Raw genomic sequence first — 55,157 nt, 5'->3', positions numbered from 1 at the left:
ACGCTGTTCTTCCACCCGTCGATGAACGAGGTGGAGTACCACGGCAGCTACGTGCCGCTGCAGGGCCAGCTGATGAGCGAGGCCTACAAGTCGACGCTGGACATCAGCTTCGACGTCCGTGGCGGCCTGCTGATCCGGCAGATCCACCACTGGGCCGCGGTCATCTTCCTGGCCGGCATGTTCGTGCACATGATGCGCGTCTTCTTCACCGGCGCGTTCCGCAAGCCGCGTGAGATCAACTGGCTGTTCGGCTTCCTGCTGTTCGTCCTCGGCATGTTCACCGGTTTCACCGGTTACTCGCTGCCGGACGACCTGCTCTCCGGCACCGGTGTCCGCTTCACCCAGGGCGCGATCCTGTCCGTGCCGATCGTCGGCACGTACATCTCGATGTTCCTGTTCGGCGGAGAGTTCCCCGGCACCGACTTCGTCGCGCGGTTCTACTCGATCCACATCCTGCTGCTGCCGGGCATCATGCTCGGCCTGGTGGTCGCCCACCTGATCCTGGTCTTCTACCACAAGCACACGCAGTTCGCGGGTGCCGGACGGACCAACAAGAACGTCGTGGGCATGCCGCTGCTGCCGGTCTACATGGCCAAGGCGGGAGGCTTCTTCTTCCTGGTCTTCGGCTTCACCGCCCTGATCGCCGGCATCGCGTCCATCAACCCGATCTGGAGCCTGGGCCCGTACCGTCCGGACATGGTCTCCACGGGCGCCCAGCCCGACTGGTACATGGGCTTCGCCGAGGGCCTGGTCCGCGCCATGCCCGGCTGGGAGATCAACTTCTGGGGCCACACCCTGGTCCTGGGCGTCTTCATCCCGCTGGCGATCTTCGGCCTCTTCCTGGCGATCATCGCGCTCTACCCGTTCATCGAGTCCTGGATCACCGGGGACAAGCGCGAGCACCACATCCTGGACCGGCCGCGCAACGCCCCGACCCGTACGGCCTTCGGCGTCGCCTGGGTCACGGCGTACATGATCATGTTGATCGGCGGTGGCAACGACATCTTCGCCACCCACTTCAACCTCTCGATCAACGCGGTCACCTGGTTCGTCCGCATCGGCTTCTTCGTGGGCCCGGTCATCGCGTTCGTCGTCACCAAGCGGATCTGCCTCGGCCTGCAGCGCCGGGACAAGGACAAGGTGCTGCACGGCCGCGAGTCGGGCATCATCAAGCGCCTGCCGCACGGTGAGTTCATCGAGGTGCACGAGCCGCTCAGCCAGGAGCAGATGTACACCCTCACGGCGCACGAGCAGTACAAGCCGGCCGAGATCGGCCCGGAGGTCGACGAGAACGGCGTCCGGCGCAAGGTGAAGGGCTCCGAGAAGCTGCGCGCCAAGCTCAGCGAGGCCTACTACGGCGAGGAGTCCCAGATCCCGAAGCCGACCGTCGAGGAGTACAAGGAGATCACGAGCGGCCACGGCCACCACTGATCGCCTTCGGCACCCCATCCCAGTCGCCACACGACGGCGAAGGGCCCCCGTCCGTTCTGCGGACGGGGGCCCTTCGCCGTCCCCGGAGCTGGATAGGGTGGGGTCCGGGGAACCCCGCCGGGCTCCCCGGACCCCCTACGACCATCAGGAGCGGCCATGAGCGCTGTGACCCCCGCTGGAGGCGACACCGCGGCGGGCCGCTCCTGGCCCGCCCTGCTGAACGGACTGCTGGACGGCCGGGACCTGTCCGCCGACGACACCGCCTGGGCGATGGACCTGATCATGCGCGGGGAGGCGACCGACGCGCAGATCGCCGGGTTCGCGGTCTCCCTGCGGGCCAAGGGCGAGACCGTCGAGGAGATCACCGGCTGCGTGCGGGCGCTGTACGACCACGCCCATGTGATCGAGGTGCCGGGCGCGACCGTCGACATCGTCGGCACCGGCGGGGACGGCGCCAAGACGGTGAACATCTCCACGATGTCCTCGATCGTGGTGGCCGGCACCGGGGCGAAGGTCGTCAAGCACGGCAACCGGGCCGCGTCCTCCGCCTCCGGCGCCTCCGACGTCCTGGAGAAGCTCGGCGTCAACCTGGAGCTGTCCCCGCGCCGGGTCGCCGAGGTCGTCGAGGAGGCCGGGATCACCTTCTGCTTCGCGGTGAAGTTCCACCCGGCACTGCGCCACGTGGCCGCCGCGCGCGGCCAGCTGGGCATCCGCACGGTCTTCAACTTCCTCGGCCCGCTGGCCAACCCGGCGCGGGTCAAGGCGCAGGCGGTCGGGGTCGCCGACCCGCGGATGGCGCCCATCATGGCCGGGGTCTTCGCCGGGCGCGGTCACTCCTCACTGGTGTTCCGCGGCGACGACGGTCTGGACGAGCTGACCACCACCGCCACCTCCAAGGTGTGGGTGGTCCGCGACGGCAAGGTCGACGAGGAGACCTTCGACCCGCGCGAGGTGGGCATCGAGCTGGTTCCGGTGGAGGCCCTGCGCGGAGCCGACGCCTCCTACAACGCGGAGGTCGCCCGCCGGGTGCTGGACGGCGAGGCCGGCCCGGTGCGGGACGCGGTGCTGCTGAACTCGGCGGCGGCGCTGGTCGCCCTGGAGCCGGGCCCCGGCTCCCTGACGGAGCAGATCCGCGCCGGGATGGCGAAGGCGGCCGAGTCCATCGACTCGGGGGCCGCCAAGCGGGTCCTGGAGCGCTGGGTGGCCGTCAGCAACGCCTAGGGCGGGGGACGTCCCGCGATCCGGACACGGGTTGCGGGACCTCTGCCGTCTCCCGTACTTTCCTGTCCAGGTCACGAGTGACAGCCATCAGGCCCCGGCCGGCTGTCCGGCAACCCTCCGTCCGTGGCGGGGTGCCCCGGGTGAGGACCAGGCCGTGAGCAGCAGGGCGCACGGCAAGCGCGGACCCCTCGCACACCAGGGGTCCTGGTCGTCGAGGAGCCTTCCGTGAGCAAGCGAATGCGCTAGGGCTGCCGAGCCCCGCCTCCGCGCACCCCTTCACCTCTTCCTCCGTGCTCGAGCGATGCGCGCCCGCACGGGGATTCCGCCTGCCCCACCGGGAGTTCCGCCATGTCCGTCCCCACCGCCGTCGCCGCCCCGTCCGTCCGCGCCCCGCTGCCCGTGCTGGGCCGGGACGTCACCGTCCCCCTGGTCACCGGCGGCGAGATCGGCTACGCCGCCCTCGACTACGCCGCCAGCGCCCCCGCCCTCCAGCGGGTGTGGGACGACGTGGCCGCGTACGCGCCGTACTACGGCAGCGTCCACCGGGGCGCCGGACACCTCTCCCAGCTCTCCACCGACCTGTTCGAGAAGGCCCGCCGGACCGTCGCCGGGTTCCTCGGCTGCCGCATCGAGGACAGCCCGGGCGAAGCCCGGTCCGGCAAGGGGGGTGACGGGCGACGGGAGGGCGACCAGGTGGTGTTCACCCGGTCCACCACCGACTCCCTCAACCTGCTCGCCGCCGTGCTCCCCGACGGCTGCGAGGTCTTCGTCTTCGAGACCGAGCACCACGCCTCCCTGCTGCCCTGGCGCGGTGCCCGCGTCACCGTCCTGGACGCCCCGGACAGCCACCGGCAGGCCGTCGAGACCCTGGAGCGCGCCCTCGCCGACCGCGACCCCCACGGCCCCGCCCTGGTCTGCGTCACCGGCGCCTCCAACGTCACCGGCGAGCTGTGGCCCGTACGGGAACTGGCCGCCGCCGCGCACGCGCACGGCGCCCGGATCGTGCTGGACGCCGCCCAGCTCGCCCCCCACCGCCCGGTGAACGTGCGGGACCTGGACGTCGACTGGGTCGCCTTCTCCGGACACAAGCTGTACGCGCCCTTCGGCTCCGGGGTGCTGGCCGGCCGCGCCGACTGGCTCCGGGAGGCCGAGCCCTACCTCGCGGGCGGCGGCGCCAGCCGCACGGTCACCCGGCGCGCGGACGGGGGAGTGGACGTGGAGTGGCACGAGGGCGCCGCCCGCCACGAGGCCGGCTCGCCCAACGTCATCGGCGTCCACGCCGTCGCGTCGGCCTGCGAGGCGCTCACCGAGGCCGGGTTCGACGCCCTGGCCGCCCGTGAGGAGGAGCTGGTCCGCGCGGTGCGCGAAGGGCTCGCGGACGTGCCCGAGGTGCGGTTCCTGTCGCTGTTCGGGGACGACGCCCCGCGCGTCGGGGTGCTCTCCTTCGTCGTCGAGGGCTGGAACAGCTCCCACTTCGCCGCCGCGCTGTCCGCCGAGTACGGCATCGGCGTGCGCGACGGGCTGTTCTGCGCGCACCCGCTGCTGCGCGGACTGCTCGGCGGCGACCGGGGGAGCCGGGCCGAGTGCGGCGCCCCCGGGACGGCGTCCGGCGGGGAGTCCCTCGCCGCCGTCCGGGTCAGCTTCGGCGCGGGCACGCCGGACGAGCACGTGGAGCGCTTCGTGCGCGCGGTGCGCGAACTGGTCCGGGACGGTGCCCGCTGGACCTACCGAACGGTGGACGGCCGCTGCGTCCCGGACGCCCCCGCCCGGGCGTGACGTCCCGGCGCGGGCGCGGGGGCCCGCACGCGGCCCGGGGGACGTCACGCCCGGGCGCGCGGGCTCAGCTGTCCAGGCCGATGGCGAACGCCGCCTCCAGGTCGTGCTGCGAGTACGTGCGGAACGCCACGTGCGTGTCGGTGCCCTCGACGCCCGGGATCTTGCTGATCCGGCCGGGGATGACCTCCGCCAGGTCCTCGTGCTCGCGGACCCGGACCATGGCGATCAGATCGTAGGTGCCGGTGACGGAGAAGACCTCGCTGACGCTGTCCAGCGCGGCGATCCGCTCCGCGATCTCGGGGATCCGGTCCACGCTGGTCTTGATGAGGACGATCGCGGTGATCACGGCTGGTTCTCTCCCTCGGGGGCCGGAGCAGGGGCGGCCTTCACTGTAGTCGCCCTGCCGAAACGCACCCACGCGTAGCCGAAGCCCAGCCCGAACCCGATCAGGTGCGTCAGGTACGCCACCCCCGGCTCCTCGCCCGCCCGTCCCGCCGCCGCCCACTGCAGCGCCGCCCAGAACGGCAGCACCACCCACGCCGGCAGGCGCACCGGCAGGAAGAACAGGAACGGCAGGAGACTGGTCACCCGGGCCCGGGGGAACAGGAAGAGGAACGCGCCCAGCACCGCCGAGATCGCCCCGGAGGCGCCGACCAGGGACCGCTCGGAGTCCGCGTTGACGGCGGCGTACCCCAGCAGCGCGAGGGCGCCGCAGCCGGCGTAGCACAGGGTGAACCGCACCCGGCCCATCCGTGCCTCGGTCATCGCCCCGAACACGTGGAGGAACAGCATGTTGCCGAGCAGGTGCACCCAGCCGCCGTGCACGAAGAGCGCCGTGGCGGGGGTCGGGAAGGCCTCGGGGGATCCCTCGAACAGCTCTGCGGGGACGACGCCCCAGCGCCGGAAGTAGGCCCGCTGCGCGGCCGGCGGCTCCTCCCCGGGCAGGCCCGAGACCGGCCCGATCAGGAAGACCAGGCAGCACAGCGCGACGAGGGTGCGGGTCACCGGCGCGGGGGCGCCCCGGATCGCCCCGGCGGCCGACGCGCTCCAGTTGCGGATCATGAATACAGAGCATGACGTAACCGGACGCAACCGCACGGACCGCCTCGCCGCCGTGGACGGGCGGGCGGCGAGGACCCGCCAGGCCGTAGGGTTACGAGCCACACGCACCGGGAGCCGGTGCGTCACGGACACTGGAAGGCGAACAGCCACGATGACGGTTCCCCTGCCGACCGCCTCGACGCGGTGGCGCTGCACCCTCTGCGGCAACCTCACCCGCTTCGACGTGACCCGCTCGTCGAAGGTCGTCGAGTACGTCCACCTCGATCTGGCCGGAGAGCCCAGGGTCGAGGAGCGCGAGGTGCTCGATGAGACCATCGAGTCGGTGCGGTGCCGCTGGTGCAACGCCGTGGACCAGGTGGAACTCGTGGACAGGCCGGGCGCCGGCTCCTGAGCGGGAGCGGGCCCCGCTGACGGCGACCCCCGGACGGGGGCCGTACACAGGCATTGGGGTGTGACGGATGGTGGAGACCACGGGCGGGGGGCCGCAGGACGGCGCCGCCGAGGTGCTCGACCGTCCGCTGCCCGACGGAGTGCGCCGCCGGGTCGTCCAGATCGTCGCCGACGGCTTCGGCGGGCTCACGGTCGCCGAGCTGCCCGCCCAGCTGCGGCAGTACGCGCGCTTCGCCCCGAACCGCCGCGCCAAGTTCGCCGGGAACGCCATGGCGGCGGCGCTGGAGACCGATCCGCTGTTCCGGCAGCGCATCGGGGAGAAGCTCAGAGAGGCCCAGCCGGAGCTGACCGGCGCCCTCGACTCCGGCTCCCCGCCCCCGGCCGCGGACCCGCTCGACGTGGCGGCCGCGGCCTATGTGCTCCGCCCGCCCGGCTGGGTCAAGCTGGTGACCGCCGCCGGCGAGGAGGCCCAGCGCGCCGACGCCGAGCGCGCCGACGAGGAGACCCGGGCCGAGCTGGAGCGGCTGCGCGCCGAACTCGACCGGGCCCGGGAGCACACCAGGTCCGAGACCGAGCGGCTGCGCGCCGAGCTGGAGGCGGCGAAGAAGGAGGCCGAGTCCCTCCACCGCAAGCTGCGCTCCGCCCACAGCGACGTCAGGCGCGGTGAGGCCGCCCTGCGCAAGCTGCGGGGCGAGATGGAGGCCGTGCGCGCCGAGGGCCACGCCCAGGTGTCGGCCGCGGAGAGCGAGAGCCGGCGCCTCAAGGCCCGGCTGGGGGAGACCGAGGCCGCTCTCGAGGCCGCCCGCCGGGCCGCCCGTGAGGGCCGCAGCGTCGAGGACATGCGGGTGCGGCTGCTCCTGGACACCGTGCTGGACGCCGCCCAGGGGCTCCGCCGGGAACTGGCGCTGCCCCCGGTGTCGGTCCGGCCCGCCGAGACCGTGGACGCCGTCGAACCGGGGCGCATGACCCCGAAGGACATCGCCGCCCGCGCGCTGTCCGAGCACGACCCGGCCATCCTCGACCAGTTGCTGGCGCTGCCGCAGGCGCATCTGGTGGTCGACGGCTACAACGTCACCAAGACCGGCTATCCCCAGATGCCCCTGGAGAAGCAGCGGCTGCGCCTGCTGGGCCAGCTCGCCCAGCTCGCCGCGCAGACCGGCGCCGAGGTGACCTGTGTCTTCGACGGCGCCGAACTGGCCGCGCCGGTGCTGCTCGCGCCGCCGCGCGGCGTACGGGTGCTGTTCTCCAAGCCGGGCGTCACCGCCGACGAGCTGATCCGCCAGCTGGTGCGCGCCGAGCCGCCGGGGCGGCCCGTCATCGTCGTCTCCACCGACCGCGAGGTCGCCGACGGAGTGGCCCGCGCGGGCGCCCGCCCGGTCGCCTCGGCGGTGCTCCTGAAGCGGTTCGCGTAGCGCGTCACCCACAAGGCTTACCTCACACCTCATGCGCATCCGTCCCCCGTGCAACGTACGGGATCTTTGCCCGAATTGACGGAACCGTCACGCAACGTAGTGTCAAGCAGGCGTCACTGCAGGTGAATTGAGGGGTGATAAACCCACTGTGACGAAGATTTTGTGTCCGGGGATTTGAACTGATCACAAGAGAATCACTAGGGTCTGCCTTCGAACCCTCGCTCGCGCGATCACTCTCGAGAAGGAGCTCGTCTCCGTGGCGTCCCACCGTCGTCCCAAGCAGCCGAGCCGCGCACGCGTCACCGTGCTCACCACCGCTGCAGCAGCTGCCGTCGTCATGAGCTCGCAGGCCGCCAACGCCGCCCCCAGCGAGAAGCCGAGCAAGGACGAGGTCAAGGCCAAGGTCGACAAGCTCTACGAGCAGGCGGAGCAGGCCACCGAGAAGTACAACGGCGCCAAGGAGAAGCAGGAGAAGCTCCAGAAGGAGATCTCCACGCTCCAGGACAACGTCGCCAAGGGGCAGCAGGAGCTCAACGAGCTGCGCGACGGCCTCGGTTCGATGGCCAGCGCCCAGTACCGCAGCGGCGGCCTCGACCCCTCCCTCCAGCTCTTCCTCTCCGCCGACCCGGACGACTACCTCGACAAGGCGTCCACCCTCGACCAGTTGAGCGCCCAGCAGGTCGAGGCGCTGAAGGAGATCCAGAAGAAGCAGCGCGAACTCGCCCAGCAGCGCTCCGAGGCGTCCGGGAAGCTCGAGGACCTCTCCGCCACCCGCACCGAACTGGGCAAGAAGAAGAAGGAGGTCCAGGGCAAGCTCTCCTCCGCGCAGAAGCTGCTCAACAGCCTCAGCGCCGCGGAGAAGCAGCAGCTCGCCCAGGAGGAGAGCCGCGCCACCCGCGCCAGCGAGCGTGAGGCGCTCAACGTCAACGTCCCGGCCGGCTCCGGCCGCGCCGCCGCCGCCTTCGCCGCCGCCCAGAGCAAGATCGGCACCCCCTACGTCTACGGCGCCACCGGCCCGTCCTCCTTCGACTGCTCCGGCCTGACCTCCTGGGCCTACGCGCAGGCCGGCGTCGGCATCCCGCGCACCTCCGAGGCGCAGACCGGCGCGGGCACCAAGATCTACTCGATGAGCCAGCTCAAGGTCGGCGACCTCGTCTTCTTCTTCAACGACCTGCACCACGTGGGTCTCTACGCGGGCAACGGCCAGGTGCTGCACGCCCCACGCACCGGCACCGTCGTGCGCTACGAGTCGATGAACACCATCGGCGGCCCGTTCATGTTCGGCGTCCGCGTCTAGCCGCCCCCGTTCGGGGGATTCGCACTCCCGTCGATCTTCTCCGCGCCCCGCCTCCGACGCAGGTCGGAGGCGGGGCGTCACTGTGGGCGAGCGCTTCGGCCACGGGTCCGTGCGGTGCCGTGACGGCTACTGTCTGCCGCGTTTCCCGTCCGCCAGTGGAAGGAGCGCGGCTTCCCGTGGGGTCCCACCGCCGTACCGCACCCTCGTCCGGATCCGACCGGGGCGCCGCCGTCGCCCTCGGCCTGCTGTCCGCGGCGGCCACCGCCCTCGCCGCCGTACCGGCCGCGGCCGCACCGCACGACGTCACCCTGGCCGAGGTGGACCGCCTGTACCGGGAGGCCGAGAAGGCGACCGAGGCGTACAACGAGGCCGACGAGCGCGCCGACGGACTGCGCCGGCGGATCGCCACCGCACAGGACGGGATCGCCCGGCAGCAGGCGCGGGTCAACGCCATGCGGGAGTCGCTGGGTTCGCTGGCCGGCGCCCAGTACCGCTCCGGCGGCCTGGATCCCGCCCTCGCCCTGCTGCTCTCCGACGACCCGCAGGACTACCTCGAGAAGGCCTCCGCGCTGGACCGGATCGCCGTCCACCGGGCCGGTGAGCTGAGGAGGCTGAAGGGCGCCCTGCGCTCCCTCGCCCAGGACCGCGCGGAGGCGGCCGGGAAGCTCGGCGCGCTGCGGAGGAGCCGCGAGGCCGTCGCCGCGCACAAACGGACCGTCGAGCGCAAGCTCGCCGAGGCCCGCAGGCTGCTCGACTCCCTCCCGGCCGGCGAACGCGCCGCCTGGGACCGCGCCACCCGCTCCGCACGCACGGACCCGCCCGCCCCGGGCGCGGCCCCCGCCTCGGGCCGCGCGGCCGCCGCCGTCGCGGCGGCCCGTTCCGCCCTCGGCAGGCCCTACGTCTGGGGCGCCAACGGCCCCTCCTCCTTCGACTGCTCCGGACTGACCCAGTGGTCGTACGCCCAGGCCGGGGTCGCGCTGCCGCGCACCTCGCAGGCCCAGCGGTACGCCGGCCGGCGGGTCCCGCTGTCCGAGGCGCGCCCCGGCGACCTGGTCGTCTACCGCTCCGACGCCTCCCACGTCGGGATGTACATGGGCAACGGCCAGGTGATCCACGCGCCCCACCCCGGCGCCCCGGTGCGCTACGACCCGGTCGGGATGATGCCGGTCTCGTCGGTCACCAGGGTCTGACCGCGCCGGCCCGGCCCCGTACCCTCGGGAAGGTGGCTGGTCGAAGGCGGGTGTCGGGTGCGCCGGTGATGGCGCTGTGTCTGCTGCTGGTCTCCCTGGTGGGGTGCGGCGGGGGGCCGGCCGTGGACGCCGCCCGTGCGGAGGTGCAGTCGCTCCTCGACCGCCGCGCGGAGGCGGTCCTCGACCGCGACGCCGCCGCGTACGCCCGCACCGGCACCCGGGCCGGGTTCGCCAACCTGCGCGCGGTGCCGCTCGCGGACTGGTCCTACCGGGTCACCGCCCTCGACCGCACCGGCGACACCGCCACCGCCTCCGCCGACCTGAGCTACCGCGTCGAGGGCCACGACCGGTCCCCGGTCACCACCGCCCGCTCCCTGGGCCTGAGCCGGGACCGGGACGGCCGCTGGTCCGTCGACTCCGACCGGCCGGCGGAGAAGTCCGGCCAGCAGCTGTGGGACCAGGGGGCCGCACACGCCGTCCGGGGCGGGCGGAGCCTGGTCCTCGGCGTCGGACAGCCCGACGGGAAGCTGCGGGAGTACGCCGAACTGGCCGACCGCGCGGTGCCCGCGGTTTCCGACGCGTGGGGCCGGGAATGGGCCCGGAGCGTGGTCGTCCTGGTCCCGGAGACCCTGGAGGGCATGGCGGGCCTGCTGGGCTCGCCCGCCTCCTCCTACCGGGGCATCGCGGCGGTCACCACCGGCGCCACCGGCACGGACGGGCGGGCCCCGGCGGACCGGGTCATCGTCAATCCGGAGGCCTTCGGACTCCTCGGCGACCAGGGCCGGCAGGTCGTCCTCACCCATGAGACCGCCCACGTCGCCACCCGCTCCCACACCTCCGCCGCGACCCCGCTGTGGCTGTCCGAGGGGTTCGCCGACTGGGTCGGCTACCGGGGCGGCGACCGCGCCCCCGCCGAGGCCGCGCCGGAACTCGCCCGCGCGGTGGGCCGGGGCGAGGTGCCCGACGGACTGCCCGACGACGAGGACTTCGGCTTCGCGGGCGACGCGGACCGCCTCGCCCGCGCCTACGAGAGCGGCTGGCTGGCCTGCCGCCTCATCGCCGACCACTGGGGCGAGGACCGCCTCGGCGCGTTCTACCGCGCCGTGGGCGCGCACGAGGACCGCGAGGGCGCGGTGGAGGACGCGATGCACCGGATCCTCGGCACCACCCGCGAGGAGTTCACGGCCCGGTGGCGGGAGTACGTGAGGGACGCGCTGGGCTGAGCGGCGACGGCCGGCCGTCAGCCGCGGGCGCTCCCGCCTCCCCCGGTGCCCGAACGGCCCGGGAGGCACCCCGATGGCGCCGGGCCGCGCCCGACCCGCGGCGGACGGCCGCCGAGGTCAGGACGAGACCGGCGTCCCGGCGGCACGGGCCGGCCCGGGAACCCGGGGGAGCGACCTCCGGCGGGGCACCGTCGCACACCACAGCACCCGCGCCGCCAGCAGCGCCGCCGCCACCAGAAGCCCGTTGCGCACCACCAGCAGGCCGATCCCGAGCGCGTCGCTCGCCACGACATGGGCGAACCACACGGGAAACTCCAGCACCGTCACCAGCGACGCCGCCAGCACCAGCCCGACCGGCGCCCCCATCCTGCTCCCCCGGAAGCACAGGCACACCGCCCCGAGCCCGACCAGCCACACCATGTACTGCGGACTGATCACCCGGCTCGTCGTGGTGAACATCAGCACCGCCACGAACGCCGCGTCCGCCACGGTGTGCGCCTCGAAGCGGACGGCCTTCGTCCGCCACAGCACCAGCCAGGCCAGCGCGGCCCCGCTCAGAAGCAGCGCCCCCGTGCTCACCCGGCTCACGTACGGGCCCAGGAACTCGACCGAGCCGTAGTTGAGCAGCACCTCGCCCTCCCAGCCGTGATGCCGGGCCACGTGGAACACGAGCGCCCCCAGCGACTCCACCTCCGTCCCCCGGTCCCGCTGGAAGCCGAGGAACGCGAACGCCCCCGGCATCAGCACGGCGAACAGGCCGGCCACCCCGGCGCCGGTCACCGCCGCCGACACCCACGCACCGCGCCGCCGCACCGCGAGCAGCAGCAGTACCGGCCACACCTTCACCAGCGCCCCGAAACCGGCGAGCGCCCCCGCCGACCGGGGGTACCGGGCGGCGGCCAGCAGCGCGGCCACGGCGACCGCGGTCACCATCACGTCGTAGCGCGCGTACACCGTCGGCCCGAGCAGCGGCACGCCCGCCACCCACACCCAGGCACCGCGCGGCGACCGGCCGCTACGGCGGCCGGCGTACCGCAGCAGGCACAGGGTGGCCAGGTCGGCGAGACAGGCCAGGACGAAGAAGGCGGTGGCGTACTCCAGGAACGGCAGCAGGCCGGGGGAGAGGACCGCCAGGGCCGCGGCGGGCGGGTACTGCCAGGTGACGTCGTCCAGCGGGAACGTCCCGGTGCGCAGGACGTCGTACCAGCCCCGGTAGATGACCGACACGTCGCTGGTGACGTCGGGGCCGGGGAAGACCACCACCTTCAGCACGCACAGCAGCAGGGCGGCCCGGGTCAGCCCCCACAGAAGCAGCAGCGGGGCGAGGGAGCCCCGCACGGCCGTCGTCCTCATGCGCTCCCTGCCCGTCCGGTGTGCGGTCGTGAGGGGCCATGATGTCCCGGACACCCGTGCACGTGCCACAGAGCGGCACCGTGACGGGCGGCGCACCCCCGTTCGATAGGGTCGGCGGCGATGCACAAGACCCTGATCGTCACCAACGACTTCCCGCCCCGCCCCGGCGGCATCCAGGCGTTCCTGCACAACATGGCGCTGCGGCTCGACCCGGAACGGCTCGTCGTCTACGCCTCCACCTGGAAGCGCTCCCGGGAGGGCGTCGAGGCCACCGCCGCCTTCGACGCCGAGCAGCCCTTCACCGTCGTGCGCGACCGTACGACGATGCTGCTGCCCACCCCGGCGGTCACCCGGCGGGCCGTCGGACTGCTGCGCGAGCACGGGTGCGCCTCGGTGTGGTTCGGGGCGGCGGCACCGCTCGGCCTGATGGCGCCGGCGCTGCGCCGGGCGGGCGCGGAGCGGATCGTGGCCACCACCCACGGCCACGAGGCGGGCTGGGCCCAGCTCCCCGCCGCGCGGCGGCTGCTGCGCCGGATCGGGGAGTCCACGGACACGATCACCTACCTCGGCGAGTACACGCGCTCCCGGATCGCCTCCGCGCTCACCCCGGAGGCCGCCGCGCGGATGGTGCAGCTGCCGCCGGGCGTCGACGAGAAGACCTTCCACCCCGGCTCGGGCGGCGACGAGGTGCGGGCGCGCCTCGGGCTGACCGACCGGCCGGTGGTCGTGTGCGTCTCCCGGCTGGTGCCGCGCAAGGGGCAGGACACGCTGATCCGGGCGATGCCCGCGATCCTGGCCGCCGAGCCGGACGCCGTGCTGCTGGTCGTCGGCGGCGGCCCCTACGAGAAGGAGCTGCGCCGGCTCGCCCGGGACACCGGCGTCGCCGGCTCCGTCCGCTTCACCGGCTCCGTCCCCTGGTCCGCACTGCCCGCCCACTACGGCGCCGGGGACGTCTTCGCCATGCCCTGCCGCACCCGGCGCGGGGGCCTGGACGTGGAGGGCCTGGGCATCGTCTACCTGGAGGCCTCCGCGACCGGCCTCCCGGTCGTCGCCGGCGACTCCGGCGGCGCCCCCGACGCGGTCCTCGACGGCGAGACCGGCTGGGTCGTCCCCGGTGACGCGCCCGACCAGACCGCGGACCGCGTCATCACCCTCCTGGGCGACGGGGAACTGCGCCGCAGGATGGGCGAGCGGGGCAGGGAGTGGGTCGAACAGAAGTGGCGCTGGGACCTGTTGGCGGAGCGCCTGAAGGAGCTGCTCTGACGGGGCCGTTGCGAAGAACGCCGTCGGGGGCGGCCCCGACGGCGCTCGGGAGACATCCCGAACCGGGCCCGGTCAGGCCCTACTTGGCGTAGATCGCCTCGATCTCGTGCGCGTAGTCCTTGGCCACGACATTCCGCTTCAGCTTCAGCGAAGGCGTCAGGTGCCCCGACTCCTCGGTGAACTGCGCCGGCAGAACACGGAACTTCCGCACCGACTCCGCCTTGGACACCGCCGCGTTGCCGTCGTCGACGGCGGCCTGGATCGCCGCGAGCAGATCGGGGTCCTCGCTCAGCGACTCCGCCGTCGACCCGGCCGGCTTGCCGTGCTCCGCGCACCACCGGCCCAGGAACTCCTCGTCGAGGGTGACCAGCGCGCCCACGAACGGCCGTCCGTCGCCCACGACCATGCACTCCGCGACCAGCGCGTGCGCCCGGATCCGGTCCTCGATGACCGCCGGGGCGACGTTCTTGCCGCCCGCCGTCACCAGGATCTCCTTCTTGCGGCCGGTGATCCGCAGATAGCCGTCCTCGTCCAGGGTGCCGATGTCCCCGGTGTGGAACCACCCGTCGGCGAGCGCCTCGGCGGTCGCGCCCGGGTTGTTCCAGTACTCCTTGAACAGGTGCTCGCCGTGCAGCAGCACCTCGCCGTCGTCCGCTATCCGCACGACCGAGCCGGGCAGCGGCTGGCCGACCGTGCCGATCTTCTGCCGGTCCCACGGGTTGAACGCGGTGGCCGCGCAGGACTCGGTCAGCCCGTAGCCCTCCAGCACGCTGAAGCCGATGCCGCGGAAGAAGTGGCCCAGGCGCTCGCCCAGCGGGGCGCCGCCCGAGATGGCGTGCTCGCCGCGCCCGCCCAGCACCGCCCGCAGCTTGCCGTAGACCAGCTTGTCGAACACCTTGTGCTTGATCCTCAGGCCGAACGACGGCCCGGACGGGGTGTCCAGCGCCCGGCTGTAGGCGATCGCCGTGTCCGCCGCCCTGTCGAAGATCCTGCCCTTGCCGTCGGCCTGCGCCTTGGCCCGCGCCGAGTTGTAGACCTTCTCGAAGACGCGCGGCACGCCCAGGATCAGCGTCGGCCGGAACGCGGCCAGTTCGTCGGTGAGGTTCTTGATGTCGGGCACGCAGCCCAGCCTGATCGGCGCCATCATGGGCGCGATCTGCACCAGCCGCCCGAAGACGTGCGCGAGCGGCAGGAACAGCAGCACGGAGCACTCGCCCGTGCGGAACAGCGGACGCAGCCGCTCCACGATGTTGCCGCACTCGGCGAAGAAGCTGCGGTGGGTGAGCACACAGCCCTTGGGCCGTCCGGTCGTGCCGGAGGTGTAGACGATGGTGGCGGGGTCGTCCGCCTTCGCGGACGAGCTGCGCTCCTCGACCGTCTCGTCGGCGACGTCCTGCCCGAGCCGGCCCAGCTCCTTGATCCCGCCGGCCTCGATCTGCCACAGGTTCCTCAGCTCGGGCAGCCGGTCGCGCACCGACTCCACGGCCGCGGCGTGGACGTCGAGCTCCACGAAGCAGGCGGTGGCGCCGGAGTCGCCGAGGATCCACGCCACCTGCTCCGGCGAGCTGGTCTCGTACACCGGCACGGTCACCGCGCCGGCGCTCCAGATCGCGAAGTCCAGCAGCGTCCACTCGTAACGGGTGCGGGACATCAGGCCGACCCGGTCGCCGGGCCGCACCCCGGCGGCGATCATGCCCTTGGCGGCCGCCCGCACCTCGGCCAGGAAGGCGGTGGCCGTCACGTCCTGCCAGGCGCCGTCCACCTTGCGGGCGATGACGGCGACGTCGGGGTGCTGCGCGGCGTTTCTCCGGACGATGTCGGTCAGGTTGCCGTCCGCGGGGACCTCGTACAAAGCCGGAAGGCTGAACTCGCGCAAGACTGCTGCTCCTCTTAGGGCGCCGGCGCCACGACGTTGTGCGATGCGACGGTGCGGTCCAAGGCTCGGGCGGGTGCTCGCGAATTCACATGTTGAAATCCCGAGCACGACTGGACTGCCCGGACGTTACCCGTCGGTATGGCTTCTGCGACAGGGGGGCCCGACGAGATGTTCGCTGCGTCACACAGGTGGATGTTTCTTTGCGCACAGTAGTCCACCCCCTCACCGACGAGCCAGTAACCGCAGGTCCGTACGCCATTGTTCCCGCGGACCGCGCGCGCTTACCCTTGATCGCCATGGCACCCACATCAGGCGGAGAGCGGCGCACGCGCGTCCACGTGGTCAGCGACGTGCACGGCAACGCCCGTGACCTGGCCCGGGCGGGCGAGGGCGCCGACGCCCTGATCTGCCTGGGCGACCTGGTGCTCTTCCTCGACTACGCCGACCACTCCCGCGGCATCTTCCCCGACCTGTTCGGCGAGGAGAACACCGACCGCATCGTGGAGCTGCGCACCGCCCGCCGCTTCGAGGAGGCGCGCGAGTTCCAGCGCCGGCTGTGGGCGGGCATCGGCACGGACCGGGCCGCCGCGATCGAGAAGGCGGTGCGCAGGCAGTACGCCGAACTGTTCGCCGCGTTCCCCGTCCCGACGTACGCGACGTACGGCAACGTCGACATGCCGCCCCTGTGGCCGGAGTACGCGGGCCCCGGCACCACCGTGCTGGACGGGCAGCGGGTGGAGATCGGCGGCCGGACCTTCGGCTTCGTCGGCGGCGGCCTGCGCACGCCGATGCGCACGCCGTACGAGATCGACGACGAGGAGTACGCGGCGAAGATCGAGGCCGTGGGCGAGGTCGACGTGCTGTGCACGCACATCCCGCCGGAGGTGCCCGAGCTGGTCTACGACACCGTCGCGCGCCGCTTCGAACGCGGCAGCCGGGCCCTGCTGGACGCCATCCGCCGCACCCGGCCCCGCTACTCCCTGTTCGGACACGTCCACCAGCCGCTGGCGCGGCGGATGCGGATCGGCGCCACCGAGTGCGTGAACGTGGGGCACTTCGCGAGCAGCGGGAAGCCCTGGGCGCTCGAGTGGTGAGGCCGGAAGGGCGCGGATGTCCCAGGTCGGGTGAGTTCCGCCGGTCCGGCGCGCGGTAGCCTTCCGCTGCACGCGCGTGCGCTGTGTGCCCGGCGCACGGCGACGACGACTACCGGCCCGCATCTGGAGGAGCCACGGCGATGGCGGAACACACCAGCTCGAGCATCACGATCGAGGCGGCGGCGGCCGACGTCATGGGGGTGATCGCCGACTTCGCCCGCTATCCGGACTGGACCGGTGAGGTGAAGGAGGCCGAGGTCCTCGCGACCGACGCCGAGGGCCGCGCCGAGCAGGTGCGTCTCGTCATGGACGCCGGCGCGATCAAGGACGACCAGACCCTGGCGTACACCTGGACCGGGCAGCACGAGGTCTCGTGGACCCTGGTGAAGTCCCAGATGCTCCGCTCCCTCGACGGCTCCTACACCCTCACCCCGGCCGCCCCCGGCACCACCGAGGTCACCTACCGCCTCACCGTCGACGTCAAGATCCCCATGCTCGGCATGATCAAGCGCAAGGCCGAGAAGGTCATCATCGACCGCGCCCTGGCCGGCCTGAAGAAGCGCGTGGAGTCGGCCCCGAAGTAGCCGTACGCGGCTGCGGGCCGTCCTGCCCCCCGTGCCCCGAGGGCCCGGGAGGCACCCCGCGGGCGCGGGCGGGCAGAACCCGCCCCCGTCCGGCGTCGGTTACCGTTCACCCCCATGCGCACCCTCCTGATCACGGGCCCCGGCGGCAGCGGCCGCACCACGACCGCCGCCGCCACCGCGCTCGCCGCGGCCCGCGGGGGCGCCCGCACCCTGCTGCTCGGCACCGACCGCACGGACACCCCGGGCGCGGTGCTGGGGGACGGGACCGACCCGCGCCTCACCGTGCGCCGCGTCGACCCCGACACGGACTTCCGCGCCGACCTCGCCGCCCTCCAGGACCGGGCCGCCCCCGCACTGGACCTCCTCGGCGGCGCCCGTCTCGAAGCCGAGGAGATCGCCCCGCTCCCCGGCGCCGAGGAGCTCGCCGTACTGCGCGCCCTGCGCGACGCCACGCTGGCAAAGGACGCGCACGACCTCGTCGTCGTGGACCTCCCGCCCACCCCGCGCGCCCTCTCCCTGCTCGCCCTCCCCGAGGAGCTCCGCCGCTACCTGCGCCGCCTCCTCCCGCCCGAGCGGCAGGCCGCCCGCGCCCTGCGCCCGGTGCTCGGCCGCCTCGCCGGCGTCCCGATGCCCGCCGACTGGCTCTACCGGACGGCGGCCCGCCTGGACCTGCAGCTGGCCGCGGTCGAGGCCGTGCTCGCCGACCGCGACACCGTCGTGCGCCTGGTCGCCGAACCGGGACCGGCCGGCGCCGACGCCGTACGCACCGCCGCCCTCGGACTCGCCCTGCGCGGACTGCGCGCCGACGTGCTGATCGCGAACCGCGTCCTGCCGGAGAGCGACGCGGACGGCTGGCTCGCCGGCCCCGTCGCCCAGCAGCGCAAGACCCTGGAGGAGTGGCGCGAGTCCTACGACGTCCACCCCGTCGCCCACCTGGGCCGCGATCCGCGCGGCGGCGACGACCTGGCCGCACTGGCGGTGCCCGGTGCCGGGGCGGCGCCCGGCACGGTCCCCTGGCCGGTCACCGACCGGCTCGCCGAGGACGGCGTCCTCGTCTGGCACCTCCCCCTCCCCGGCGCCCGCCGCGACGAACTCGACCTGATCCGGCGCGGCGACGAGATCGTCGTCACCGCCGGACCGTTCCGCCGCATCGTCCCGCTGCCCTCCGCGCTGCGCCGCTGCACCGTGGCCGGCGCCGCCCTGCGCGACGGCGAGCTCCGCGTCCGGTTCCGGCCCGATCCGGCGCTGTGGCCGCGCACCCGCTGAAGCGACGGCGCCCGTTCGGGTACCGTCGAAGGGGCCAGCCGTAGTCAGGAGTCCGTCATGAGCGAACAGCTCCCCCCGTCCGACGACACCGGGGACGACACCGTCGACCGGCCGGCGGACGACGCACCGGCGGCCGAGACGCACGCCGACGCCTGGGCGACCGCCGCCGCCGAGGACCTGGAGGCGGAGAAGGCCCGCCGCCGCGACCGGTACGGACCGCCGCCCGGCTCCGCCGCCGAGGAGCTGATGAAGCTCGTCGACGCGGTCGCCGACAAGCTCTCCGGCCTGCGGTCCCCGCTGTTCGGCGCGGTCGGCGGACCCGCCGCCCAGCAGGTGGTGCGGCAGGTCGTCCAGCAGGCGAAGGCCGCCGTCGAACCCGTCATCGAACGCAACCCCGAGGTCTTCGACCACCTCGCCGCCGCCGGCAACGAACTCCTCGCCGCCTACCGTTCCGCCGTACAGGACCAGGAGCGCCGCTGGACGGCCCGCGAGTCCGACCCCCGCGACCTCGACGAGCGCCGCGACCGGGGCGACGACCCCGGCACCGGCCCCGGCGAACACATCGACCTGGACTGACACCACGGTCCCCGGCGGGTCCGGCGGGGTTCCCGTGACCCCCTCCGGACCGCCCAGCGTGCGGACGCCGGGCCCTCGACGGCAGCGCCTCGGGTACCGTTGGCGGTAGCGGGGCTCGACCGGAACTGAGGGATTCATGGGACTCACCATCGGCGTCGACATCGGCGGCACGAAGATCGCGGCCGGCGTGGTCGACGAGGAAGGCAACATCCTCTCGACCCACAAGGTGCCGACCCCGGGCACGCCCGAGGAGATCGTGGACGCCATCGCCTCCGCGGTGGAGGGGGCGCGCACCGGACACGACATCGTCGGCGTGGGCATCGGTGCGGCCGGATACGTCAACCGCCAGCGCTCGACGGTGTACTTCGCGCCCAACATCGACTGGCGCAACGAGCCGCTCAAGGAGAAGGTCGAGGCCCGCACGGGCCTCCCGGTCGTCGTGGAGAACGACGCCAACGCCGCGGCCTGGGGCGAGTACAAGTTCGGCGCGGGCGCCGGCCACCGCAACGTCATCTGCATCACGCTCGGCACCGGTCTCGGCGGCGGCGTGATCATCGGCAACAAGCTGCGGCGCGGCCACTTCGGCGTGGCCGCCGAGTTCGGCCACATCCGCATGGTGCCGGACGGCCTGCTGTGCGGCTGCGGCTCGCAGGGCTGCTGGGAGCAGTACGCCTCCGGCCGCGCTCTCGTCCGCTACGCCAAGCAGCGCGCCAACGCCACCCCGGAGAACGCGGAGACCCTGCTCTCCCTCGGCGACGGCACCCCCGAGGGCATCGAGGGCAAGCACGTCTCCATGGCCGCCCGCCAGGGCGACCGGGTGGCCGTGGACTCCTACCGCGAGCTGGCCCGCTGGGTCGGCGCCGGCCTCGCCGACCTGGCCTCCCTCTTCGACCCCTCCGCGTTCATCGTCGGCGGTGGCCTCTCGGACGAGGGCGAGCTGGTCCTCGGCCCGATCCGCAAGTCCTACAAGCGCTGGCTGGTGGGCGGCAACTGGCGCCCGGTCGCCGACGTCCTCGGCGCCCAGCTCGGCAACAAGGCGGGCCTGGTCGGCGCGGCCGACCTGGCCCGGGAGCCCGACCCGGTCATGTGACCACCCCTGCCCACCCGCACGGCCGCGCCCGCCCGATCCCCTCAGGGGACGGCGGGCGCGGCCGTCGCCGTGGGAGTCGCTACGGCGGCGACAGGAACACGACGACGTCCGTCTCCTCGCCGTGCACGGCCTCGGGTTCCTCCCACCCCCGGCGGCGGTAGAAGGCGAGTGCGTCGTGTGCCCGGTCCCAGGTCAGCAACCAGGATCGGCCGCCGGGCGCGGCGGTGGTGAGGTCGGACAGCAGCCGTCCGCCCAGACCGGTCCCGCGGGCGCGGGGACGAACCCCCAGCTCGTCGACCTCGAAGGAACCGATCAGCAGTTCAGCGACCCGCTCGGCGCCCAGGCGTCGCAGCACCTTGCCGTAGGCCCGGTCCGTGGGGAACGGAGCCCGGGTGGTCCACCCGGTGGCGAACCCCGCCACGGCACCGGACTCGTCCACGGCGAGGACGGCCCGGAACCCGGGGCGATGCACGTCCCCCCTCAGGCGTTCCCGGAAGTCGTGCCGCACGGCGGCCGGGGAGCGGTGGGCCCAGGGCGGAGCGGTGAAGATCTCGACGTAGGCGTCGCCGAGGGCGTCCAGAACGCCGAGGACCGCAGGGCCGGAACCCCGCACGATCCTCATCGCCGCGCCTGCGGGTCGTCGCCGCCGTGCATCCGGGCCACGGGAAGCAGCATCAGGGCGGCCACTCCGCCCAGCAGGCCGAAGGCGAGGTGGAAGTCGCCCGTGGAGTCACGCAGCGCACCCACCAGCACCGGCGCCAGTGCGGCGCAGGCGTAGCCGACGAAGGAGGCCATCGCGCTCATCCGGCCGGCCTCGGCGGAGTCGCGGCTGGACACCACCGGCAGGGTGAGGACGAGGGTGAACAGACCACCGTGGCCGATGCCCAACGCGACGATCCACAGCCACGTCGCCGCGTCCGGGGCGAAGGCCAGGCCCAGGAACCCGACGGCCGTCAGCGAGATGGTCGGCGCCAGGCCCCGGCGCGTGCTCCGGCCCTCACCCAGCAGCGCCGGCACCGCCAGCATGGACACGACCTGGAGGGAGATCATCACGGTCAGCAGCAGGCCGGCCCCCGCGGCGCTGTGGCCACCGTCGTCCTGCAACAGCGCCGCCACCCAGGCCAGTTCGCAGTAGTACAGCGCGGAGTTGCCCGCGGCCAGTGCGGTGACCCGCCATGCCCCGGCGCTGCGCCAGGGCAGACCGCGGGTCACCGGCCCCGACGGCGCGGCGGCGCCGTCCGGCCCGAGGGCGCGTCCGGCCGCGGACCACAGCACGCCGCCGGCCAGCGCCAGGACCGCCCATGAGGCCAGGGCGCCCGGCCAGGAGCCGATCGCCTCGGCCAGCGGCGCGCTGACCCCGGCCGCGACCGCGCCGCCGAGTCCGAGACCGGCCGTGCAGATGCCGGTGACCAGCCCCACCCGGTCGGCGAAGCGGGCCTTGACCACGGCGGGCAGCAGGGTCTGCGCCATCGCGATCCCGGCTCCGGCCGCAGCGGAGCAGCTCAGTTGCAGCCAGGAGGAGGCCCCGGCGGCGCGCGCCGCGGTGGCCAGGGTGATGACGGCCAGCCCCAGCAACACGCCACGGTGCAGCCCGAACCGGCGGGCGACGACCGCGGCGGCGGGCGCGCAGACTCCCATGGCCAGCGTGGGGACGGTGGTCAGCAACGACAGGCCGGTCGCCGATAAGTGCAGGTCCGAGCGGATGCGGTCGGCCAGTGGTGACACCGCCGCGATCGCCGGCCGGAGGTTGGCCGCCGCGACGAACAGCGCTACGGCGGTCAGTCCGAGCGCGGAGCGCGCCGACTGCGCCGAGGCGGCCGGATGGTCCTGGGTGTGCATCGTGGCCCCTTCGGGATGATCTCGGATATCTACTGTCCGCATTGCTATCACAACTCGGATGGAAAATGTCCGGGGACCGCTAGGGTGGTGCCATGAAGCTGTCCAACGGCGTGGAGTGGGCACTGCACGGTTGCGTGACCCTCAGTCAGAGCCGCGGCCCGGTACAGGCCACCAGGCTCGCTGAGCTGCACGGCATCCCGCGGGCCTACCTGGCCAAACACCTGCAGGCACTGTCCCGCGCGGGAATCGTCCACGCGACGGCCGGTCAGGTCGGCGGCTACGTCCTCACCCGGCCCGCGGCCTCGGTCACCATGCTCGAAGTGGTCCGGGCCATCGACGGCGTCGAGCCGGCGTACCGGTGCACGGAGATCCGGCAACGCGGACCGCTGGCCGTCCCCGCCGAGCAGTGCGAACGCCCGTGCGCCATCGCCCGCGCCATGGCGGCGGCGCAGGAGGCGTGGTACCGCGCCCTCGCCGCCGTGTCGATCGCGGACCTGGCCGCCGCCATCGACGGCGACAGCGACGGCACGGCGATGGCGGACGTCCGGCGCTGGCTGGCGGACTCCCACCGCTGACCGCTGCCGGCGGGGCGTCCGTCCGCCCGGCCGGTCCGTCTCCTCGATGTGTCCGGTCGGCGTATCTTGATCCGCATGGCGACGACTCCGCTGCTGCCCGACTCCCGGACCGAGTCCGACGGTTCGGCCGTCATCCGGGTGCTCGGCTACAACATCCGTTCGATGCGGGACGACACCGGCGCCCTCGCGCGGGTGATCACCGCCTGCGCTCCCGACCTCGTCCTGCTCCAGGAGGCGCCGCGGTTCTTCCGCTGGCGCAAGAAGCTGGCCCGGCTCGCCTCACGGACGGGCCTCGTCATCCTCTCCGGGGGCGCCACCGCCGCCGGCCCGGCGATCCTGTGCTCGCTGCGGGCGGCCGTCGAGCGCACCGAGGACGTGCTGCTGCCGCTGACCCCGGGGCAGCACCGGCGCGGGTTCGCCACCGCCGTGGTGCGGTTCGGGGGCGCCCGGCTCGGGGTGCTGAGCTGTCACCTGTCGCTGGAGAGGAACGAGCGGTACGAGCAGGGCGGCATGCTCCTCGACCGGCTCGCCGGGATGGGCGTCGAGCACGCGGTCGCGGGCGGGGACCTCAACGAGCCGCCGGACGGACGCACCTTCCGGCGGCTCGCCGGGTCGCTCACCGACTGCCGGGCCGCCGCTCCCTGGGGCGGTGAGCACACCTGGGTCCGCGGCGGGCCCCACCGGCGGATCGACGCCCTCTTCGCCACCAAGGGCGTCGAGGTGCTGGGCTGCGGGGTCCCGCTCGAACAGCCCGGGGTGAGCGCGGCGGACCTGAGGGCGGCCACGGACCACCTTCCGGTGCTGGCCGCCCTCCGGGTGCCCGCCGCCTGACGGCCCTCAGACCACCGCGCCCCGGCCCGGATCGTCGTCGTCCTCGTCGTCCGTGCGCATGCGCGTCACCAGCGTGGCGAAGCCGCCCAGGAAGCCGCCGATGCACAGGGTGGTCAGCCACCAGGTCATCTCCCAGCCGAGCAGCGTCGCCAGCAGGAGCAGGAGCGGACCGCCGAGCACCCCCAGCCAGGCGAACCTGGAGGTGACGTCGGCATCCGGCAGCGGGGGCGGCTCGGGCGGGACGAAGTGGCCCTCGTCGGACTCGTCGGGGCCGTCGTCCGAGGGCTCGGCCACGCTGTAGTCGCGCGGGCCGCCGACGCCGGGCGCGAAGGAGACGGAACCGCCCAGCGGCTTGGCCGGCTTGTCCTCGGCCTTCCGGGGCGCCTCGGCCTCCACCCCGCCCTCGTTCGTCTCGGGCTCCAGCAGGGCGAGGTCCTCGACCGACTTGAACGGCTTGGCGCCCGGCGGGTCCGGCGGCTCCTCGCCGTACCCGGCGACGATCGCCTCCCACGCGGCGGTCTCGTCGAAGGGGGCCCCCTTCTCCTCGGGCTCGCGGTCCTCACGGCCCTCGCGGTCCTCGCGGTCCGAGTCGTGCTCAGCCACCTGCGGTCGTCCCTTCCTTGCCGAGACCGGGGTCTCCGACGGCGCCGGGCGCGAGCCGGCCGATGAACGCGGTGCTCTCCTGGAAGATCCGCTCCGCGTCATGGTCCAACGTCGCCACGTGGTAGCTCTGTTCCAGCAGGACCTCCGTGACGTCCGCCGACGACACCCGGCCGAGGATCCGCGCCGAGTCCGCCGGCGGCACCACGTGGTCCTGCGGGCTGCGCATGAGCAGCAGGGGCTGGGTGACCCGGGGCAGCTCGCCGTCCACGAGGCGGAAGAAGTTCCGCAGGGAGTGCGCCGCGTGCAGCGGCACCCGGTCGTAGCCGAGCTCCCTGCTCGACGGCCTGGCGATGTCGCTCGCGATGCCCTTCGTCGCCGGGACGAGGTGGCGGAGCACCGGAAGGGCGTGCGCGGCCACCCCGTGCACCTTGTTCGCGGGGTTGACGAGCATCACCCCGCTCACCGCGTCACCGTGCAGCGCGGCCAGCCGCAGCGCCAGCGCGCCGCCCATCGACAGGCCGGCGACGAAGACCCGCTCGCGGTGGTCCAGCAGCAGCCGCAGCGCGCGGTCCACCTCCGCGTACCAGTCCTGCCAGCCGGTGACCGAGAGGTCCTGCCATCGGGTGCCGTGCCCGGGCAGCAGCGGCAGCGAGACGGTCAGACCACGTGCGGCGAGATGCTCCGCCCAGGGGCGCAGCGACTGCGGTGAACCGGTGAAGCCGTGGCAGAGGAGGACGGCGGTCTCCCCGCCCTCGTGGCGGAACGGCTCGGCTCCGGTCAGGAGCGGCACCTTCGGCCTCCTGTTCGTAGGAAGGGGCTGGCACGTCACGATGATCGCGGCAGGCGCCGCACACGGGTTGCAGGACCTTCACCGTACGCGACCGCACTGACACCGACCAGGGCCGTCGGGCCCTCGGGCGTCGCTCCGGGATATGGTCTGACCAACACGCACAGGAGGCACTCGGTTGTTGTACGGCACGATGAAGGTCGCCATCGGAGGGCCGTTGAAGCTCGCCTTCAGGCCCTGGGTGGAGGGCCTGGAGAACATCCCCGCCGAGGGCCCGGCCGTCCTGGCCAGCAACCACCTGTCGTTCTCCGACTCCTTCTTCCTGCCGGCCGTACTGGACCGCAAGGTCACCTTCATCGCCAAGGCCGAGTACTTCACCACCCCGGGCGTGAAGGGCCGGCTGACGGCCGCCTTCTTCAAGGGCGTGGGCCAGCTCCCGGTGGACCGCTCCGGCGCGCGCGGCGCGGGCGAGGCGGCGATCAGGAGCGGCATAGAGGTGCTGCAGCGCGGTGAGCTGTTCGGGATCTACCCGGAGGGCACCCGCTCGCCCGACGGCCGTCTCTACCGGGGCAAGCCGGGCGGCCTCGCGCGCGTGGCGCTGGCCACCGGGGCGCCCGTGATCCCGGTCGCGATGATCGACACGGAGAAGATCCAGCCGCCCGGACAGGTGATGCCGAAGCTGATGCGGCCCGGCATCCGGATCGGCCGGCCGCTGGACTTCACCCGCTACCAGGGCATGGAGCACGACCGCTTCGTGCTGCGCGCGGTGACCGACGAGGTCATGTACGAGATCATGAAGCTGTCCGGCCAGGAGTACGTCGACGTCTACGCCACCGCCATGAAGCGTCAGCTCTCGGAGGCGGCCAAGGCCGAGAAGGAGGCGGAGCGGGCGGCGAAGGCCGCGCTCGCCCGCGCGGAGAGGGAACAGGCCGAGAAGCTGAAGGCCGCGATGGAGCAGGCCGGCCGGGAGCGGCCGAACGGACGACGGTCCGACCCCTAGACGGGGCCCAGGGGGGAGTTGGGGGACATGACCAGGCGCGAGCGAGTCATGCGCATGTCGGTCGAGCAGCCGCTGTGGCGCGCGCTCACCGGTTACCGGGTCCTCGCCCTGGTGTACGCGATCGGCCTGTTCGCCACCGCCTACGAGGAGTTCCCCCGCCCCTGGCCGGCCGTCGGCTACTTCGCCGTCCTCACGGTGTGGACCCTGGCCACCCTGCCCAGGACCGCGGGCGAGGCCGCCTGCACCAAGCGCTTCCTCACCGCCGACCTGACCATCGCGCTCGTCGGCATCCTGCTCACGCCCCTCGCCGACGCGCCCGAGCGCATCCACGAGGGCGGCCCGACCCTGCCGTCCATCTGGACCGCCGGATCGGTGCTCGCCTTCGCCATCAAGGGCGGCTGGCGCTGGGCGGCCCTCGCCTCCACCCTCGTCGCCGTCGCCAACCTGATCGAGCGCGGCACCCCCGCCCGCGACACCGTGCACAACGTGATCCTCGTGTGGGTCGCCTCCATCGCCATCGGCTACGTCGTCGAGGTCGCCCGCGCCTCCGAGCGCACCCTGGCCCGCGCCCTGGAGATCGAGGCCGCGACCAGGGAGCGGGAGCGGCTCGCGCGGGACATCCACGACAGCGTGCTCCAGGTGCTGGCCATGGTGCAGCGGCGCGGCGCGGTGATCGGCGGGGAGGCCGCCGAACTGGGCCGGCTGGCCGGGGAGCAGGAGATCGCCCTGCGCACCCTGGTCTCCGGCGGGCTCGTCCCCGTCTCCCGGGCCTCGGAGGACGCCGCCGAGGGCGCCGTCGTGCGGGCCGTGGACGAGGACGACACCGCAGGCGACGAGCCGGTCGACCTGCGCACCCTGCTCGCCCCCTACGCCGGGTCCCTGGTCAGCCTCGCCGAGCCGGGAGCACCGGTGCGGCTGGCGCCGGCCGCCGCGCGGGAGGTGGCCGCCGCCGTCGGGGCCGCCCTGGACAACGTCCGCCGGCACGCCGGACGGGAGGCACGCGCCTGGATCCTGGTCGAGGACGAGCCGGACGAGGTGATCGTCACCGTCCGCGACGACGGCCCCGGCATCCCCGAGGGCCGGCTCGCCCAGGCCGAGGGCGAGGGCCGGCTCGGCGTGGCCCTGTCCATCCGGGGCCGGCTGCGCGACCTCGGCGGAAGCGCGGACCTGATCTCGGTGCCGGGGCAGGGCACGGAGGTCGAACTGAAGGTGCCCAAGGGCGCGAAGGAAGCGGATCACCCGCGGGGGAAGGCGGAACGGCGATGACGGACGGCACCGGGAACCACGAGGACCCGATCGAGGTCATGGTGGTCGACGACCACCCCATGTGGCGCGACGCCGTCGCCCGCGACCTCTCCGAGTCGGGCTTCGAGGTCGTCGCCACCGCCGGCGACGGCGACCAGGCGGTGCGCCGCGCCAAGGCCGTCGTGCCCGACGTCCTCGTCCTCGACCTGAACCTGCCCGGCAAGCCGGGCGTCCAGGTCTGCAAGGAGGTCGTCGCCGCGAACCCCGCGGTCCGGGTGCTCGTGCTCTCGGCGAGCGGCGAGCACGCCGACGTCCTGGAGGCGGTGAAGTCCGGCGCCACCGGCTACCTGCTGAAGTCCGCCTCCACCGAGGAGCTGCGGGACGCGGTGCGCCGTACGGCCGTCGGCGACCCGGTGTTCACCCCCGGCCTGGCCGGACTGGTCCTCGGCGAGTACCGCCGCCTCGCCTCCGAACCGGCGGGGCCCGCCCCCGCCGGCGAACCGGGGGCGCCCCGGCTGACCGACCGCGAGACCGAGGTGCTGCGCCTGGTCGCCAAGGGCCTCAGCTACAAGCAGATCGCCGAACGGCTCGTCATCTCCCACCGCACGGTGCAGAACCACGTGCAGAACACCCTCGGCAAGCTCCAGCTGCACAACCGCGTCGAGCTCGTCCGCTACGCCATAGAGCGCGGCCTCGACGACGTGTAGAGCGCCCCCGTGCCTGCCCCGAACGGCTCAGGGACACCCGTATATTCGCGCGTACGGCAACACAACCCCCGGAGGGAACCGTGGAGATCCTGGCGTTCGGAGTGCAGGCCGACGAGAAGCCCCTGGTGGAGCGGGCCTTCGCGGGTCACCACGAGGTGCGCGGCCTCGACGTCTTCCTCAACGCGGACACCGCCCCCATCGCCGCCGGCCACGAGGTCATCTCCACCAGCGTCAACTGCGACCTCGGCGCCGAGGTGCTCTCCGACCTCGCGGCCGGCGGCACCCGGATGGTCGCCCAGCGCTCCACCGGCTTCAACAACATCGACCTGGAGGTCGCCGAACGGCTCGGCATGACGATCGCCCGGGTGTCGTCCTACTCGCCCCACTCGGTCGCCGAGTTCGCCTGGACGCTCGCCATGGCCGTCAACCGCCGGGTGGTCCGCGCCTCCACCCGCACCCGCGACTTCGACTTCCGGCTCGACGGACTGATGGGCCGCGACCTGCACGGCCGCACCGCCGGGATCCTCGGCACCGGGAAGATCGGCGAGGCGTTCGCCCGGATCGCCCGCGGCTTCGGCATGCGGCTGCTCGGCTGGGACGTCGTCGAGAACCCCGCCTGCCTGGACCTCGGCATGACCTACGTCCCCAAGGAGCGGCTCCTCGCCGAGTCCGACCTGATCAGCCTGCACGTCCCGCTGCTGCCCGCGACCCAGCACCTCATCGACGCCGACGCGCTGAAGACGATGCGGGACGACGCGATCCTGGTGAACTCCAGCCGGGGCGGCCTCATCGACACCGCGGCCCTCGTCACCGAGCTGCGCGCCGGCCGCTTCACGGGCGTCGGCCTGGACGTGTACGAGGCGGAGGCGGGCCTGTTCTTCCTCGACAAGTCCCTGGAGGCCGTCGACGACGACACCCTGGCCCGCCTCGTCACGTTCCCCAACGTGCTGGTGACGTCCCACCAGGCGTACTACACCGTGGACGCCGTCGGGCAGATCGTCGAGACCACGGTGAACAACGTCCTCGACTACACCGCCGGCCGCCGCTCCGAGAACGTCCTGGTGCCCCGCAGCTGACCCACCAGCTCGCGGACGATCGCCGCGCCGTTCAGGGTCAGCACCGACTCGGGGTGGAACTGCACCCCGGCGAAGCCCTCCCCGCGCAGCGCGTGCACCTCGCCGTTCGCGGCGCGGCTCACCTCGACGCCGTGCGCGGCCAGCTCCCGCGCGGCGTCCTCGTCGCAGCGCGCCACGAAGCTGTTGTAGAAGCCGACCGTCTCCGGCCGCCCGAACAGGTCGATCCCGGTCTGCGCCCCCTGGTACGGCACCTCCTTGCGGACGATCTCCAGGCCCAGCTCGGCCGCGATCAGCTCGTGGCCGAGGCAGACGCCGAGGACACCGTGCCGCGCGTGGGGGAGGAGCACGTCGGCGGTCAGCGCGCGCAGGAACCGCATCTTCGGGTCGGCCGTGTCGGACGGGTCGCCCGGACCGGGGCCCAGCACCAGCGGACCCTCGTGCGCCAGGACCGTCTCCCGCAGCCCGGGCTCGTCGTAGCGCCGGACGGTCACGTCCAGCCCGGCGGCGCGCAGCAGGTGGGCGAGCATCGCGGTGAAGGTGTCCTCCCCGTCGACGACCAGGGCGTGCCCGGCCGGCGCGTCCGGCCGCTCCTGCATCCGCAGCCAGAACGGCGCCAGGGAGGCCCGCCGCGCGTCCAGCGCCGCCCGCACCCGGGGGTCGTCGGCCAGCTTCGGCCGCACGGACTCCCCGCGCGGGCGCCCGGGGCGCACCCCCAGCGCGGCCAGCACCCCGGCCGCCTTGGCGTGGGTCTCCGCGACCTCGCCCGCCGGGTCCGAGCCGCGCACCAGCGTGGCCCCGACCGGCACCCGCAGCCGTCCGGACGCGTCGATGTCGGCGGTGCGGATCAGGATGGGGGAGTCCAGCGTCTGGGCCCCGCCCTCGTCGCGGCCGACGAGGGCCAGCGCGCCCGCGTAGTAGCGGCGCCCGCCCACCTCGTGCCGTTCGATCACCCGGCAGGCGTTCTGCACCGGCGACCCGGTCACGGTCGCCGCGAACATGGTCTCCCTCAGCACCTCCCGCACGTCCAGCGAGGACCGGCCGCGCAGCTCGTACTCGGTGTGCGCGAGGTGCGCCATCTCCTTCAGCCGGGGCCCGACCACGACCCCGCCCATGTCGCCGACGGTGCACATCATCTTGAGCTCCTCGTCGACGACCATCGACAGCTCCTCGATCTCCTTGCCGTCGGCGAGGAACTCCAGCAGGTGCTCCGGGGTCGGCCCCCCGTCCGGATAGCGGTAGGTGCCACTGATCGGGTTCATCACGACCGTCCCGCCGGCCGCCCGGACGTGCACCTCGGGGCTCGCCCCGACCAGCGTCCGGTCCCCGGTGTGGACGACGAACGTCCAGTACGCGCCCCGCTCGCCCTCGAGGAGGCGCCGGAACAGCGCCAGCGCGTCGGCCCGCCCGAACCCGGGGATCCCGCCCTCGTACGTCCGCCGGATCACGAAGTTGGCGCCCTCGCCCCGCCCGATCTCCTCGTCGAGGACCCGTCCGACGATCCGCGCGTACTCCTCGTCGCCGACGTCGAAGCCGCCGCCCTCCACCCGGACGTCGTGGGCGGGGAGCCGGTCGAGGGCCTCGGCGAGCGGGATCTCGTACCGCTCCTCGGGCGTCAGCACCAGCAGCGGGGTGCCGTCGTCGCGGACGTCGAAGCCGCGCTCGCGGATCTGCCGGAAGGGGACCACCGCCAGGCACTCGTCGGGCAGGTCGGCCAGGCGGTCACGGGTGCCGGCCGGGCCGACCAGCAGCTCGACCACGTCGTGATCGTGGCCCGGCGTGCGGCGGCGCAGCAGGGCGAAGGGGCGGTCGTCGTGCGGGAGCTGTGCCAGGTCCATGGTGGGTGTCCCTCGTCTCGTCGCTGTCGTGAGCGTGAGGAACGACCCCGGGAAACGCCGAAGGCCGCCCCTCGGGCGGCCTTCGCGCAGTCTGTGCGTACGCGCAGTCAGTGGGCCGCCGGAGAAGCGGGCCACCACCAGTTCTGGGTCGAGTGCGCGAACATGCGACGCACCCTACCCCATGTCCACGGAACGTATCCCGTGTCTCACTTTCTGGGCACGGCCCGGTGGCCGCGAAAGCACCCCGTAGTGTGGAGGGCGTGACCGTGAACGCTAAGCCCAGCGCGAGCGCTGGCAACACCTGGCGAGACCTGCCCGCGGCGCAGCAGCCCGAGTACCCCGATGCCGAGGCTCTGCGCGATGTGATCGCGGACCTCGAGTCGTATCCGCCGCTCGTCTTCGCGGGCGAGTGCGACCAGCTGCGCGCCCGGATGGCGTCCGTCGCCAAGGGAGAGGCGTTCCTCCTCCAGGGCGGCGACTGTGCCGAGGCCTTCGACGCCGTGTCCGCCGATCACATCCGCAACAAGCTCAAGACGCTGCTCCAGATGGGCGCCGTGCTGACGTACGCGGCCTCGGTGCCGGTCGTGAAGGTCGGCCGGATCGCCGGCCAGTACTCCAAGCCGCGCTCCAAGCCCACCGAGACCCGTGACGGCGTGACGCTGCCCACCTACCGGGGCGACTCCGTCAACGGGTTCGACTTCACCGAAGAGGCCCGGATCCCGGACCCCGAGCGGCTGAAGCGGATGTACCACGCGTCGGCGTCCACGCTGAACCTGGTGCGCGCCTTCACCACCGGCGGCTACGCCGACCTGCGCCAGGTGCACGCCTGGAACCAGGACTTCGTGAAGTCGTCGCCGTCCGGCCAGCGCTACGAGCAGCTCGCCCGCGAGATCGACAACGCGCTGAACTTCATGCGGGCCTGCGGCACCGATCCGGAGGAGTTCAAGACCGTCGAGTTCTTCTCCTCGCACGAGGCGCTGCTGCTCGACTACGAGTCCGCGCTCACCCGCGTCGACTCGCGCACCGGACAGCTCTACGACGTCTCCGCGCACATGGTGTGGATCGGCGAGCGCACCCGGCAGCTGGACCACGCGCACATCGAGTTCGCCTCGAGGATCCGCAACCCGATCGGCATCAAGCTCGGCCCGAGCACCACGGCCGAGGAGGCGCTGCAGTACATCGAGCGCCTCGACCCCGAGCGCGAGCCCGGCCGGCTGACCTTCATCGTCCGGATGGGCGCGGACAAGATCCGCGACAAGCTGCCCGAGCTGGTCGAGAAGGTCACCGCGTCCGGCGCCACGGTGGCCTGGGTGACCGACCCGATGCACGGCAACACCTTCGAGGCGGCCTCCGGCCACAAGACCCGCCGCTTCGACGACGTGCTCGACGAGGTCAAGGGCTTCTTCGAGGTCCACAAGGGGCTCGGCACCCACCCGGGCGGCATCCACGTGGAGCTCACCGGCGACGACGTCACCGAGTGCGTGGGCGGCGGTGACGAGATCTTCGTCGACGATCTGCACCAGCGCTACGAGACGGCCTGCGACCCGCGGCTCAACCGCAGCCAGTCGCTGGACCTGGCCTTCCTGGTCGCGGAGATGTACCGCGACCAGTAGCCGGTGACACCGGCCGCAGGGGTGGGGCGCGTATCACACGGGACGGCGCCCCACCCCGCTTCTGTGCCCTCCGGGCGAAAGGTAAGGTTAGGTTAGCCTCACCGACCAGGGGTCGGTCCGGCTCGACCAGGTACTTCCCCGGGAGGTGAACCGCGTGTTCGTCTGCAGTTGCTTCGGTGTGACCGAGGAACAGGTGAGGAGTCACGCGGACGCCGGAGCGTGCACGCCCCGGCAGATCGCCTCCGCCTGCAAGGCGGGCACCGACTGCGGCGGCTGTGTGCGGCGCATCCAGGCGCTGCTCGGCCGCGGCGCCTGTCCGCGCCGGCAGCCGGCCGACGGGGCCGGGCAGCCGCTGACGGCCGAGCTCCCCGAAGCGGCCTGAGGGCCGGTCGGCGCACCTGGGGCCCGTCCGGCGGATCATGCCGGGGACGCGGGGCCCGGGACGCCCGTCCGCGGCGTTGTCGTCGGTCGCCGGCTCCCCCGCGCCCGGCTGCCCCCGCGCGGGGGGAGCCCCCTCGCGTCGTCGCCCTCCTCCGCCGTGCGGCCGGACCCACCGGGCCCCGCTCACCCGGGCCGTGGAGCACCGTCGGTTCCCTCCGACCCGATCCGCCGGACAGCTAGTGCGTCGAGAAGCCGCCCGTCCCCGGACCCGACGAATCCGGCTGGGACTGCTGGACGACCGTCGACAGGTACAGCGCCTCGCCCATCTTCTCGATCAGTTCCAGCTGGGTGTCCAGGTAGTCGATGTGGTGCTCCTCGTCGGCCAGGATCGCCTCGAAGACGTTGGCCGACGTGATGTCGCCCTTGGTGCGCATGACCTCCACTCCGCGGCGCAGCCGGTCGATCGCCTCGAGCTCGATCTCCCGGTCGGCCTGGAACATCTCGGTCACGGTCTGCCCGACCCGGACGTGGAACAGCCGCTGGTAGTTCGGCAGGCCGTCGAGCAGCAGGATGCGGTCGGTGAGCAGCTCGGCGTGGCGCATCTCGTCGAAGGACTCGGCGCGCGTGTACTCCGCGAGTTTCGTCCAGCCCTTGTGGTCCTGCAGCTTCGAGTGCAGGAAGTACTGGTTGATCGCCGTGAGCTCGGCGGTCAGCTGTTCGTTGAGGAATTCGATGACCTCGGGGTCGCCCTGCATCGCATGGGCTCCTTCCGCGCGGGGGGACTGGCCGGTTGGGGCGCATGATTGCACCGACGGAGAAGATCGTCCAGTAAGTCATTACTTAGTAAGTAAGGCCGTGCTTGGCAGGTTGTGTGCCTGTTTGACCGAATCTGCCGGGCCCGGTTCGGGAGCATCGCCACCGGTCTGTCAGGATGGAGGCATGGGGCAGCCGGCGGAACGCGAATCGGGGGAGCGCACAGCAGGAGGAGCGGCGCATCTCGAGCTCCCGCCGGGACAGCGACTGCAGAGGGGCTGGCCGGTCACGCACTACGGACCGGTCCCCAAGTTCCGGCCCGAGCGCTGGGAGTTCCGGGTCTTCGGCGCCACCGCCGACGGCGCGAAGCACTCCTGGAACCACGAGGAGTTCACGGCCCTGCCGTACACCACCGTCGAGGCCGATCTGCACTGCGTCACCAAGTTCAGCATGGTCGGCGCCGAGTGGGGCGGGATCCCGGCGCGCACCGTCGTGGACATCGCCCCGCCCGCGCCGGACGTCACCCATGTGATGGTCTGGGCGGAGTACGGTTTCAGCTCCAACCTGCGGCTGGCCGACTTCACCTCCGAACGGGCCCTCTTCGCCACCCACAAGGACGGCGAGCTGCTCACCGCCGAGCACGGCTTCCCGCTGCGGCTGATCGTCCCCCATCTGTACGCGTGGAAGGGCCCCAAGTGGGTCCGCGGCGTGGAGTACATGACCGCCGACCGCCGGGGCTTCTGGGAGGAGCGCGGCTACCACAACATCGGCGATCCCTGGAAGGAGCAGCGCTACTCCTACCAGGAGGAGCCCGGGGAGGGTCCCGAGCTCTGACCCGGAGAGCTCCTCAGGCGTCCCGGAGCTTCTTCAGCCGCTCCACGTCCGCCGCGTGCCCCTCCTTGCCGCCGGGCGTCTCGATGACCAGCGGTACGCCCTCGGTCGCCGGGTGCGTCATCAGCGCCCGGAACGGGTCCTCGCCGATGTGCCCGGCGCCGATGTTGGCGTGCCGGTCCTTGTGCGCGCCGACCACGTCCAGGGAGTCGTTGGCGTGGATCAGCTTCAGCCGGCCCTCGCCGACGGTGTCCACCAGCAGGTCCAGCGTCCGGTGCATCCCGTCCGACCCGGTCAGGTCGTGGCCGGCCGCGAAGATGTGGCAGGTGTCCAGACAGACGCCCAGCTTCGGATGGGCGTCCAGCGCCTCGAAGTACGGCCCGAAGTCCCAGGTCCGCGAGCACAGTGAGGAGCCCTGTCCGGCCGTCGACTCCAGCAGCAGGAACGGGTCGTCGTCACGGGTGAGCTCGTCGAGCAGCGGCAGCACGTGCTCCCGCACCTGCCGCAGCGCCACCGCCCGCTCCCGGCCGCCGGTCGCGCTGCCCGTGTGCACCACCACGCCCAGCGCGCCGATCTCCCGGCCGCGCCGCAGCGAGTGCCGCAGCGACTCCACGGACCGCTCGACGGTCGCCTCGGTGTGGGACCCGAAGTTGATCAGGTAGGGGGCGTGCACATACGCCGGGATCGACGCCTGAGCGCAGGCCGCGCGGAACGCCTCGTCCTGCTTCGGGTTGCCGGCCGGGGTGGCCCAGCCGCGCGGGTTGGCGACGAAGACCTGCACCGCCTCGGCGTTCAGCTCACGGGCGTAGGACAGGCCGACGGAGTGCAGGCCGCCGGCCACGGGGACGTGGCCGCCGACCGGGTTGCGGGCGGGGCCGGACAGGTGACTCTTCACCCCTCAAGGGTGTCACGCGCGCGGGCCCCGCCGGTCAGCGGATCTCGATGGTTATCGTCGAGCCCTTCGGCGCGGTGTCCCCGCCGTCCACGGACTGGCCCTTGACGGTGTCGCCGAACAGCCCGAGCAGCCCGCGGTCCTCGTCCACGTCGAACCCGGCGTCCTTCAGCTTCTCCTTGGCCTCGTCCACGCTGTCGCCGATCACGTCCGGCACCTCGATCATCTCCGGGCCCTTGGACAGCGTCAGCGTCACGGTGTCGCCCTCGGCGGCCTGCCGCCCCGCGCCCGGGGTCTGCCGGGCCACCCGGCCGGCGTCGTGCCCGGAGTTGACCCGCTCGGCGGCGATCCGCACCTCGAGGCCGGCCTCCTCCAGCTCCGCGCGGGCGTCCGCCGCGTCGTCACCGGTCACGTCCGGCACGTCCACCGGGCTGCCCTTGCTCACGGTCAGCGCCACCGCCGAGCCCGCGCGGACCTTCGTGCCCTTGCCCGGCTCCGTGGAGACCACCGAGCCCCGGGCCACGGTCCCGCTGAACTCCCGGGTCACCATGCCGGGCTCCAGGCCGTCGTCCTCGAGCAGGTCCCGCGCCCTGTCCAGCGGATAGCCGTCGAGGTCGGGCACCCGCACGGTCCGCGGGCCCTTGGAGAGGGTCAGCGACACCGGGTCGTCGCCGCGGACGCGGGCGCCCGCCTCCGGGTCGGTGCTGATCACCGTGCCCCGCTCCACCGTGTCGCTGAACGCCTCCTCCACCTGCCCGACGTCCAGCCCGGCGTCCGCCAGCCGGTCCCCGGCCTCCTGCTCGGTCTTCCCCAGCAGCGGCGGGACCTTGGTGAACTGGCCGGAGTTGATGTACCAGATCCCCGTGCCGACCCCGAGGACCAGCAGCACGGCCACCACGACGGCCATCGGCCCGCGCCGCAGCGCCGTCCGGCGCCGGGGCGGCAGCGGCGGCGGGGACGGGAACCGGCTGGTGCGGTGCAGGGGGACCGCGCCCCCGTCGTCCTCGTCGACGGGCAGCGGACGGGGGACGCCGAGCGAGCGCGGGACGACGCTCGTACGGTCGTCGGCGTTGTCGTGCTCCGTCGTCAGCGCCTGCGGCGGCACCGTGTCGAGCTGTTCGGCGGTGAGCCGGCCGCGCCCCGCGCGGACCCGCGCGAGCAGCGCCACCGCGTCCTGAGGACGCGCCCCGGGATCGCGGGCGGTCGCCGACGCGACCAGCCCGTCCAGCTCGTACGCCATGCCGGGCACGGCGGCCGACGGGGCCGGCACGTCGTCGTGCAGGTGCTTGTAGAGGACGACCGCGGGGGAGTCCCCGTCGTGCGGCTTCTCGCCGGTCAGCATCTCGTACAGCAGGATGCCGCAGGCGTAGACGTCCACGCGGGGGTCGGCGACGCCGTTCTCGATCTGCTCCGGGGCCAGGTAGGAGACCGTGCCCAGCACGGTGCCCGTGGTGTTGGTCACCGAGTCCACCGCGCGGACCAGTCCGAAGTCGGCGACCTTCACCCGGCCGTCGTCCCCGATCAGCACGTTCTCGGGCTTCATGTCCCGGTGCACGAACCCGGCCCGGTGCGCGGCGCCGAGGGCGGCCAGCACCGGCTCCAGGATGTCCAGCGCGGCCCGCGGCTGGAGAGCGCCGCGCTCGCGCAGCACGTCCCGCAGGGTGCAGCCGGCGACGTACTCCATCGCCAGGTAGACGTACGCCCCGTCGGTGCCCTGGTCGAAGACCTGCACCACGTTCGGGTGGGCCAGCCGGGCGACCGACTTCGCCTCACGGATGAACCGCTCGACGAACGAGCCGTCGGCCGCGAGGGAGGGGTGCATCACCTTGAGCGCGAGGACGCGGTCCAGGCGGGTGTCCACGGCCCGGTAGACCGTGGCCATCCCGCCGACCGCGATCCGCGCCTCGACGCGATACCGGCCGTCGAGCACCTGCCCGACCAGAGGGTCCTGAAGGGTCGTGTCCACGCCCCGAGTCTACGAGCCCCCGCCGACACCCCCGCCCCGTCCGGCGTCCGTTGCAGCGGACCTGTGACGTGCGTGACCGGGCGCGGCCGCGGGCGGTCGTGCCTCCCCCGGTGCCTCGAAGGCCCGGGAGGTGCCCCCGGGGCGGCACGGGTGGGCGGTGGGGGCCCTCCGCTCCAGCGGAGCCGGGAGCGGGGGAGGGACCCCGTCGGCGCCGGGCAGCGCGACCCGCCCCCGCCCGGCCGACGTCCCCGCGCCGTCAGAACGCGGGCCGCTCCGGATCCAGCACGGCCATGCCCTCCGCAGGGGACGACGCCTCGGCGAACCACCGCCGGGGAATCCGCCCCGCCAGCCGCGCCAGCCGCCCCGCCTCCACCGCACACCGCATCGCGGAGGCCATCAGCACCGGCTCCTGCGCCCGGGTGACCGCCGACGCCAGCATCACCCCCGCGCAGCCCAGCTCCATCGCCAGCGCCGCGTCGGACGCGGTCCCCGCCCCGGCGTCCAGGATCACCGGCACCCCCGCCCGCTCCACGATCAGCTCGAAGTTGTGCGGATTGCGGATCCCCAGCCCCGACCCGATCGGCGACCCCAGCGGCATGATCGCCGCGCACCCGGCGTCCTCCAGCTTCCGCGCCAGCACCGGATCGTCGTTGGTGTACGGCAGCACCGTGAACCCGTCGTCGACCAGCGTCTCCGCCGCGTCCAGCAGCTCGACCGGATCCGGCAGCAGGGTCCGCTCGTCGGCGATGACCTCCAGCTTGATCAGGTCCGTGCCGAGCGCCTCCCGCGCGAGACGCGCGGTGAGCACGGCCTCCCCGGCGGTGAAGCACCCCGCCGTGTTCGGCAGCACCCGGATGCCCAGCCTCTCCAGCACCGACAGCACGGACCCCCGCACCGAGGGGTCCACCCGCCGCATCGCGACGGTCGTCAGCTCCGTCCCGGACGCCACCAGCGCCCGTTCCAGCACATCGAGGCTCGGCGCCCCGCCGGTGCCCATGATCAGGCGGGACGTGAAGGACGTACCGCCGAGGAGGAACGGATCGTCGGCCATGGTCAGCCTCCCTGGACGGCGGTCAGGACTTCCACGCGGTCGCCCTCGCTGAGGGGGGTGGCGGACCACTGCGCGCGCGGGACGACGGTTTCGTTGAGGGCGGCGGCGACCCCGGAGGGCGCCGCGGTGAGGGACCTCACCACGAGGTCGAGAGCCGTGCCGGGCGCGAACTCCCGGCGCTCCCCGTTGACCGAGACGTTCATGCGGGCTGCTCCGTGCGGACGGCGGCGCCGAAGCGCCGGGGACTGAAGGGACGGGCCGCCTCCGGCAGGGTCCCGGTGGTGAGGACCTCCGCCATGGCGTCGCCGGTGACCGGCGTCAGCAGGACGCCGTTGCGGTAGTGGCCGGTGGCCAGGAGCAGCCCCTCGAGCTCCGTCGGGCCGAGCAGGGGCGCGTTGTCGGGGGAGCCGGGGCGCAGTCCGGCCCGGGTCTCGGTCAGCGGCAGCTCGGTGATCCCGGGGACCAGCTCGTGGGCGTCGCGCAGCAGCTCGTACACGCCGCCCGCGGTCACCGTGGTGTCCCAGCCCGTCTCCTCGCTGGTCGCCCCGATCACCAGCTCGCCGTTCTCGCGCGGCACCAGGTAGACGTGGCTGCCGCGCACCACGGCCCGCACGGTCCGGCTCAGGAACGGGCCGTGGCGGCCGGGCATCGTCAGCCGTACCACCTGGCCCTTCACGGGACGCACGGGAGGCAGGACGTCCGCGGGCACGCCCGCGAGCCGCCCGCTGAGGCTGCCCGCAGCGAGCACCACCTGCCCGGCGCCCAGCCCGGTGCCGTCGGCCGTGACGACGCCCGTCGCGCGGTCCCCGGCGACCACGAGCCGCTCGGCCCGCGCACGGTGGACGACGACGCCCGAACGCTCACAGGCGGTCACCAGGGCGGCCGCCAGCCGTCGCGGGTCGATCTGGTGGTCGCCGTCCACCCGCAGACCGCCGCGCACCCCCGGCGCGAGCATCGGCTCCAGACGGCGGCACTCGCGCCCCGACAGCCACTGCGACTCCAGCCCCGACCGCTGCTGCAGCGCGTGCAGTTCCCGCAGGTGGGCCCGGTCGTCGGCGTCCAGCGCCACGGCGAGCGTGCCGCACGCGCGGTAGCCGAGACCGTGGCCGGTGAACTCGGTCAGCTCGGCCGCGAAGGCGGGGTAGCGCCGCGCGGAGGCGAGGTTCAGACCGAGCAGGGTCTCCTCGCCGTAGTGCAGTTCCGTGACGGCGGCCAGCATCCCGGCGGCCACCCGGGCGGCGCCGCCGCCCGGCTCGGGGTCCACCACGGTGGTGGCGAGACCGCGCTGCGCGGCCCGCCAGGCCGTGACCAGACCGATGATCCCGCCCCCGACGACGAGGACGTCCGAGGTGCGCGTGGGCGACATGGGCGTCCAGCTCCTCCCTTCGCCGGCATGACCCGGATCAGGTGCGTACGGTCGGAGGCCGTCAGCCTCCCTCTCAGCCCGGTGCGTCCGGGCTCCCGCGAGTGCTTGTACGTTGACCACACCCTAGCAACGCGCCCGTAAGGACTCCCCAGTGGCACGCTCCCTCGACGGACTCGTCCTCGCCCCCGTGGCCGACCAGGCCCCCGGCCAGGTCGGCACCCGCACCCGCTTCGTCTACCACGAGCGGGACGGCGAGGTCTGGGCCGAGTACGCGGGCGGCGACGTCGTGCGCGGACATCTGGTGGGCACCCGCGCCGGGGACCGGCTGGACTTCCGGTACGTGCAGCTCAAGCGGGACGGCACGACCTCCTCGGGGCACTGCGTGTCGACGGTCGTGGAACTGCCCGACGGGCGGGTGCGGCTGGAGGAGAGCTGGGAGTGGGAGTCGCAGCCGGGCAGCGGGACGAGCGTGGTGGAGCAGCTCGCCTGAACGGTGCCGCGCCGGGTGTCTAAGGTGAGCGGGTGAGCGAGCAGAGACAGGAACCGGGACGGTCCGGTCCGCGGCGGGTGGTGGTGGCGGGCGCGGGCATGGCCGGCGTGCAGACCGCGGTCGCCCTGCGGGAGCGGGGCTTCACCGGCACCGTGACCCTGATCGGCGCGGAACCCCACCAGCCGTACGACAGGCCGCCGTTGTCCAAGGCGGTGCTGCTCGGCGAGGCCGAGGACTCCGCCTTCGACGTGGACTTCGAGGAGCTCGGCGTCGACCTGCGGCTCGGCTGCGAGGTGCGGGGCCTGCGCCCCGGCGACCACGAGCTGGACACGGAGGCCGGCCCCGTCCCGTACGACGTCCTGGTGGTCGCCACCGGGGCGGAACCGGTCCGGCTGCCGGGCACGGAGGGCGTCCCCGGCGTGCACCTGCTGCGCACCCTGGACGACGTCGCGCGGCTGCGTCCGGTGCTCGCGCGGCAGCACGACGTCGTGGTGGTCGGCGCCGGCTGGATCGGCGCGGAGTTCGCCACGGCGGCCCGCGAGGCGGGCTGCGCGGTCACCGTCGTGGAGGCCGGGGAACGGCCGCTCGCCCAGGCGCTGCCCGCCGAGGTGACCGCCCCGATGGCCGCCTGGTACGCCGACGCCGGCGTCACGCTGCGCACCCGTGCGCGCGTGGAGCGCGCCGAGCCCGGCGCCGTGTTCCTGGACGACGGCACGCGGCTGCCCGCGGGCGCCGTGGTCGTCGGCATCGGCGCCCGGCCCGCCACCGCCTGGCTGGCGGGCTCCGGGATCGAGCTCGGGGCGCACGGGGAGGTCGTCGCCGACCGCCGTCTGGCGACCTCGCTGCCGGACGTGTACGCGGTCGGCGACTGCGCGTCCTTCCCGTCCGCGCGCTACGGCGAGCGCCTGCTGGTCCACCACTGGGACAACGCCCTCCAGGGGCCGCGCACGGTCGCCGCGAACATCCTGGGTGCGCCCGGCGGCCGGGAGCCGGCGGTCTACGACCCGGTGCCGTACTTCTGGTCCGAGCAGTTCGGGCGCTTCGTGCAGTACGCGGGGCACCACGCGGCCGCCGACCGGGCGGTGTGGCGCGGGGACCCCGCCGGGGCGGCGTGGAGCGTCTGCTGGCTGCGGGGGTCCCGCCCGGTCGCGCTGCTCGCGGTGGGGCGGCCCCGGGACCTGACGCAGGGGCGCAGGCTGATCGAGGCGGGCACGGCGATGGACGCGGAGCTGCTGGCGGACCCGGCGCGGCCCCTGAAGTCGGCGACCGCGTGAGACCGGGGCCGCGGTGGGCCCGTCCGGGCGGGGCTGACTTCCGACTGTCGGTGGCAGATGGCACGCTTGTCCCGTGACCGAGATTGACGCAAAGATCGATGCTCTCGTCCCCGCCTGGCTCACCCTCCCCGACATCGCCGAGATGCTCGGCGTCGAGGTGACGCGCGTCCGGCAGCTGGTCAAGGAGGGCCAGCTCATCGCCGTACGCCGGGGTGAGAACCGCGCGCTGCACGTGCCCGCCGCCTTCATCGACGGGGACAAGGTCGTCAAGGGCCTGACCGGGACCCTGACGCTCCTGCGGGACGACGGCTTCACGGACGAGGAGATGCTGGAGTGGCTCTTCACCCCCGACCCCTCCCTGCCGGGCACGCCCGCGCAGGCACTCGGTGAGAACCGCGGCACGGAGGTGAAGCGCCGGGCCCAGGCGCTCGCGGTCTGACCCGCACCCGGCCGTCCGGACGTCCGAAGGCCGCCGGCCGGGGCACGGACCCCGGCCGGGGGACACCCGCGCCGGCGGCATAGGGTCCCCTGCGGCGCGCTTTCCCCGGCCCGGTGCCGGGCCGGGGAAAGCGCGCCGCCGACACCGCGGGCCCGCCGGGCCCGTACGCCGCCGACACCCCGGGGGGGACCTCGTATGACCGACACCGCTCGCGCCCGGCTCGCCGGCGCCCGGCTCTACCTGTGCACCGACGCCCGCACGCGGCAGGGCGATCTCGCGGAGTTCCTGGACGCGGTCCTGGCCGGCGGGGTCGACATCGTGCAGCTGCGGGACAAGGGCATGGAGGCCGGCGAGGAACTGGAGCACCTGGCGGTCCTCGCCGACGCCTGCGCCCGGCACGGCAGACTGCTCGCGGTCAACGACCGCGCGGACGTGGCCCACGCCGCCGGGGCCGACGTCCTCCACCTCGGCCAGGGCGACCTCCCCGTTCCCGCCGCCCGCGCCATCCTCGGCGACGACGTCCTGATCGGCCGCTCCACCCACGCCGAGTCCGAAGCCGCCGCGGCCGCCGTCCAGCCCGGCGTGGACTACTTCTGCACCGGCCCCTGCTGGCCCACCCCCACCAAGCCCGGCCGTCACGCTCCCGGCCTCGACCTGGTCCGCCGCACGGCCGCCCTCGGCACCAACCGCCCCTGGTTCGCCATCGGCGGCATCAACCTCGGCAACCTCGACCAGGTCCTGGACGCCGGTGCCCGCCGGGTCGTCGTCGTGCGGGCCCTCACCGAGGCGGACGACCCCGGAGCGGCGGCGGCCGAGTTCGCCGAGCGGCTGCGGGAGGCGGCGCACGCGGACGCCGGATGACGCCCGCGCGTCTCAGGTTTGTCCAAGGGGTGGACAGCAAGTCGGCATTCCGGACAAATGTCCCCCATCCGGTTGGGGGACCGCCGCCCCCTGGCTAACCTGCCGGTATGGCCCTCGGAACCGCATCCATCAGGACTGATCGCGCACGCACCGTGCGTGACATGCTCGCCGCAGGCAAGACGACGTACTCCTTCGAGTTCTCGGCGCCGAAGACCCCCAAGGGCGAGCGGAACCTGTGGAGCGCGCTGCGCAGGGTCGAGGCGGTCGCACCGGACTTCGTCTCCGTGACCTACGGCGCGGGCGGCTCCACGCGCGCCGGCACGGTCAAGGAGACCCAGCAGATCGTCGCCGACACCACCCTCACCCCGGTCGCCCACCTCACCGCGGTCGACCACTCCGTCGCCGAGCTGCGCAACATCATCGGCCAGTACGCCGACGCCGGGATCCGCAACATGCTCGCCGTGCGCGGCGACCCGCCCGGCGACCCGATGGGCGACTGGGTGCCGCACCCGCAGGGACTGACCTACGCCGCCGAACTCGTCCGGCTCATCAAGGAGTCCGGCGACTTCTGCGTCGGCGTCGCCGCCTTCCCGGAGATGCACCCGCGCTCGGCCGACTGGGACAGCGACGTCGCCCGCTTCGTCGACAAGTGCCGGGCCGGCGCCGACTACGCGATCACCCAGATGTTCTTCCGGCCCGAGTCCTATCTGCGGCTGCGCGACCGGGTCGAGGCGGCGGGCTGCGCGACCCCGGTGATCCCCGAGGTCATGCCGGTGACCAGTGTGAAGATGCTGGAGAGGTTGCCACAGCTCAGTAACGCCTCGTTCCCGGAGGCCCTCAAAGAGCGGATCCTCGCGGCGAAGGACGATCCGGCGGCGGTACGCTCCATCGGTATCGAGTTCGCCACGGAGTTCTGTGCCCGGCTGCTGGCCGAGGGAGTGCCCGGACTGCACTTCATCACGCTCAACAACTCCACGGCGACCCTGGAAATCTACGAGAACCTGGGCCTGCACCACCCACTGCGGGCCTAGACCGGTCGCACGGACATACGACACACTGCGTAGCGACCACTGGGAGAGGGGCGTACATGGGCTGGACGGTCCTCTACATCGCGTTCGGCGTCGTCGCGCTGTGGCTGCTCGGTGAGGTGCTGCTGCAGTACAAGGCGCGCCTGCGCTGGCGGCTGCTGGCCTTCGCCGGCTTCCTGGGCGTCGTGCTCGGCGTGCTGATCCCGTCCGTGATCGTCATCGGGCTGGGCGCCGCGGCCTTCGCGGTCGGCCAGACCTATGTGACGCTGTCGTTCCGCCGCGGCTTCGCGGCCGGCTGGGCGGTCAACGCGCCGGCGCTGGCCGCCGCCAAGGGCCGCCGCGGCGACCGCGGCCGCCGGGAGCCGACCCTGGAGGTCTCCGGCCTGGAGGCGTCCGGTCCGGAGGCGTCCGCCCCGGAGGCGTCCGGCGCCGGGCAGGGCGACGGGGACGACGGCCACCGCGCGGACGACGACTACGACCGCGACGACGTGTTCACGCCCGCCGCCCGCTCCGGCCGGCCGGAGGCCGCCGGGGCCACCGCCGTCTACGAGCCGCAGCCCATGCCCGACGACACCGGCTCCTACGGTGTCTACGGCGACACCGGGTACCCGGCCCCGGCGCAGGACCAGTACGCGGCGGCCGGCCAGGGCGCCGACCCGAACCACGCCTACGACTACTCCGGTTACGGCCAGCAACAGGGGTACGACACCACGGGCCAGCAGCAGTACGCGGCCTACTCCGACCCGTACATCGGCACCTCGGCCTACGGGAACACCTCGTACGACACCGGCTACGCCGACCCCCAGCAGTACTCCCCGCAGGGCTACGGCCAGGACGCGTACGCCGGCGGCTACGGCGGCGAGACCCCGGCCGGCGGCCTGTGGGTCCCGCAGCAGCGCAGCACCGACGAACCGTACGGCGGTGAACTCCCGCCCGAGCAGCAGTACCCGTACCAGGGCGACGGACAGCCGCACGGCGGCGGCAACGGGTACGACGAGCAGTACCGCTTCTGAGCGCGGTCACCGCGAGCCGCGGAACTCCGGCCCCTCCACGATCAGTCCGGCGACCAGCGCCCCCGACATCCCGGCGTGCGGCAGCCCGCCGCCGGGATGGGACCAGCCGCCGGCCGTGAACAGCCCCGGCAGCCCGGTGCTGTTGGCCGGGTGCAGCAGCCGCCCGCCCGCCGCGGCCAGCGCCGGCGCCGGCACCGCCCCGCCCTCCGCGCCGGTCTCCCCGGCGACGTCGGCCGGGGTGCGCACCTCGTGCCACAGCAGCCGGTCGCGCAGGTCCGGTATCGCCCGCCCGGCGACGGAGATCAGGTTCTCGGCGTACGCGTCCCAGGCGTCCCCGGCCCCGGCGGGCACCACCGACGTCACCGTGACCGCCTCGTGGCCGGCGTCCGGGACCAGCGCCGGGTCGTCCGGCCGCAGCACCGTGACCGTGGGCCGCGCGGGCGGGCTCCCGGACGCACCGGACAGCGCCGCCAGCTCGGCCTCCCGGTCCTGTGCGTGCACGACCGTACGGTGCGGGGTCCCCGCCGGACGCCCGCCCCGCAGCGCCAGCGCCAGCGTCACCCGGCTCGCCGCCCCCCGCTGGGCCGGGACCTCGCCGTCACCGCGCGTCCGCGCTCCCCGGGCCAGCCGGTCCAGCACCTCCGGGGGCACCCCGGCGACCACGAAGTCGGCCTCCGCCACCGAGCCGTCCGCCAGCTCCACCCCCGCCGCCCGGCCGTCCTCCTCCAGGATCCCGGCGACCTCCGCGCCGAAGCGGAACTCCACCCGGCGGGCCACGCACCGCTCGTACACCGCCCGCGCCAGCTCCCGCATGCCACCGCGCACGTACCAGGTGCCGAAGGCGTGCTCCATGTACGGCAGCACCGCCGCGCTCGCCGGGGTGTCGCGCGGATCGAGGCCGTACGCCAGCGCGTGGCTCTCCAGCAGCGCGCCCAGCCGCGGATCGCGCAGCTCCCACGCCCCGACCTCCGCGAGCGTGCCCGCCGTGCGCGCGCGCAGGAACCTCCTGCGGGGCACCGCCGGATACGGCTCGCGCTCGGCCAGGACCCGCCAGTCGGGCCACAGCGGCTCCTCCAGCAGCGGACGGCGCGACCGGTCCCAGGTCTCCCGGGCCCGCACCAGGAAGTCGCCCCAGCGCCCGGCCGCGTCCGCGCCGAGGCTCTCCTCCAGCGCGGAGACCACGCCCGCGCGCGAGGCGTTCGGCAGCGACACGCGCGTGCCGTCCGCGAACACGTGGTGCGACGAGGGGTCGACCTGGACCAGCTCGACGCACGCCTCCAGCGGCTCCCTGCCGGTCTTCACGAACAGGTCGCGGTAGACCGCCGGCAGCGGGAGCAGCCCGGGCCCGGTGTCGAAGGCGAACCCGTCCCGCTCCAGGCGGCGCAGCGCACCGCCGTACGTCCCCGTCCGCTCGTACACCGCCACCCGGTGGCCCGCGACGGCCAGCCGGGCGGCGGCCGCCATCGCGCCCATCCCGGCGCCGATCACCGCAATCCGTGCCATGCCAGGGACTTTATCCGCCGCCGACGGCGGTCCGCCCCCGAGTACCCGCGCCCCCGTCGCGGGCCCCGGCCGGCGGCAGCGGGCCGTGGGCGCGCGTACGCGGCACTGAGTACCCGTACCTAGCCGCCGAGTTGAGTACACGCGCGGATGGGAGTGGAACCGCGGGAACGGGAGAGTGGGAACCACGGAAAGGGGCCCGGCCCCGGACCGGCGACACGGGGCGCCGGAACGGTACGGGCCCGCGTTCCGCTCCTTCCACCGGCACCGCCGGCGGGAGCGAGGTACGGGGGACCCGGGGGACGACCGCAACGGGGGTTCCGGGGGAACGCACGGGGGAGCGAGAGGCGCCGGTCCGGCCGGCGGCCCGCGGGGGACGCGGCCGTCACCGGACCGGCGCCTCCGCGCGCGCCGGGGCTCAGCGGCGGCCGCTGACCCTGCCCTGCAGCAGCCGGGACAGCGCCGCGTGCACATCGTCCAGGGAGCGCTCCGGCTGGAAGGACTTCCAGTCCAGCGCGGCCACCAGCACCATGCCGACCAGCGCCGCCGCCGTCAGCGGGACGTCGATCTCCTCGCTGAACTCGCCGTTCGCCACGCCCTCGCGCAGGACGCCCTCGACCACCGCCACGGCCTGCTGCCGCACCACCAGCAGCGTGGACTGCCAGGCCCGGTTGGTGCGCCACAGCTCGGCCACGTACAGCTGCGTGAAGGCCGGGTAGCGGTCGATGAAGACGAGTCCCGCGCGGATCATCGCGTCCAGGGCGTCGACCTTGCCGCCGCCCTCCCGGGCCGTCCGCTCGGCCGCCTCCCGCAGCGAGGCGGTCAGCAGGCCGACGCCGTGCCGCAGCAGTTCCTCGAAGAGGACCGACTTGCTCGCGAAGTTGTAGTAGACGGTGCCCTTGGCGACCCCCGCACGCTCGGCGATCTCGTCCACGGTGGTGGCGGAGAAGCCCTGCTCGGCGATGAGGGTGACGGCCGCCTCGTAGAGCTTCTGCCGGGTGGCCTCGCGGCGGGTGCTGCCGCCCGGCGTGGTGCTGCTGCGTTCCATGGCCCCGATTGTCACAGGAACGCCGGCCGGTCCGTTCACAGGCTCAGCTCCGGGTGCAGCCGCTCCACCGTCCACACCTGGCGGCGGCGGGCCGACAGCGCGGTGAGCGCGAGGGCGCCCGCGGTGAAGGCCGCCAGCACGGCGCACGCCTGCCACACCGGTCCGAGCCCGCCGCCCGTGATCAGCCGCCGCAGCGCCTCGACGACATGGCTCATCGGCAGGAGGGGGTGCAGCGCGTTGAAGAACGCCGGGCTCGTCTGCACGGGGTAGGTGCCGCCCGCGGAGGTCAGCTGGAGCATCAGCAGCGCGAGGACGAGGATCCGGCCGGCCGCGCCGAAGCGCGCGTTCAGCCACTGCACGATCGCCGCGAAGCACGCCGTCACCAGGCACAGGAAGCCCACCGTCCCGGCCGCCCGCGCCATCTGCAGCCCGAGCGCCCAGTGCAGCACCGCCATCAGCGCCAGCGTCTGCAGCACCCCGATCGCCACCACCGGCAGCCAGCCCGCCAGCGCGATCCGCCGGGCGGGGGCGCCCGCCGCGAGCGCGCGCCGGTTCAACGGCGCGATCAGCATGTACGCCACCATGGCGCCCACCCACAGCGACAGCGGGATGAAGTACGGGGCGAAGCCGGTGCCGTAGTTGGGCGCCTCGTGCAGGCCGTGGGAGACCAGTCGCACCGGGTCGGCCATCACCTCGGTGCGCCGGTCGCGCTCCCGCGCGTCGTAGTCGGGGATCCTCCCGGCTCCGTCGTGCAGACCGCCGGCGAGTTCGCCGGATCCGTCGACGAGCTTGTGGAGGCCGCCGTTCAGGTCGTCCGCGCCGGTCCTCAGTTCGCCGACGCCCTTGTCCAGGTCCCGGGCGCCGGTCCGGGCGGTGCCGAGTCCCTTGTGCAGCTTCTTCGCTCCGGCGGCGACCTTGCCGGCCCCGGCGTCCAGCTCGTTGATCCTGGTGACGGCGTCGTCGAGGTCCTCGGAGAGGTGCGGGGCGCGGTCGGCGAGCGCCCGGGCCTGCTTCTCCAGGGCGGCGAGGCGGGTGTCGAGCTTCTCCAGGTCGTCGCGGTGGTCGGTGACCAGGGCGTCGACGTCGCCGGCGACGGCCGCCGCCGTGGCCACCGCGTCCCGGGCCTTCTCCAGGTCCGGACAGGCGGGATCGGGCAGCACGGGGTCCTCGCAGCGCGTGCGGTGGACCTCGTCCACGGTGCCGGCCGCGGTGCGGGCGTCCTCCGAGGCGGCCGGCGCCTTCTCCTCCAGGGCGTCGAGGTCCTCGCGGAGCCCTCCGGCCGCGTCGGCGACGAACCGCGCGGTGTCGCCGACGGACTTCTCGTGGTCCTTCAGGAACGGGCCGACCTCGGCGTCGACCGCGTTCACCTCGTCGGCGAGCCTCCGGGTGCCGTCCGCGACCTTCTTCGAGCCCTCCTCCAGGTCGCCCGCGCCCTTGTGGAGGTCCTTGAGCCCCTTGGACAGCTTGCCGCTGCCCTTGCGGGCGTCCGCCAGGCCGTCGGCGAGGTCCTCGGAGCCCTTCTCCGCCTTCCCGATGCCGCCGTTCAGCTCGTCGGCGCCCTTCGCCGCCTTCACGGTCTCGCCGTGGATGTCGGAGAACGAGACGAAGATCCGGTCCAGGAAGGAGCGCGAGGTCTTCGTGGACGCGGCCTGCCGCACCTCGCCGAAGACCGTCCGGGAGATCTGCCCGACGATGTAGTTGTTGGCGTCGTTCGTCCGCACCCGCAGGGCGCCGGTCTCGGGGGAGTCGCCCGAATGGGACGCGATGCGGCGGCTGAAGTCGGCGGGCACGGTCAGCGACAGGTAGTAGGTGCCGTCCTCGACCCCGCGCCGGGCCTCGGCCGCGCTCACCTCACGCCAGTCGAAGGTGCCGCTGTCGCGCAGGCCGTCGACGATGTCGTCGCCCGCGGTGATCCGCTCGCCGCCGGCGCTCGCCCCCCGGTCGTCGTTCACCAGCGCCACCGGGATCCGGTCCAGGCGGCCGTACGGGTCCCAGAACGACCACAGGTACAGGGCGCCGTACAGCAGCGGCAGCACCAGCAGGGCGGCCAGGGCCGCGCGCGGCAGCCTGCCCCGGCCGAAGCGCCGGAGCTCAAGAGCGGCCAGTTTCGGCGAGCGCATCGGCGGCCGCCTCCTTCGTCTCGTCGTGCCCGGCGGTTCCCGTGCGGACGACCACCGCGTCGCGCGGTGCCTGGCGGCACACCGCCAGCACGGTGGTGCCGGTGTCGGTGACGGACTTCAACAGGGCCCACACCTCGGCCCGTTCGGCGGACGAGAGCTTCAGATCGGTGTCGTCCACGCCGAGCAGCCCGGGGCCCGTCAGCAGCGCCAGCGCGAGCGACAGCCGCAGCGCCTCCGTCCGCTCCAAGTCCCGCACGGCCGTGCGCGGGCCCTTGGGCAGGGCCGCGAGGTCCAGTCCGGCGGTGGCCAGCGCCGTGTCGACGCGCCGCTGCCGCGTCCGCGCCCGCTCCGCGCGCGGACGCGGCAGACCGCGGGGGGAGCCGCCGAAGCGGCCCTGCAGCAGGGCCTGTTCGCGCAGGTGCTCGCCGGCGGTGAGGGCCGGATCGAGGTCGGTGACGCCGGTGACGTGCGCGAGGGCGCTGCGGTGGCGGACGGCGGACATGCGCCGGGGCAGTTCCAGGCCGCCCACGGAGGCCAGGCCCTCCGTGGGCCGCATCCGGCCGGTGAGGGCGAGCAGCAGACAGGTGCGGCCCGACCCGGACGGCCCCTCCAGCGCGATCAGCGAGCCCGGCTCCGCGTCGGCCGAGACCCCGCGGAACACCCAGCCCCGCGGGCCCTTCAGGCCGAAGTCGCGGGCCGTGACGGCGAGTCCGGACGAACCGTCCACCACATCCCCCTGCTTTTGAACTGACTGGTCAGTTCAAAAGTTAGCCCGAACGGCCGGGCGAAGCAAAAGCCCAGGTCGGAACGGATTGTCAGTGCCATACCTCACGATGTGCGCATACGGCACCTCTTGACGGGGGAGCCGTCACCACGACGACAGGAGGTTCGTCATGGCCCACTCGTCCGCAGCCGCCGCCCGTCGGCGCCGCGCAGCCGGCCCTGCCCCCTCACCGAGCGGCCCGGCGAGCGACATCCACCCCGTGCTGCGCCGCGCCGGGGCCCCGCCCGCCGCCCTCGACCTGCTCGCCCAGGCCCGTGCCGGACTCGACGAGGCCGCCGTCCTCGACACACCCAACGAGCGCTACGCCACGGCACACCTCGCCGCCCTGCGCACCGCCGCCGCCGTGCTCGCCGCCCGCGGCCGGCCCGAGGCCTCGCCCCGGGCCCGGGCCCGGATACGGAGCGCCTGGGACGTGCTCCCCGAGATCGCGCCCGAGCTCGCCGAGTGGAGCGCGCTGTTCGCCTCCGGGGCCCGGCGCCGTGCCCGGGCCGAGGCCGGCATCGAGGGGGCGGCGAGCGGCCGGGACGCCGACGACCTGATACGCGACGTGAGGATGTTCCTCCGCCTGGTCGAACGCATGCTGGTCCTCCAGCCGGTCCTGCCCCGGCCGCACGGCGACGGGGGCGGCGCCACGGGGACGCGGGGCTGAGGAAGCGCGCGGCTCCGCGGCGTGGGCGCGAAGGACCCCGGGGCCCCGGAAGGACGGGGAGGGAAGGGGCGACGGGGGCGAAACACCTCGCACGGCGCCGCGGCCCCTCGGCCGGGTGGCCGCGCACCACGGTGCAGGCCATAGGGTGGACAGCGCCTGAAACCCACTGCTCCGCCGAAGACCAGGCGGTGCCGCGCCGAGGAGTCAACTACCGTGCCGGACCCGATGCGGCCCCGCGCCGCCCTCCGTACCGCCGTGGTCTGGGAGGTCCTCCAGGACGCCCTGGAACGCCGGGTCAAGGCGACCGGACGGCAAGCGCTGGACGTCCTCGACACCGGCGGCGGCAGCGGCAACTTCGCGGTGCCCCTCGCCCGGCTCGGTCACCGGGTCACCGTCGTCGACCCCAGCCCCAACGCCCTGTTCGCCCTGGAGCGCCGCGCCGCCGAGGCCGGCGTCGCCGACCGGGTCCAGGGCGTCCAGGGCGACGCCCACGGCCTCTTCGACGTGGCCGAGCGCGGGGCGTACGACGTCGTGCTGTGCCACGGCGTCCTGGAGTACGTCGACGACCCCGCCGAGGGCGTCCGCAACGCGGTGGCAGCGCTGCGCCCCGACGGCGTCCTCAGCCTGCTCGCCGCGGGCCTCGGCGGCGCCGTGCTCGCCCGCGCCCTCGCCGGCCACTTCACGGAGGCCAGGCAGGCCCTGGACGACCCGAACGGCCGATGGGGCGCCGGCGATCCCGTGCCGCACCGTTTCACCGCCGACCGGCTCACCGCGCTCGTGGAGGGCGCGGGCCTGACGGTCGGCGCCGTGCACGGCGTACGGGTCTTCGCCGACCTCGTCCCCGGGGTGCTCGTCGACACCGAGCCCGGAGCCCTGGACGCGCTGCTGAAGCTGGAGGCCGCGGCGGCCGAGCTGCCCGCCTTCCACTCCGTGGCCACACAACTTCACGTGCTCGGCGAGACGCGGGGGACGGCGGAGGCCCGAGGGACTGCCGGGACGCACCGCTGATCAGCGGCGCGTCCGGCGGCCGCCGCCGCGCATGGAGTGCGCCACAGGACCCCCGAATGGCGGCTTGGCACCGTATGATCGGGGGAGACCGCCCGGCATGACGGGTCGGCCGCCGGGGAATGAGAAGCCTCAGCGGACCGGGACGTGAGGCTGGTACCGGTTGGCCAATTGGCGCAGAGGGGCGGGTTTCACGGGGGCGATTCCCTGCCTATCCTGAAGGGACCCCCCCGGGTCGCCCCGGCGACTGCACGATGAGGAGGACTCCGTGCCGCTCTCGGAGCACGAGCAGCGCATGCTCGAGCAAATGGAGCGAGCGCTGTACGCCGAAGATCCCAAGTTCGCGACGGCGCTCGAGGGAAGCGGGCTGCGTACGTACACCCGGCGACGGGTCTACCAGGCGGTCGCGGGCTTCCTCGTGGGTATTGCGCTCCTCATGGCCGGTATGGTCGCCCAGCAGGTCTGGCTCAGCGTCGTGGGCTTCCTCGTGATGCTGGGCTGCGCGGTCCTCGCGGTGACCGGCTGGCGCAAGGCCCCCAAGCCGGGGGAGCAGGCCGCCGGCGCGACGGGCACGCCCCGGGCCGGCCGTCAGGCCAGACAGCGCCGGTCCGTGATGGACCGCATAGAGGAGCGCTGGCAGCGCCGCCGCGACGAACAGGGCGGCCGCTAGCCTCCCACCGGAGACGAGCCCAGGGGGGCGGCCACCACGCGGGGGCCGCCCCCTTCGCTGTTCCCACGCGGCGGCCCCGCGGACGGCCGCGCGCCGCCGTTCCCGCGGTGGCCGCGCCTCCCCCGGCGCCTCGAAGGTCCGGGAGGCGCCCCCACGGCGCCGGAACCCGCCCGCGGGGAAGGCGGGCCGGGGCGCCCCCTCCGGGGAAGGCACCCCGCGAGCGCCGGGCCGCGCGAGCCCGCCCCGACCGGCCCCGCCCCGCGGGGCCGGTGAGGCTCAGCCCCGCTGCCGTGACGGTCCGCGCCAGGCCGGCCGCAGCGCCAGGAGCCGCGCCCGGACCCCGGTCCACCACCCCGACACCGCCCACACCACCCGCACGCTCGACCGCGGCACGAACACCGCCCGCAGCCGCACCCACCGGCCGGCCGAGGACCGCAGCCCCGCGGCACCGTCCCGCACGTCCTCCGCCAGCCCCGCCGCCGCCCGCGGCCGGGGCGCGTACAGGACCTGCTCCACCGCGTCGGCCACCCGGTGCACCGACGCCGCGGCGTCCGGGCCGAGCCGGCCCAGCCGTACGATCCGGTCCGCCGTCCCGCGCGGGGTCAGCGACTCGTCCGGCGCGATGCCGTGGTCCCACGCCGTGTCCGTCAGCTCGTCCCAGACGGCCAGGACGTACGGCGCCGCCTCCGCCTCCGAGCGGCCGTGCCCGCCCAGCCGCACCGCCCGGGTCCTGGTCCGCCACAGCATCGGCGCCAGCGGCAGCACCAGGACGGCGAGACCGGCCAGTGCCCACCCCAGCACCGCGTACCACGTCGGTCCGTCGCCGTCCGTGGGCAGGGCCACCTGCGGCGCCTCGCTCTCGCACGCCCCCATCCTCCTGCGCTCCGGCGTGCAGCCCCCGCTCGCCGAGGGCTCCGCCGACGGCTCCGAGGGCGCGGCCCGGGAGGGCCGGGCGGGATCGGGCACCGGGTTCTCCGCGGAGTCCGGCACGGTGTACGACGGCGTCGAGCCCCGGGTCGGAGTCGGCTCGAACCGGGTCCAGCCCACCCCCTCGAAGTACAGCTCGGGCCAGGCGTGCGCGTCCCGAAGCCCCACCGCGACCGTGCCGTCCCCCTGCGGGGTGCCGGGTGCGAAGCCCACCGCGACCCGCGCCGGTATGCCCAGGGAACGGGCCATCGACGCCATCGCGAACGAGAAGTGCACGCAGAAGCCCTGCTTGTCCCGCAGGAAGCGCGCGATCGCCTGCGAGCCGCTGCCGACGTCGACCTCGGTGTCGTACTCGAAGCCGCCCTCCGTCGTGAAGTACTCCTGGAGTGCGACCGCCCGGTCGTAGGCGTTGTCCGCGCCCTCGGTGACCTCGCGGGCGGTCCGGGACACCACGGCCGGCAGCGAGTCCGGCAGGGCGGTGTACTCGCGCAGCAGCGCGGGCGTGGGCTCCGGCGCGTCGGCCAGCTGCTCCGCGGTGGGCCGCACGTGCAGACTGCGCACCTCGTACGTCAGGCCGCGGGTGGTCTGTCCGTGATCGCCGACCAGCGTCATCCCGACGGGCTCGTAGCGCCAGTTGCCCCGGATGCCCACCCCGCTCGGCGGGTACGGCATCGGCAGCCAGTCCTGGTCGTACCAGTCGGCGGCGGAGATCGTCGTGCCGATCTCCGTGCGCTCGATGTCGGGGGCGAGGCCCGGCGGGGTCGGGAAGGTGCCGCCGGGCACGGTGGTGACGGACCGCTTCGACGGCTTCCACGTGGTGCCGTCGAAGTCGTCCAGGGAGACGATCCGCAGATACAGGTCCGACGGGTCCGTCAGCTCGGAGCGCACCGACAGGACCTGGCGGTCCTCGTCCGCGTCCAGCGAGTCGCGCAGCGACACCAGCGGGTTCACCGCCGAGATGGTGCCGCCCCCGCCGGCGCCCTGCCCGGCCCCCGCGCCGGCGGGGCCCAGCAGGCCGCCGTCCATCGCGGGCAGGCCGAGCGGCACCACCAGGGCGATGCCCAGCGCGACCGCGCCGATCCGCCGCCCGGTGCGCACCGGGGCGACGGCGCCGGGCGAGTCCCCGCCCGGGCCGGGCGCCCCGCCGAACACGCGCCCCCACTGGGAGAGCCGGTCCCGGCCCTCGGCGAGCAGCAGCATCAGATAGCCGGCCGCCGCCAGCAGGAACCACAGCCAGTCGGCGCCGCCGTCGGACAGTCCCGCGGCCACCGAGTACAGGGCGAGCAGCGGAAGTCCGGCCGGGGCCGCGCTGCGGAAGGTCACCGCGAGGGTGTCCACCAGCAGCCCGATCACCAGCACGCCGCCGGTCAGCATCAGCCGGATGCCGTCGGACAGCGGTGCCGGGATCGCGTACCGGCCGACGTCGTCCCCGCCCTGCGCCAGCAGTTCGGCGAAGAAGCGGAAGGCGTCCGGCCCGGGTATCAGTCCGCCGAGGGCGTGCTCACGCGCGAACACCAGGGTCAGCAGCAGCGACGTGACCAGGACCTGCGCCGTCACCGTCAGCGGACGGGTCAGCGGCACCCGCCGGGCCGCGGCGCCCACCCCCGACTGCACCGCCAGCAGGAACGCCGTGGGGACGATCCAGGTCCCCGGGTCCACCAGCGGCAGCAGGGCGCACGCCGTCATCAGCGTGGCCGCCCACGCGCACAGCGCCAGCCGCGTCCGCCCGCTGATCACGACGTCCCCCCGCCACTCGCCGGGGCCAGGCCCGAACGCTCCCGGTCCGCCTGCCGCCACAGCTCGTCCAGCGAGGCGCCGCGCGGCACGCCCAGTGCCGTCCAGCCCGCCTCGCGCAGCATCCGCAGCCACTGCCCGCGCCGGTCCGGCGCGCCGG

At 74.0% G+C, this 55,157-nt stretch carries 54 protein-coding genes and 2 riboswitches (2 of these 56 cut by a window edge); of the genes, 32 read left to right on the top strand and 22 right to left on the bottom strand.

Annotated features, from left to right (window positions below; all coding sequences use genetic code 11):
• The 3 genes from qcrB to ABTY20_RS02175 all read left to right on the top strand — a co-directional run.
• Positions 1 to 1,431, top strand: the 3' portion of a protein-coding gene (gene qcrB, locus ABTY20_RS02185; protein WP_351995102.1) for a cytochrome bc1 complex cytochrome b subunit. It extends 207 nt beyond the left edge of the window; the window shows 1,431 of its 1,638 coding nt (coding positions 208-1,638); its start codon lies beyond the left edge, outside the window; the stop codon is at positions 1,429 to 1,431.
• 156 nt (positions 1,432 to 1,587) lie between these two features.
• Positions 1,588 to 2,652: an anthranilate phosphoribosyltransferase gene (gene trpD / locus ABTY20_RS02180; protein WP_351995101.1), complete on the top strand. Its 1,065-nt coding sequence runs from the start codon at positions 1,588 to 1,590 to the stop codon at positions 2,650 to 2,652.
• A 69-nt stretch (positions 2,653 to 2,721) separates the two neighbouring features.
• Positions 2,722 to 2,838, top strand: a riboswitch (SAM riboswitch).
• A gap of 162 nt (positions 2,839 to 3,000) precedes the next feature.
• Positions 3,001 to 4,428, top strand: a complete 1,428-nt coding sequence (locus ABTY20_RS02175) for an aminotransferase class V-fold PLP-dependent enzyme (RefSeq protein WP_351995100.1) — start codon at positions 3,001 to 3,003, stop codon at positions 4,426 to 4,428.
• 64 nt (positions 4,429 to 4,492) lie between these two features.
• Here the strand turns inward: ABTY20_RS02175 and ABTY20_RS02170 are convergent, their stop codons facing one another.
• Positions 4,493 to 4,774: an Lrp/AsnC family transcriptional regulator gene (locus ABTY20_RS02170; protein ID WP_030820493.1), complete on the bottom strand. Its 282-nt coding sequence runs from the start codon at positions 4,772 to 4,774 to the stop codon at positions 4,493 to 4,495.
• Positions 4,771 to 5,490: a rhomboid family intramembrane serine protease gene (locus ABTY20_RS02165; RefSeq protein WP_351995099.1), complete on the bottom strand. Its 720-nt coding sequence runs from the start codon at positions 5,488 to 5,490 to the stop codon at positions 4,771 to 4,773. Before ABTY20_RS02165 ends, ABTY20_RS02170 begins: the two co-directional genes overlap by 4 nt.
• 151 nt (positions 5,491 to 5,641) lie before the next feature.
• Here ABTY20_RS02165 and ABTY20_RS02160 point away from each other — a divergent pair, with 151 nt between their 5' ends.
• From ABTY20_RS02160 to ABTY20_RS02140, 5 genes are all read left to right on the top strand, one after another.
• Complete coding sequence (locus ABTY20_RS02160; RefSeq protein ID WP_004989130.1) at positions 5,642 to 5,881, top strand: hypothetical protein; 240 nt, start codon at positions 5,642 to 5,644, stop codon at positions 5,879 to 5,881.
• A 67-nt stretch (positions 5,882 to 5,948) separates the two neighbouring features.
• A complete protein-coding gene (locus ABTY20_RS02155; protein ID WP_351995098.1) occupies positions 5,949 to 7,292 on the top strand; it encodes an NYN domain-containing protein in 1,344 nt (447 codons plus the stop codon).
• 256 nt (positions 7,293 to 7,548) lie between these two features.
• Positions 7,549 to 8,589, top strand: coding sequence for a C40 family peptidase (locus ABTY20_RS02150; RefSeq protein ID WP_351995097.1), 1,041 nt, complete (start codon positions 7,549 to 7,551; stop codon positions 8,587 to 8,589).
• Positions 8,590 to 8,765: 176 nt separating this feature from the next.
• Positions 8,766 to 9,779: a C40 family peptidase gene (locus tag ABTY20_RS02145; protein WP_351995096.1), complete on the top strand. Its 1,014-nt coding sequence runs from the start codon at positions 8,766 to 8,768 to the stop codon at positions 9,777 to 9,779.
• A gap of 32 nt (positions 9,780 to 9,811) precedes the next feature.
• Entirely contained in the window at positions 9,812 to 11,002 is a 1,191-nt protein-coding gene (locus ABTY20_RS02140) for a hypothetical protein (protein ID WP_351995095.1), read from the top strand.
• A gap of 117 nt (positions 11,003 to 11,119) precedes the next feature.
• On the opposite strand, the gene ABTY20_RS02135 is transcribed toward ABTY20_RS02140, so the two are convergent.
• Complete coding sequence (locus ABTY20_RS02135) at positions 11,120 to 12,355, bottom strand: glycosyltransferase 87 family protein (RefSeq protein WP_351995094.1); 1,236 nt, start codon at positions 12,353 to 12,355, stop codon at positions 11,120 to 11,122.
• A 120-nt stretch (positions 12,356 to 12,475) separates the two neighbouring features.
• Between ABTY20_RS02135 and ABTY20_RS02130 the strand changes: the two genes are divergently transcribed.
• A complete protein-coding gene (locus ABTY20_RS02130; protein WP_351995093.1) occupies positions 12,476 to 13,618 on the top strand; it encodes a glycosyltransferase family 4 protein in 1,143 nt (380 codons plus the stop codon).
• Positions 13,619 to 13,697: 79 nt separating this feature from the next.
• Here the strand turns inward: ABTY20_RS02130 and ABTY20_RS02125 are convergent, their stop codons facing one another.
• Entirely contained in the window at positions 13,698 to 15,494 is a 1,797-nt protein-coding gene (locus ABTY20_RS02125) for an AMP-dependent synthetase/ligase (protein ID WP_351995092.1), read from the bottom strand.
• A 296-nt stretch (positions 15,495 to 15,790) separates the two neighbouring features.
• Between ABTY20_RS02125 and ABTY20_RS02120 the strand changes: the two genes are divergently transcribed.
• The 5 genes from ABTY20_RS02120 (at position 15,791) to ABTY20_RS02100 (ending at position 20,104) form a co-directional block, all read left to right on the top strand.
• Positions 15,791 to 16,588, top strand: a complete 798-nt coding sequence (locus tag ABTY20_RS02120; protein ID WP_351995091.1) for a metallophosphoesterase family protein — start codon at positions 15,791 to 15,793, stop codon at positions 16,586 to 16,588.
• A 140-nt stretch (positions 16,589 to 16,728) separates the two neighbouring features.
• Positions 16,729 to 17,172, top strand: coding sequence for an SRPBCC family protein (locus tag ABTY20_RS02115; protein ID WP_351995090.1), 444 nt, complete (start codon positions 16,729 to 16,731; stop codon positions 17,170 to 17,172).
• 114 nt (positions 17,173 to 17,286) lie between these two features.
• Positions 17,287 to 18,438: an ArsA family ATPase gene (locus ABTY20_RS02110; protein WP_351995089.1), complete on the top strand. Its 1,152-nt coding sequence runs from the start codon at positions 17,287 to 17,289 to the stop codon at positions 18,436 to 18,438.
• 57 nt (positions 18,439 to 18,495) lie between these two features.
• Positions 18,496 to 19,014, top strand: coding sequence for a DUF5304 domain-containing protein (locus tag ABTY20_RS02105; RefSeq protein ID WP_351995088.1), 519 nt, complete (start codon positions 18,496 to 18,498; stop codon positions 19,012 to 19,014).
• 136 nt (positions 19,015 to 19,150) lie between these two features.
• A complete protein-coding gene (locus ABTY20_RS02100) occupies positions 19,151 to 20,104 on the top strand; it encodes an ROK family glucokinase (protein ID WP_030820524.1) in 954 nt (317 codons plus the stop codon).
• Positions 20,105 to 20,183: 79 nt separating this feature from the next.
• On the opposite strand, the gene ABTY20_RS02095 is transcribed toward ABTY20_RS02100, so the two are convergent.
• Together ABTY20_RS02095 and ABTY20_RS02090 are read right to left on the bottom strand one after the other, a co-directional pair.
• The gene (locus ABTY20_RS02095; RefSeq protein ID WP_351995087.1) at positions 20,184 to 20,726 is read right to left on the bottom strand and encodes a GNAT family N-acetyltransferase; all 543 of its coding nucleotides are present in this window, start codon (positions 20,724 to 20,726) and stop codon (positions 20,184 to 20,186) included.
• Entirely contained in the window at positions 20,723 to 21,943 is a 1,221-nt protein-coding gene (locus ABTY20_RS02090; protein ID WP_351995086.1) for an MFS transporter, read from the bottom strand. The genes ABTY20_RS02095 and ABTY20_RS02090 overlap by 4 nt, the downstream gene beginning before the upstream one ends.
• Positions 21,944 to 22,035: 92 nt before the next feature.
• Here ABTY20_RS02090 and ABTY20_RS02085 point away from each other — a divergent pair, with 92 nt between their 5' ends.
• Together ABTY20_RS02085 and ABTY20_RS02080 are read left to right on the top strand one after the other, a co-directional pair.
• Positions 22,036 to 22,518 carry an RrF2 family transcriptional regulator gene (locus tag ABTY20_RS02085; RefSeq protein ID WP_351995085.1) on the top strand — a complete coding sequence of 161 codons (483 nt, stop codon included), beginning with the start codon at positions 22,036 to 22,038 and terminating at the stop codon, positions 22,516 to 22,518.
• A 75-nt stretch (positions 22,519 to 22,593) separates the two neighbouring features.
• The gene (locus ABTY20_RS02080; protein ID WP_351995084.1) at positions 22,594 to 23,349 is read left to right on the top strand and encodes an endonuclease/exonuclease/phosphatase family protein; all 756 of its coding nucleotides are present in this window, start codon (positions 22,594 to 22,596) and stop codon (positions 23,347 to 23,349) included.
• Positions 23,350 to 23,355: 6 nt separating this feature from the next.
• Here the strand turns inward: ABTY20_RS02080 and ABTY20_RS02075 are convergent, their stop codons facing one another.
• Together ABTY20_RS02075 and ABTY20_RS02070 are read right to left on the bottom strand one after the other, a co-directional pair.
• Positions 23,356 to 23,952, bottom strand: coding sequence for a hypothetical protein (locus ABTY20_RS02075; RefSeq protein WP_351995083.1), 597 nt, complete (start codon positions 23,950 to 23,952; stop codon positions 23,356 to 23,358).
• A complete protein-coding gene (locus tag ABTY20_RS02070) occupies positions 23,945 to 24,742 on the bottom strand; it encodes an alpha/beta hydrolase (protein WP_351995082.1) in 798 nt (265 codons plus the stop codon). Before ABTY20_RS02070 ends, ABTY20_RS02075 begins: the two co-directional genes overlap by 8 nt.
• 190 nt (positions 24,743 to 24,932) lie before the next feature.
• Here ABTY20_RS02070 and ABTY20_RS02065 point away from each other — a divergent pair, with 190 nt between their 5' ends.
• From ABTY20_RS02065 to ABTY20_RS02050, 4 genes are all read left to right on the top strand, one after another.
• Positions 24,933 to 25,739 (top strand): lysophospholipid acyltransferase family protein, encoded by an 807-nt coding sequence (locus ABTY20_RS02065; protein ID WP_351995137.1) that lies wholly within the window; start codon positions 24,933 to 24,935, stop codon positions 25,737 to 25,739.
• A 27-nt stretch (positions 25,740 to 25,766) separates the two neighbouring features.
• Positions 25,767 to 27,005, top strand: coding sequence for a MacS family sensor histidine kinase (gene macS, locus ABTY20_RS02060; protein WP_351995081.1), 1,239 nt, complete (start codon positions 25,767 to 25,769; stop codon positions 27,003 to 27,005).
• The gene (locus tag ABTY20_RS02055) at positions 27,002 to 27,691 is read left to right on the top strand and encodes a response regulator (RefSeq protein ID WP_351995080.1); all 690 of its coding nucleotides are present in this window, start codon (positions 27,002 to 27,004) and stop codon (positions 27,689 to 27,691) included. Before macS ends, ABTY20_RS02055 begins: the two co-directional genes overlap by 4 nt.
• A gap of 80 nt (positions 27,692 to 27,771) precedes the next feature.
• The gene (locus ABTY20_RS02050; RefSeq protein ID WP_351995079.1) at positions 27,772 to 28,767 is read left to right on the top strand and encodes a 2-hydroxyacid dehydrogenase; all 996 of its coding nucleotides are present in this window, start codon (positions 27,772 to 27,774) and stop codon (positions 28,765 to 28,767) included.
• Here the strand turns inward: ABTY20_RS02050 and ABTY20_RS02045 are convergent.
• Positions 28,719 to 30,602: an anthranilate synthase family protein gene (locus tag ABTY20_RS02045; RefSeq protein WP_351995078.1), complete on the bottom strand. Its 1,884-nt coding sequence runs from the start codon at positions 30,600 to 30,602 to the stop codon at positions 28,719 to 28,721. The genes ABTY20_RS02050 and ABTY20_RS02045 overlap by 49 nt on opposite strands.
• 107 nt (positions 30,603 to 30,709) lie before the next feature.
• The gene (locus tag ABTY20_RS02040; protein ID WP_107062014.1) at positions 30,710 to 30,766 is read right to left on the bottom strand and encodes a trp operon leader peptide; all 57 of its coding nucleotides are present in this window, start codon (positions 30,764 to 30,766) and stop codon (positions 30,710 to 30,712) included.
• Between the two features lie 96 nt (positions 30,767 to 30,862).
• Here ABTY20_RS02040 and ABTY20_RS02035 point away from each other — a divergent pair, with 96 nt between their 5' ends.
• Entirely contained in the window at positions 30,863 to 32,215 is a 1,353-nt protein-coding gene (locus tag ABTY20_RS02035) for a class II 3-deoxy-7-phosphoheptulonate synthase (RefSeq protein WP_351995077.1), read from the top strand.
• Between the two features lie 145 nt (positions 32,216 to 32,360).
• Entirely contained in the window at positions 32,361 to 32,597 is a 237-nt protein-coding gene (locus ABTY20_RS02030) for a (2Fe-2S)-binding protein (RefSeq protein ID WP_351995076.1), read from the top strand.
• Between the two features lie 235 nt (positions 32,598 to 32,832).
• On the opposite strand, the gene bfr is transcribed toward ABTY20_RS02030, so the two are convergent.
• Positions 32,833 to 33,351, bottom strand: a complete 519-nt coding sequence (gene bfr / locus ABTY20_RS02025) for a bacterioferritin (RefSeq protein ID WP_351995075.1) — start codon at positions 33,349 to 33,351, stop codon at positions 32,833 to 32,835.
• Between the two features lie 184 nt (positions 33,352 to 33,535).
• On the opposite strand from bfr, the gene ABTY20_RS02020 reads away from it, so the two are divergent.
• Complete coding sequence (locus ABTY20_RS02020; RefSeq protein WP_351995074.1) at positions 33,536 to 34,183, top strand: sulfite oxidase-like oxidoreductase; 648 nt, start codon at positions 33,536 to 33,538, stop codon at positions 34,181 to 34,183.
• Positions 34,184 to 34,196: 13 nt separating this feature from the next.
• Here the strand turns inward: ABTY20_RS02020 and ABTY20_RS02015 are convergent, their stop codons facing one another.
• The 5 genes from ABTY20_RS02015 to thiO form a co-directional block, all read right to left on the bottom strand.
• Positions 34,197 to 35,075 (bottom strand): deoxyribonuclease IV, encoded by an 879-nt coding sequence (locus ABTY20_RS02015; protein WP_351995073.1) that lies wholly within the window; start codon positions 35,073 to 35,075, stop codon positions 34,197 to 34,199.
• A gap of 34 nt (positions 35,076 to 35,109) precedes the next feature.
• Complete coding sequence (gene pknB / locus ABTY20_RS02010) at positions 35,110 to 37,038, bottom strand: Stk1 family PASTA domain-containing Ser/Thr kinase (protein ID WP_351995072.1); 1,929 nt, start codon at positions 37,036 to 37,038, stop codon at positions 35,110 to 35,112.
• 256 nt (positions 37,039 to 37,294) lie between these two features.
• Positions 37,295 to 38,089 (bottom strand): thiazole synthase, encoded by a 795-nt coding sequence (locus tag ABTY20_RS02005; protein WP_351995071.1) that lies wholly within the window; start codon positions 38,087 to 38,089, stop codon positions 37,295 to 37,297.
• A 2-nt stretch (positions 38,090 to 38,091) separates the two neighbouring features.
• Positions 38,092 to 38,292 carry a sulfur carrier protein ThiS gene (thiS, locus tag ABTY20_RS02000; RefSeq protein WP_351995070.1) on the bottom strand — a complete coding sequence of 67 codons (201 nt, stop codon included), beginning with the start codon at positions 38,290 to 38,292 and terminating at the stop codon, positions 38,092 to 38,094.
• Positions 38,289 to 39,455: a glycine oxidase ThiO gene (gene thiO, locus ABTY20_RS01995; RefSeq protein ID WP_351995069.1), complete on the bottom strand. Its 1,167-nt coding sequence runs from the start codon at positions 39,453 to 39,455 to the stop codon at positions 38,289 to 38,291. The genes thiS and thiO overlap by 4 nt, the downstream gene beginning before the upstream one ends.
• Positions 39,452 to 39,564, bottom strand: a riboswitch (TPP riboswitch). It overlaps the preceding gene by 4 nt.
• Positions 39,565 to 39,606: 42 nt before the next feature.
• Between thiO and ABTY20_RS01990 the strand changes: the two genes are divergently transcribed.
• The 6 genes from ABTY20_RS01990 (at position 39,607) to ABTY20_RS01965 (ending at position 44,560) form a co-directional block, all read left to right on the top strand.
• Positions 39,607 to 39,945: an avidin-fold protein gene (locus ABTY20_RS01990; protein WP_351995068.1), complete on the top strand. Its 339-nt coding sequence runs from the start codon at positions 39,607 to 39,609 to the stop codon at positions 39,943 to 39,945.
• A 32-nt stretch (positions 39,946 to 39,977) separates the two neighbouring features.
• A complete protein-coding gene (locus ABTY20_RS01985; protein ID WP_351995067.1) occupies positions 39,978 to 41,219 on the top strand; it encodes an NAD(P)/FAD-dependent oxidoreductase in 1,242 nt (413 codons plus the stop codon).
• 73 nt (positions 41,220 to 41,292) lie between these two features.
• Positions 41,293 to 41,658, top strand: coding sequence for an Rv2175c family DNA-binding protein (locus tag ABTY20_RS01980; RefSeq protein ID WP_351995066.1), 366 nt, complete (start codon positions 41,293 to 41,295; stop codon positions 41,656 to 41,658).
• Positions 41,659 to 41,853: 195 nt separating this feature from the next.
• Positions 41,854 to 42,519 (top strand): thiamine phosphate synthase, encoded by a 666-nt coding sequence (thiE, locus tag ABTY20_RS01975; protein ID WP_351995065.1) that lies wholly within the window; start codon positions 41,854 to 41,856, stop codon positions 42,517 to 42,519.
• Between the two features lie 107 nt (positions 42,520 to 42,626).
• Complete coding sequence (gene metF / locus ABTY20_RS01970) at positions 42,627 to 43,550, top strand: methylenetetrahydrofolate reductase [NAD(P)H] (RefSeq protein ID WP_351995064.1); 924 nt, start codon at positions 42,627 to 42,629, stop codon at positions 43,548 to 43,550.
• Between the two features lie 56 nt (positions 43,551 to 43,606).
• Positions 43,607 to 44,560 (top strand): SCO2102 family sporulation regulator, encoded by a 954-nt coding sequence (locus ABTY20_RS01965; RefSeq protein ID WP_351995063.1) that lies wholly within the window; start codon positions 43,607 to 43,609, stop codon positions 44,558 to 44,560.
• Positions 44,561 to 44,566: 6 nt separating this feature from the next.
• Here ABTY20_RS01965 and ABTY20_RS01960 read toward each other — a convergent pair whose 3' ends face one another.
• The 4 genes from ABTY20_RS01960 to ABTY20_RS01945 form a co-directional block, all read right to left on the bottom strand.
• The gene (locus ABTY20_RS01960) at positions 44,567 to 46,063 is read right to left on the bottom strand and encodes a phytoene desaturase family protein (RefSeq protein ID WP_351995062.1); all 1,497 of its coding nucleotides are present in this window, start codon (positions 46,061 to 46,063) and stop codon (positions 44,567 to 44,569) included.
• 415 nt (positions 46,064 to 46,478) lie between these two features.
• Complete coding sequence (locus tag ABTY20_RS01955) at positions 46,479 to 47,108, bottom strand: TetR/AcrR family transcriptional regulator (RefSeq protein ID WP_351995061.1); 630 nt, start codon at positions 47,106 to 47,108, stop codon at positions 46,479 to 46,481.
• A gap of 35 nt (positions 47,109 to 47,143) precedes the next feature.
• The gene (locus tag ABTY20_RS01950) at positions 47,144 to 49,228 is read right to left on the bottom strand and encodes a YhgE/Pip family protein (protein WP_351995060.1); all 2,085 of its coding nucleotides are present in this window, start codon (positions 49,226 to 49,228) and stop codon (positions 47,144 to 47,146) included.
• The gene (locus ABTY20_RS01945) at positions 49,200 to 49,955 is read right to left on the bottom strand and encodes an ATP-binding cassette domain-containing protein (RefSeq protein ID WP_351995059.1); all 756 of its coding nucleotides are present in this window, start codon (positions 49,953 to 49,955) and stop codon (positions 49,200 to 49,202) included. Before ABTY20_RS01945 ends, ABTY20_RS01950 begins: the two co-directional genes overlap by 29 nt.
• Before the next feature lie 166 nt (positions 49,956 to 50,121).
• Here ABTY20_RS01945 and ABTY20_RS01940 point away from each other — a divergent pair, with 166 nt between their 5' ends.
• The 3 genes from ABTY20_RS01940 (at position 50,122) to ABTY20_RS01930 (ending at position 52,336) form a co-directional block, all read left to right on the top strand.
• The gene (locus ABTY20_RS01940; protein WP_351995058.1) at positions 50,122 to 50,661 is read left to right on the top strand and encodes an SAV_6107 family HEPN domain-containing protein; all 540 of its coding nucleotides are present in this window, start codon (positions 50,122 to 50,124) and stop codon (positions 50,659 to 50,661) included.
• A 213-nt stretch (positions 50,662 to 50,874) separates the two neighbouring features.
• A complete protein-coding gene (locus ABTY20_RS01935; protein WP_351995057.1) occupies positions 50,875 to 51,669 on the top strand; it encodes a methyltransferase in 795 nt (264 codons plus the stop codon).
• Between the two features lie 265 nt (positions 51,670 to 51,934).
• On the top strand, positions 51,935 to 52,336 hold the full coding sequence (locus ABTY20_RS01930; RefSeq protein WP_351995056.1) for an SCO2097 family morphological protein: 402 nt from the start codon (positions 51,935 to 51,937) through the stop codon (positions 52,334 to 52,336).
• Between the two features lie 276 nt (positions 52,337 to 52,612).
• Here ABTY20_RS01930 and ABTY20_RS01925 read toward each other — a convergent pair whose 3' ends face one another.
• Positions 52,613 to 54,949 (bottom strand): transglutaminase TgpA family protein, encoded by a 2,337-nt coding sequence (locus ABTY20_RS01925; RefSeq protein WP_502991725.1) that lies wholly within the window; start codon positions 54,947 to 54,949, stop codon positions 52,613 to 52,615.
• Between the two features lie 47 nt (positions 54,950 to 54,996).
• Positions 54,997 to 55,157: the 3' end of a DUF58 domain-containing protein gene (locus ABTY20_RS01920; RefSeq protein WP_351995055.1), read on the bottom strand. The gene runs 1,213 nt beyond the window's last position; the window shows 161 of its 1,374 coding nt (coding positions 1,214-1,374); the start codon falls outside the window, past its right edge; the stop codon is at positions 54,997 to 54,999.

The sequence above is a fragment of the Streptomyces sp. NPDC126497 genome (assembly GCF_040302425.1).
In the GTDB taxonomy this organism is placed as follows: Bacteria; Actinomycetota; Actinomycetes; order Streptomycetales; family Streptomycetaceae; genus Streptomyces.
The sequence above is the reverse complement of the archived record's forward strand: the minus strand, read 5'-3'. Positions and strand labels throughout refer to the sequence as shown.

What these genes read in the sequence shown, in the direction of transcription:
- trpD (WP_351995101.1), top strand. Translation starts at nt 1,588, where the DNA reads ATGAGCGCTGTGACCCCCGCTGGAGGCGACACCGCGGCGGGCCGCTCC.
- ABTY20_RS02175 (WP_351995100.1), top strand. Translation starts at nt 3,001, where the DNA reads ATGTCCGTCCCCACCGCCGTCGCCGCCCCGTCCGTCCGCGCCCCGCTG.
- ABTY20_RS02165 (WP_351995099.1), bottom strand. Translation starts at nt 5,490, where the DNA reads ATGATCCGCAACTGGAGCGCGTCGGCCGCCGGGGCGATCCGGGGCGCC.
- ABTY20_RS02160 (WP_004989130.1), top strand. Translation starts at nt 5,642, where the DNA reads ATGACGGTTCCCCTGCCGACCGCCTCGACGCGGTGGCGCTGCACCCTC.
- ABTY20_RS02155 (WP_351995098.1), top strand. Translation starts at nt 5,949, where the DNA reads ATGGTGGAGACCACGGGCGGGGGGCCGCAGGACGGCGCCGCCGAGGTG.
- ABTY20_RS02135 (WP_351995094.1), bottom strand. Translation starts at nt 12,355, where the DNA reads ATGAGGACGACGGCCGTGCGGGGCTCCCTCGCCCCGCTGCTGCTTCTG.
- ABTY20_RS02130 (WP_351995093.1), top strand. Translation starts at nt 12,476, where the DNA reads ATGCACAAGACCCTGATCGTCACCAACGACTTCCCGCCCCGCCCCGGC.
- ABTY20_RS02120 (WP_351995091.1), top strand. Translation starts at nt 15,791, where the DNA reads ATGGCACCCACATCAGGCGGAGAGCGGCGCACGCGCGTCCACGTGGTC.
- ABTY20_RS02115 (WP_351995090.1), top strand. Translation starts at nt 16,729, where the DNA reads ATGGCGGAACACACCAGCTCGAGCATCACGATCGAGGCGGCGGCGGCC.
- ABTY20_RS02110 (WP_351995089.1), top strand. Translation starts at nt 17,287, where the DNA reads ATGCGCACCCTCCTGATCACGGGCCCCGGCGGCAGCGGCCGCACCACG.
- ABTY20_RS02105 (WP_351995088.1), top strand. Translation starts at nt 18,496, where the DNA reads ATGAGCGAACAGCTCCCCCCGTCCGACGACACCGGGGACGACACCGTC.
- ABTY20_RS02100 (WP_030820524.1), top strand. Translation starts at nt 19,151, where the DNA reads ATGGGACTCACCATCGGCGTCGACATCGGCGGCACGAAGATCGCGGCC.
- ABTY20_RS02095 (WP_351995087.1), bottom strand. Translation starts at nt 20,726, where the DNA reads ATGAGGATCGTGCGGGGTTCCGGCCCTGCGGTCCTCGGCGTTCTGGAC.
- ABTY20_RS02090 (WP_351995086.1), bottom strand. Translation starts at nt 21,943, where the DNA reads ATGCACACCCAGGACCATCCGGCCGCCTCGGCGCAGTCGGCGCGCTCC.
- ABTY20_RS02085 (WP_351995085.1), top strand. Translation starts at nt 22,036, where the DNA reads ATGAAGCTGTCCAACGGCGTGGAGTGGGCACTGCACGGTTGCGTGACC.
- ABTY20_RS02080 (WP_351995084.1), top strand. Translation starts at nt 22,594, where the DNA reads ATGGCGACGACTCCGCTGCTGCCCGACTCCCGGACCGAGTCCGACGGT.
- ABTY20_RS02065 (WP_351995137.1), top strand. Translation starts at nt 24,933, where the DNA reads ATGAAGGTCGCCATCGGAGGGCCGTTGAAGCTCGCCTTCAGGCCCTGG.
- macS (WP_351995081.1), top strand. Translation starts at nt 25,767, where the DNA reads ATGACCAGGCGCGAGCGAGTCATGCGCATGTCGGTCGAGCAGCCGCTG.
- ABTY20_RS02055 (WP_351995080.1), top strand. Translation starts at nt 27,002, where the DNA reads ATGACGGACGGCACCGGGAACCACGAGGACCCGATCGAGGTCATGGTG.
- ABTY20_RS02045 (WP_351995078.1), bottom strand. Translation starts at nt 30,602, where the DNA reads ATGGACCTGGCACAGCTCCCGCACGACGACCGCCCCTTCGCCCTGCTG.
- bfr (WP_351995075.1), bottom strand. Translation starts at nt 33,351, where the DNA reads ATGCAGGGCGACCCCGAGGTCATCGAATTCCTCAACGAACAGCTGACC.
- ABTY20_RS02020 (WP_351995074.1), top strand. Translation starts at nt 33,536, where the DNA reads ATGGGGCAGCCGGCGGAACGCGAATCGGGGGAGCGCACAGCAGGAGGA.
- ABTY20_RS02005 (WP_351995071.1), bottom strand. Translation starts at nt 38,089, where the DNA reads ATGGCCGACGATCCGTTCCTCCTCGGCGGTACGTCCTTCACGTCCCGC.
- thiS (WP_351995070.1), bottom strand. Translation starts at nt 38,292, where the DNA reads ATGAACGTCTCGGTCAACGGGGAGCGCCGGGAGTTCGCGCCCGGCACG.
- thiO (WP_351995069.1), bottom strand. Translation starts at nt 39,455, where the DNA reads ATGTCGCCCACGCGCACCTCGGACGTCCTCGTCGTCGGGGGCGGGATC.
- thiE (WP_351995065.1), top strand. Translation starts at nt 41,854, where the DNA reads ATGACCGACACCGCTCGCGCCCGGCTCGCCGGCGCCCGGCTCTACCTG.
- metF (WP_351995064.1), top strand. Translation starts at nt 42,627, where the DNA reads ATGGCCCTCGGAACCGCATCCATCAGGACTGATCGCGCACGCACCGTG.
- ABTY20_RS01965 (WP_351995063.1), top strand. Translation starts at nt 43,607, where the DNA reads ATGGGCTGGACGGTCCTCTACATCGCGTTCGGCGTCGTCGCGCTGTGG.
- ABTY20_RS01960 (WP_351995062.1), bottom strand. Translation starts at nt 46,063, where the DNA reads ATGGCACGGATTGCGGTGATCGGCGCCGGGATGGGCGCGATGGCGGCC.
- ABTY20_RS01955 (WP_351995061.1), bottom strand. Translation starts at nt 47,108, where the DNA reads ATGGAACGCAGCAGCACCACGCCGGGCGGCAGCACCCGCCGCGAGGCC.
- ABTY20_RS01950 (WP_351995060.1), bottom strand. Translation starts at nt 49,228, where the DNA reads ATGCGCTCGCCGAAACTGGCCGCTCTTGAGCTCCGGCGCTTCGGCCGG.
- ABTY20_RS01940 (WP_351995058.1), top strand. Translation starts at nt 50,122, where the DNA reads ATGGCCCACTCGTCCGCAGCCGCCGCCCGTCGGCGCCGCGCAGCCGGC.
- ABTY20_RS01925 (WP_502991725.1), bottom strand. Translation starts at nt 54,949, where the DNA reads ATGACGGCGTGCGCCCTGCTGCCGCTGGTGGACCCGGGGACCTGGATC.